At 51.6% G+C, this 57,671-nt stretch carries 52 protein-coding genes, 1 pseudogene and 1 CRISPR repeat array; of the genes and pseudogenes, 17 read left to right on the forward strand and 36 right to left on the reverse strand.

Annotated features, from left to right (window positions below):
* The first annotated feature begins 165 nt into the window (after nucleotides 1–165).
* The 3 genes from HZB62_14135 (at nucleotide 166) to HZB62_14145 (ending at nucleotide 2,208) form a co-directional block, all read left to right on the forward strand.
* Nucleotides 166–798, forward strand: coding sequence for a DUF3786 domain-containing protein (locus tag HZB62_14135; protein ID MBI5076288.1), 633 nt, complete (start codon nucleotides 166–168; stop codon nucleotides 796–798).
* A 33-nt stretch (nucleotides 799–831) separates the two neighbouring features.
* Nucleotides 832–1,752, forward strand: a complete 921-nt coding sequence (locus HZB62_14140; GenBank protein MBI5076289.1) for a hypothetical protein — start codon at nucleotides 832–834, stop codon at nucleotides 1,750–1,752.
* Between the two features lie 255 nt (nucleotides 1,753–2,007).
* Nucleotides 2,008–2,208, forward strand: coding sequence for a hypothetical protein (locus HZB62_14145; protein ID MBI5076290.1), 201 nt, complete (start codon nucleotides 2,008–2,010; stop codon nucleotides 2,206–2,208).
* A gap of 31 nt (nucleotides 2,209–2,239) precedes the next feature.
* Here HZB62_14145 and HZB62_14150 read toward each other — a convergent pair whose 3' ends face one another.
* From HZB62_14150 to HZB62_14170, 5 genes are all read right to left on the reverse strand, one after another.
* Nucleotides 2,240–3,007: an MBL fold metallo-hydrolase gene (locus HZB62_14150; GenBank protein ID MBI5076291.1), complete on the reverse strand. Its 768-nt coding sequence runs from the start codon at nucleotides 3,005–3,007 to the stop codon at nucleotides 2,240–2,242.
* 19 nt (nucleotides 3,008–3,026) lie between these two features.
* Nucleotides 3,027–4,034, reverse strand: coding sequence for a GGDEF domain-containing protein (locus tag HZB62_14155; protein MBI5076292.1), 1,008 nt, complete (start codon nucleotides 4,032–4,034; stop codon nucleotides 3,027–3,029).
* Between the two features lie 222 nt (nucleotides 4,035–4,256).
* Nucleotides 4,257–5,591, reverse strand: a complete 1,335-nt coding sequence (locus HZB62_14160; GenBank protein MBI5076293.1) for a hypothetical protein — start codon at nucleotides 5,589–5,591, stop codon at nucleotides 4,257–4,259.
* 168 nt (nucleotides 5,592–5,759) lie between these two features.
* Nucleotides 5,760–6,527 carry a general secretion pathway protein GspB gene (locus HZB62_14165; protein MBI5076294.1) on the reverse strand — a complete coding sequence of 256 codons (768 nt, stop codon included), beginning with the start codon at nucleotides 6,525–6,527 and terminating at the stop codon, nucleotides 5,760–5,762.
* A 5-nt stretch (nucleotides 6,528–6,532) separates the two neighbouring features.
* Complete coding sequence (locus tag HZB62_14170) at nucleotides 6,533–7,942, reverse strand: AAA family ATPase (GenBank protein MBI5076295.1); 1,410 nt, start codon at nucleotides 7,940–7,942, stop codon at nucleotides 6,533–6,535.
* A 282-nt stretch (nucleotides 7,943–8,224) separates the two neighbouring features.
* Between HZB62_14170 and HZB62_14175 the strand changes: the two genes are divergently transcribed.
* On the forward strand, nucleotides 8,225–9,295 hold the full coding sequence (locus HZB62_14175) for a response regulator (protein MBI5076296.1): 1,071 nt from the start codon (nucleotides 8,225–8,227) through the stop codon (nucleotides 9,293–9,295).
* An 18-nt stretch (nucleotides 9,296–9,313) separates the two neighbouring features.
* On the opposite strand, the gene mfd is transcribed toward HZB62_14175, so the two are convergent.
* The 6 genes from mfd to HZB62_14205 all read right to left on the reverse strand — a co-directional run bounded on the left by mfd (nucleotide 9,314) and on the right by HZB62_14205 (nucleotide 16,414).
* Nucleotides 9,314–12,604: a transcription-repair coupling factor gene (mfd, locus tag HZB62_14180; GenBank protein ID MBI5076297.1), complete on the reverse strand. Its 3,291-nt coding sequence runs from the start codon at nucleotides 12,602–12,604 to the stop codon at nucleotides 9,314–9,316.
* A gap of 5 nt (nucleotides 12,605–12,609) precedes the next feature.
* Nucleotides 12,610–13,068 carry a D-glycero-beta-D-manno-heptose 1-phosphate adenylyltransferase gene (gene rfaE2, locus HZB62_14185; GenBank protein ID MBI5076298.1) on the reverse strand — a complete coding sequence of 153 codons (459 nt, stop codon included), beginning with the start codon at nucleotides 13,066–13,068 and terminating at the stop codon, nucleotides 12,610–12,612.
* Nucleotides 13,069–13,330: 262 nt separating this feature from the next.
* Nucleotides 13,331–13,777 carry an NUDIX hydrolase gene (locus tag HZB62_14190; GenBank protein MBI5076299.1) on the reverse strand — a complete coding sequence of 149 codons (447 nt, stop codon included), beginning with the start codon at nucleotides 13,775–13,777 and terminating at the stop codon, nucleotides 13,331–13,333.
* Nucleotides 13,774–14,181 carry a YbgC/FadM family acyl-CoA thioesterase gene (locus tag HZB62_14195; protein ID MBI5076300.1) on the reverse strand — a complete coding sequence of 136 codons (408 nt, stop codon included), beginning with the start codon at nucleotides 14,179–14,181 and terminating at the stop codon, nucleotides 13,774–13,776. The genes HZB62_14190 and HZB62_14195 overlap by 4 nt, the downstream gene beginning before the upstream one ends.
* Before the next feature lie 2 nt (nucleotides 14,182–14,183).
* Nucleotides 14,184–15,263, reverse strand: a complete 1,080-nt coding sequence (rseP, locus tag HZB62_14200; GenBank protein ID MBI5076301.1) for an RIP metalloprotease RseP — start codon at nucleotides 15,261–15,263, stop codon at nucleotides 14,184–14,186.
* Nucleotides 15,260–16,414 carry a 1-deoxy-D-xylulose-5-phosphate reductoisomerase gene (locus HZB62_14205; protein MBI5076302.1) on the reverse strand — a complete coding sequence of 385 codons (1,155 nt, stop codon included), beginning with the start codon at nucleotides 16,412–16,414 and terminating at the stop codon, nucleotides 15,260–15,262. The genes rseP and HZB62_14205 overlap by 4 nt, the downstream gene beginning before the upstream one ends.
* Before the next feature lie 313 nt (nucleotides 16,415–16,727).
* On the opposite strand from HZB62_14205, the gene HZB62_14210 reads away from it, so the two are divergent.
* Together HZB62_14210 and HZB62_14215 are read left to right on the forward strand one after the other, a co-directional pair.
* On the forward strand, nucleotides 16,728–16,982 hold the full coding sequence (locus HZB62_14210; protein MBI5076303.1) for an AbrB/MazE/SpoVT family DNA-binding domain-containing protein: 255 nt from the start codon (nucleotides 16,728–16,730) through the stop codon (nucleotides 16,980–16,982).
* Nucleotides 16,969–17,358, forward strand: coding sequence for a type II toxin-antitoxin system VapC family toxin (locus HZB62_14215; GenBank protein ID MBI5076304.1), 390 nt, complete (start codon nucleotides 16,969–16,971; stop codon nucleotides 17,356–17,358). Before HZB62_14210 ends, HZB62_14215 begins: the two co-directional genes overlap by 14 nt.
* A 29-nt stretch (nucleotides 17,359–17,387) precedes the next feature.
* Here the strand turns inward: HZB62_14215 and HZB62_14220 are convergent, their stop codons facing one another.
* From HZB62_14220 to cas3, 9 genes are all read right to left on the reverse strand, one after another.
* Nucleotides 17,388–17,837: a tetratricopeptide repeat protein gene (locus HZB62_14220; protein ID MBI5076305.1), complete on the reverse strand. Its 450-nt coding sequence runs from the start codon at nucleotides 17,835–17,837 to the stop codon at nucleotides 17,388–17,390.
* A 101-nt stretch (nucleotides 17,838–17,938) separates the two neighbouring features.
* Nucleotides 17,939–18,301: direct repeats of the CRISPR family, unit length 32 nt; unit sequence GTTTCAATCCACGCGCCCGCGCGGGGCGCGAC.
* Between the two features lie 206 nt (nucleotides 18,302–18,507).
* Nucleotides 18,508–18,798, reverse strand: a complete 291-nt coding sequence (cas2, locus tag HZB62_14225; protein ID MBI5076306.1) for a CRISPR-associated endonuclease Cas2 — start codon at nucleotides 18,796–18,798, stop codon at nucleotides 18,508–18,510.
* A gap of 9 nt (nucleotides 18,799–18,807) precedes the next feature.
* Nucleotides 18,808–19,839, reverse strand: coding sequence for a type I-C CRISPR-associated endonuclease Cas1 (cas1c, locus tag HZB62_14230; GenBank protein MBI5076307.1), 1,032 nt, complete (start codon nucleotides 19,837–19,839; stop codon nucleotides 18,808–18,810).
* Nucleotides 19,836–20,480, reverse strand: a complete 645-nt coding sequence (gene cas4 / locus HZB62_14235; protein MBI5076308.1) for a CRISPR-associated protein Cas4 — start codon at nucleotides 20,478–20,480, stop codon at nucleotides 19,836–19,838. The genes cas1c and cas4 overlap by 4 nt, the downstream gene beginning before the upstream one ends.
* 7 nt (nucleotides 20,481–20,487) lie before the next feature.
* Nucleotides 20,488–21,084, reverse strand: coding sequence for a four helix bundle protein (locus tag HZB62_14240; GenBank protein MBI5076309.1), 597 nt, complete (start codon nucleotides 21,082–21,084; stop codon nucleotides 20,488–20,490).
* Nucleotides 21,074–21,913 (reverse strand): type I-C CRISPR-associated protein Cas7/Csd2, encoded by an 840-nt coding sequence (gene cas7c, locus HZB62_14245; GenBank protein MBI5076310.1) that lies wholly within the window; start codon nucleotides 21,911–21,913, stop codon nucleotides 21,074–21,076. Before cas7c ends, HZB62_14240 begins: the two co-directional genes overlap by 11 nt.
* A gap of 17 nt (nucleotides 21,914–21,930) precedes the next feature.
* Nucleotides 21,931–23,991, reverse strand: coding sequence for a type I-C CRISPR-associated protein Cas8c/Csd1 (gene cas8c / locus HZB62_14250; protein MBI5076311.1), 2,061 nt, complete (start codon nucleotides 23,989–23,991; stop codon nucleotides 21,931–21,933).
* A complete protein-coding gene (gene cas5c, locus HZB62_14255; GenBank protein MBI5076312.1) occupies nucleotides 23,988–24,692 on the reverse strand; it encodes a type I-C CRISPR-associated protein Cas5 in 705 nt (234 codons plus the stop codon). Before cas5c ends, cas8c begins: the two co-directional genes overlap by 4 nt.
* 12 nt (nucleotides 24,693–24,704) lie before the next feature.
* Nucleotides 24,705–27,125 (reverse strand): CRISPR-associated helicase Cas3', encoded by a 2,421-nt coding sequence (cas3, locus tag HZB62_14260; protein MBI5076313.1) that lies wholly within the window; start codon nucleotides 27,123–27,125, stop codon nucleotides 24,705–24,707.
* A gap of 438 nt (nucleotides 27,126–27,563) precedes the next feature.
* On the opposite strand from cas3, the gene HZB62_14265 reads away from it, so the two are divergent.
* Nucleotides 27,564–27,791, forward strand: a complete 228-nt coding sequence (locus HZB62_14265) for a type II toxin-antitoxin system HicB family antitoxin (protein MBI5076314.1) — start codon at nucleotides 27,564–27,566, stop codon at nucleotides 27,789–27,791.
* Complete coding sequence (locus HZB62_14270; protein ID MBI5076315.1) at nucleotides 27,784–28,029, forward strand: type II toxin-antitoxin system HicA family toxin; 246 nt, start codon at nucleotides 27,784–27,786, stop codon at nucleotides 28,027–28,029. The genes HZB62_14265 and HZB62_14270 overlap by 8 nt, the downstream gene beginning before the upstream one ends.
* A gap of 125 nt (nucleotides 28,030–28,154) precedes the next feature.
* Here the strand turns inward: HZB62_14270 and HZB62_14275 are convergent, their stop codons facing one another.
* The 11 genes from HZB62_14275 to HZB62_14325 form a co-directional block, all read right to left on the reverse strand.
* Nucleotides 28,155–28,415: a DUF4160 domain-containing protein gene (locus HZB62_14275; GenBank protein MBI5076316.1), complete on the reverse strand. Its 261-nt coding sequence runs from the start codon at nucleotides 28,413–28,415 to the stop codon at nucleotides 28,155–28,157.
* Nucleotides 28,408–28,671, reverse strand: coding sequence for a DUF2442 domain-containing protein (locus HZB62_14280; GenBank protein ID MBI5076317.1), 264 nt, complete (start codon nucleotides 28,669–28,671; stop codon nucleotides 28,408–28,410). Before HZB62_14280 ends, HZB62_14275 begins: the two co-directional genes overlap by 8 nt.
* Nucleotides 28,672–28,831: 160 nt before the next feature.
* On the reverse strand, nucleotides 28,832–30,331 hold the full coding sequence (gene adeC / locus HZB62_14285; protein MBI5076318.1) for an AdeC/AdeK/OprM family multidrug efflux complex outer membrane factor: 1,500 nt from the start codon (nucleotides 30,329–30,331) through the stop codon (nucleotides 28,832–28,834).
* 31 nt (nucleotides 30,332–30,362) lie between these two features.
* Entirely contained in the window at nucleotides 30,363–33,530 is a 3,168-nt protein-coding gene (locus HZB62_14290) for an efflux RND transporter permease subunit (GenBank protein ID MBI5076319.1), read from the reverse strand.
* A 12-nt stretch (nucleotides 33,531–33,542) separates the two neighbouring features.
* Entirely contained in the window at nucleotides 33,543–34,748 is a 1,206-nt protein-coding gene (locus HZB62_14295; protein ID MBI5076320.1) for an efflux RND transporter periplasmic adaptor subunit, read from the reverse strand.
* 101 nt (nucleotides 34,749–34,849) lie between these two features.
* Nucleotides 34,850–35,458, reverse strand: a complete 609-nt coding sequence (locus HZB62_14300) for a TetR/AcrR family transcriptional regulator (protein MBI5076321.1) — start codon at nucleotides 35,456–35,458, stop codon at nucleotides 34,850–34,852.
* Between the two features lie 169 nt (nucleotides 35,459–35,627).
* Nucleotides 35,628–36,419 (reverse strand): phosphatidate cytidylyltransferase, encoded by a 792-nt coding sequence (locus HZB62_14305; protein MBI5076322.1) that lies wholly within the window; start codon nucleotides 36,417–36,419, stop codon nucleotides 35,628–35,630.
* Nucleotides 36,409–37,110: an isoprenyl transferase gene (locus HZB62_14310; protein MBI5076323.1), complete on the reverse strand. Its 702-nt coding sequence runs from the start codon at nucleotides 37,108–37,110 to the stop codon at nucleotides 36,409–36,411. The genes HZB62_14305 and HZB62_14310 overlap by 11 nt, the downstream gene beginning before the upstream one ends.
* A 21-nt stretch (nucleotides 37,111–37,131) precedes the next feature.
* Nucleotides 37,132–38,796 carry a hypothetical protein gene (locus HZB62_14315; GenBank protein MBI5076324.1) on the reverse strand — a complete coding sequence of 555 codons (1,665 nt, stop codon included), beginning with the start codon at nucleotides 38,794–38,796 and terminating at the stop codon, nucleotides 37,132–37,134.
* Nucleotides 38,793–40,865: a DUF1926 domain-containing protein gene (locus HZB62_14320; GenBank protein MBI5076325.1), complete on the reverse strand. Its 2,073-nt coding sequence runs from the start codon at nucleotides 40,863–40,865 to the stop codon at nucleotides 38,793–38,795. Before HZB62_14320 ends, HZB62_14315 begins: the two co-directional genes overlap by 4 nt.
* A gap of 267 nt (nucleotides 40,866–41,132) precedes the next feature.
* Nucleotides 41,133–42,593, reverse strand: coding sequence for a hypothetical protein (locus tag HZB62_14325; GenBank protein MBI5076326.1), 1,461 nt, complete (start codon nucleotides 42,591–42,593; stop codon nucleotides 41,133–41,135).
* 255 nt (nucleotides 42,594–42,848) lie between these two features.
* Here HZB62_14325 and ftsY point away from each other — a divergent pair, with 255 nt between their 5' ends.
* The gene (gene ftsY, locus HZB62_14330; protein ID MBI5076327.1) at nucleotides 42,849–43,754 is read left to right on the forward strand and encodes a signal recognition particle-docking protein FtsY; all 906 of its coding nucleotides are present in this window, start codon (nucleotides 42,849–42,851) and stop codon (nucleotides 43,752–43,754) included.
* 111 nt (nucleotides 43,755–43,865) lie between these two features.
* Nucleotides 43,866–44,354: an archease gene (locus HZB62_14335; GenBank protein ID MBI5076328.1), complete on the forward strand. Its 489-nt coding sequence runs from the start codon at nucleotides 43,866–43,868 to the stop codon at nucleotides 44,352–44,354.
* A 22-nt stretch (nucleotides 44,355–44,376) separates the two neighbouring features.
* Here HZB62_14335 and HZB62_14340 read toward each other — a convergent pair whose 3' ends face one another.
* Complete coding sequence (locus HZB62_14340) at nucleotides 44,377–45,021, reverse strand: PAS domain-containing protein (GenBank protein MBI5076329.1); 645 nt, start codon at nucleotides 45,019–45,021, stop codon at nucleotides 44,377–44,379.
* A gap of 183 nt (nucleotides 45,022–45,204) precedes the next feature.
* Here HZB62_14340 and HZB62_14345 point away from each other — a divergent pair, with 183 nt between their 5' ends.
* From HZB62_14345 to HZB62_14375, 7 genes and pseudogenes are all read left to right on the forward strand, one after another.
* Entirely contained in the window at nucleotides 45,205–47,496 is a 2,292-nt protein-coding gene (locus HZB62_14345) for a PAS domain-containing protein (protein MBI5076330.1), read from the forward strand.
* A 38-nt stretch (nucleotides 47,497–47,534) separates the two neighbouring features.
* Nucleotides 47,535–48,980, forward strand: a pseudogene (locus HZB62_14350) (RtcB family protein).
* A gap of 133 nt (nucleotides 48,981–49,113) precedes the next feature.
* Complete coding sequence (locus tag HZB62_14355) at nucleotides 49,114–49,938, forward strand: menaquinone biosynthesis protein (protein ID MBI5076331.1); 825 nt, start codon at nucleotides 49,114–49,116, stop codon at nucleotides 49,936–49,938.
* A gap of 129 nt (nucleotides 49,939–50,067) precedes the next feature.
* Nucleotides 50,068–50,388 carry a hypothetical protein gene (locus tag HZB62_14360; protein ID MBI5076332.1) on the forward strand — a complete coding sequence of 107 codons (321 nt, stop codon included), beginning with the start codon at nucleotides 50,068–50,070 and terminating at the stop codon, nucleotides 50,386–50,388.
* 117 nt (nucleotides 50,389–50,505) lie between these two features.
* Nucleotides 50,506–51,957, forward strand: coding sequence for a HAMP domain-containing protein (locus HZB62_14365; GenBank protein MBI5076333.1), 1,452 nt, complete (start codon nucleotides 50,506–50,508; stop codon nucleotides 51,955–51,957).
* Between the two features lies 1 nt (nucleotide 51,958).
* A complete protein-coding gene (locus tag HZB62_14370) occupies nucleotides 51,959–53,338 on the forward strand; it encodes a sigma-54-dependent Fis family transcriptional regulator (GenBank protein MBI5076334.1) in 1,380 nt (459 codons plus the stop codon).
* Nucleotides 53,331–54,047, forward strand: a complete 717-nt coding sequence (locus HZB62_14375) for a hypothetical protein (protein ID MBI5076335.1) — start codon at nucleotides 53,331–53,333, stop codon at nucleotides 54,045–54,047. Before HZB62_14370 ends, HZB62_14375 begins: the two co-directional genes overlap by 8 nt.
* 289 nt (nucleotides 54,048–54,336) lie before the next feature.
* Here the strand turns inward: HZB62_14375 and HZB62_14380 are convergent, their stop codons facing one another.
* The 4 genes from HZB62_14380 to HZB62_14395 form a co-directional block, all read right to left on the reverse strand.
* Nucleotides 54,337–54,948: a GyrI-like domain-containing protein gene (locus tag HZB62_14380; protein MBI5076336.1), complete on the reverse strand. Its 612-nt coding sequence runs from the start codon at nucleotides 54,946–54,948 to the stop codon at nucleotides 54,337–54,339.
* A 101-nt stretch (nucleotides 54,949–55,049) separates the two neighbouring features.
* Nucleotides 55,050–55,493, reverse strand: a complete 444-nt coding sequence (locus HZB62_14385) for a hypothetical protein (GenBank protein ID MBI5076337.1) — start codon at nucleotides 55,491–55,493, stop codon at nucleotides 55,050–55,052.
* A gap of 228 nt (nucleotides 55,494–55,721) precedes the next feature.
* Nucleotides 55,722–56,849, reverse strand: coding sequence for a hypothetical protein (locus tag HZB62_14390; GenBank protein ID MBI5076338.1), 1,128 nt, complete (start codon nucleotides 56,847–56,849; stop codon nucleotides 55,722–55,724).
* 101 nt (nucleotides 56,850–56,950) lie between these two features.
* Complete coding sequence (locus tag HZB62_14395; protein MBI5076339.1) at nucleotides 56,951–57,445, reverse strand: hypothetical protein; 495 nt, start codon at nucleotides 57,443–57,445, stop codon at nucleotides 56,951–56,953.
* Nucleotides 57,446–57,671: the final 226 nt, after the last annotated feature.

Raw genomic sequence — 57,671 nt, forward strand, 5'->3', positions numbered from 1 at the left:
ATACATTGTTACAGATTCTCTCGATTACCCTTTTCGAGAAAATGTCTTTACAACAAGCACTTCAGACTATAGAAGAAAGATCAAATATGTTAGACAGCCAAAACCAGTTGAATTTATTCAGTTCTTAACCGGACACTAGTGCTGAGGTATTTATTATAATAATAGATGGATCTTATACCGATCAAGATCGAACACGGCGAGGCTAAAGCATGGGAACTCGTCTGTGGGCTTTCCCGCGCTGATGTTTCAAAGAGGACCGGGACGGTTTATCATGAAAAGGCCGAGGCCTATATTCTCAGATCCTATGGTATTGATTTTCATGTAAATCCCTGCGAGATGCTGATCGCCTGCCCCTCGAACCCTGACTCGTTCTTCCTCGGAAAGCTGAATGATTTCTTCAGAATGGCAGTACTCTGGTATATGTCCAATGCCAAGGATATCCCTCCGACCGGAAAGCTGATACGCCCGACAGATGTAAAAGGCGGTCACCGCTTCACCACCGGAACCCATGTACTGCCGGTCGACATGATCGCCGAGAGATTCGCACATGACAGCGAAGGCTTTATCAGCAAGGGTCGGGAATATGGCGCAGAGGTCGTTGCAGGCTATGGAGACGCCTATCTGCGCTTTTATCCGCTGCCCCGTGTTCCGGTCACCATGATCCTCTGGCTTGAAGATGAGGAGTTCCCGCCGCGGGTTGACCTCTTCTTTGACTCAACCTGTGAGTTTCAACTTGCCCTTTCCGACGTTGTCTGGGCAGTCGCCATGATGACCTGCGTGGTCATGATCGATGGCTGACAGGACCGTATTGCCGGACAGGTATGCACCGTGATGATCAGGGTGCTCATATCGCTTTTCATGGCGGGCTGCCTCTTCCCTTCACCCTATGCTCAGGCAACGGAACCGCAAACCGCTGCCGTTAATTTTCTCCGCACCAAGTATCATAAGATCGAGGCGAAGTTACAGAAAAACTCTTTCAACATGCCTCTCTATATAGAATCGCGGGAAGAAGAATTCAAGGCAGCCGTAGATGTTTACGGCATTGTAGATCATCCTTTCGAGATGGTAAGCCGTATGCTCGAAATACCGGCAAACTGGTGTGACATCGCACTGCTTCATATCAATGACAAAGCCTGTACCTATACGAAATCTGATAACACATGGCTCGTGACCCTCTATAGCGGCCGCAAGTTCTATCAGCCGCCTGAGGATGCGCATCAGCTGAACTACGTTTTCCGGGTCAGGACTCAGCAGCATGATTATCTTGCCCTGCAGCTCAATGCGGCTCAGGGTCCTCTCAGCACAAAGGACCACTGGATCAATGCCGAAATAATACCACTGGATAAGGACAAGACGCTCATACATCTCAGCTATGCATTCGGATACGGCCGTCTCGGACGCATGGCCATGAAGACTTACTTTGCAACGATCGGCCGCAGCAAGATCGGATTCAGCGCTGTCGGCACTGATGACCATGGCAATCCGGTGTATGTGGGCGGCATAAAAGGCGCGATCGAGCGCAATGTCGTTCGGTACTACTCGGCAATACTGGCATATCTTGATTCGCTGAAATTTCCTGCTGACCAGCAGTTCGAAAGACGCATCAGCCGTTGGTATGATCTGACCGACCATCATAAAAAACAGCTCCATGAGCTCGAAAAAGAACAATACCTTGCCAATAAAAGGCTGGAGCTGAAAAATCAGATGCTGCTGAAGAAAGCTGCGGCACAGGAAGTGACGCGAAAACTGTAAAAAAGACGTACACCGGCATACGATCCGTTCTCGGCACGGTCAGCCGGATTCCTCCGCAGCAATGCTATCGCTGCAGTTCATAATTTCTTCGCTGAAGCATCTGTCCCGCCTGCTCCCCCCCACCACAGGATGTCGATTAACCGGATACATCTCAATTATTGTTTGACAGGCGATCTGACTTGAGGGAAAATGGAACAAGAGAAAGCACACATTGCCTGAGTGTGAGCACCAAGGGCAGGCTGAAGGAGGGAGGAGATGGAACAGCAGGAGCTTTTTGAGAAGATGAAACTGGCTATCGATAGAGAATATGAGGCCTATCTGCTCTATAAGGATATTGCAGAGAACAGTGGGGAACCGGAACTCAGGGTCATCTTCGACCGCATTGCCAGTGAGGAATATGAGCATCGTGAAATTATATTGAAGCGGTATAAGATTCTGAAAAAATTGATTGACTGAAGGCGGGCCGCTCCGGCGCGGCACGAACGCATCAAATGCTCAGGATATCCGACGTCGTATATCTGCTCGCTATATAAAGCGGAAGCCTGGGGTGGACTACCTTCCGGTGTGTTGCAATGGCCAGTGACGCCTTGTTATTCTGTTCCGAGAGATGCGCCAGGCAGGCCCACTTCAAATTCCTCTGTGATGCGGCCCTGAGCAGCTCTGCGGCTTCGAGATTCGAAAGATGGCCTTCAGGCCCCCTGATCCTTTTTTGGAGAAAAGCGGTATAGGGCCCTCTTGCAAGCATGTCAGGATCATAATTGCTCTCGATAAAGACTGCATCAAGCGTGGCTATCACATCCTCAAGCCCGTCAAAGGCATGCCCCAGATCAGTCATGATACCCAGACGTTTATTGCCGGATGTTATGACGAATGCGGCCCCGTCTGCAGTGTCGTGGGGTGTTGGGATTGCATGAACAGTCACCTGTTCAAAATTGATCACGCCGTCAGACTGAAAGAGCCGGACATCATGCAGCTTGCCCAGAGGATGCCGCTTGACCGATATATCGAGGGTCTTTTGTGTTACATACAGCGGCAGACCATATTTCCTCTGGTAGATACCTGCGTATCTGATGTGGTCTCCATGGTCGTGGGATATGATCACCGCATCGACATCGCGGATATCCCGGCCCTGAGCTGCAAGCTTCTTTTCCGCCTGAACACCATTTATGCCTGCATCGATAAGGAGCTTGACGCCGCCTGTTTCGACATAGATGCAGTTGCCGTTGCTTCCTGATTGCAGTGAAAATGCCAGCATCGTAATTCCCGGCCGCCTCCTAAAGAGAGACTACGGTATTCCCTCCCAATTCTTCTGCCCTGCGAAGTGCTGCGTCAAGCTTTTTTATCAACCCGTCCTTGAACACCGAGTCAACAGGAAAGCTCGCTACGCCGATACTATATGTGATCATTCCGTTGGGCTGACTCTCAGACTCCCCGTCAAATCTGAGATTGCCGAGAGATCTCAGCAGTCTTTGCGCTGCAAAGACACCCCTCTCCTTATCGATGCCGGGAAGTATGAGGATAAACTCCTCTGCGCTGAAACGATACAGCCTGTCGCACATGCGGATACTGTATGCAAGGGTCTCTCCGGTCTTCCTGATGAGTTCATCGCCGCGCGCTGTCCCGTGGACCTTATGAAATTTTTTCAGGGAATCAACCGTGATCTTTACCAGCGACAGCGGCCTTCCATACCGTTCAGAACAGGGGATATCGATCTCGATATCATCATTGAACTTCTGCCTGTTATAACAGCCGGTAAGCTGATCCCTGACCGTTGCAGCATCAAGCGAGGACAGAAGGGACAAAAAATCCATCACCATGGCAAGTTCACCGGCGATGAGCTCTACCATGGCAAGGTCCTCGCGATGCAGCGCGTTCGGTTCCGACGAAAAGAGATAGATAAAGCCGCTCACCCTATCCCGCGTGATCACCGGGCTGCAGAGGAGCGACTGGGGCTTTTCTCCGGGGAAGAGCTCGGATATCCGGCACTGTTCAGGCCCGAAAAATATCCCCTCCCGGGCAAGGGCAAATTGTCTCATGAGAGGCATGTCCGATCCGTAATCAGACTCCCCGACCGTTCCCTGAATGCCGGCCGGAACAAGGAGCGAAGTCCCATCATCGCTGCTCAGGAAAATTATGCAGCCTGCCGGATCAAATATCCGGGAAAGCTCCCCGGCATAGATGCCTGCCAGTTCAGGCAGTTCCGGCCGCGTGACGGCTTTTTCCCGGACAGCAGGTATCAGTGATGCAATATCGCGCCACCTGCTTATCTCTCTATCAGGCATACATCCTCTTTTTCATCGCCTGTTTATTATACGTGAACGCAATGAAAATCTACCCGATCGGAAGGAGAGGATCATACAAAACAGACAGAGTTATTGCCCTTATCTACAGGCAGCCTTTAGTCAGTTATTTCAGCAGAACGCGCCCTTCAGGCGGGTGCAGAATATTCCCTGCACCCGCTCTGTACTATCATCAGAAGGGCCCTGGTTAGCTGCAGTTCTCCTCTACCTGGCTTTCCACTGATAGGCATGCGGCCAGCCGGCAGTATTGGAAGAGACCTCGGTGTGGCAGATATGGCAGGCATTTCTCTGTTTTGGCGCTGCGCCGCCGTGCGTCTCTGCAAACTCTGAAAGGCCGTCGCCCCGGGAGCTCCTATGGCACGCGCCGCAGCTGCCGATGGTCTTTGCCTTTCCCTGATACTGTATCGCCTGATAATTATCAGAGGGCTGATCGGTCGGGACCATGGCATGAGGGCTTCCGTGACAGCTTGCACAGAAAAGATTGCCGTGTCCCTTTGCATTTCTGTATAAGACTGAACCGGTGTTGACCCCGCTGACATTATGGCAGGACAGGCACGTCGGTTCTGACACCCACGGCACCCTTCCTTTGGTAATCGAATCCGCAACCTGCTGCATACTGCCGTGGCAGGCAGTGCAGTTTCCGTCCTGAGCAGTATGCGCAGTGCTCCTGTTGCATTTCGTGACAGTCCCCGGGTGACAGTCATAGCAGGAAGCCCCTCGCGAAGCATGCGAATTGTGTATAGCGTAAGAAAGATACTTACCGGAAGATCCCGGCCCGCTCCTGCCCAGGACAGGACTGCCGTGGCAATTCTCACAGAGAACAGGTTTCTGCGTCATGAGCGACGTCCCATGCAGCTGGTCATGCCTTTGGAGCAGGTCATTGAAGGGGTCTGCTCCATGGCATTTCTGGCAGTTTATTTCGTCTGACGTCGGAACCGTCGCGCGGGTCGTTGCAAGAACTTTCCCTGATGCATCTCTAACGTTTATCTCTGCCACCTGATAGGGATTCCATTTTCCATCATCCTCAACAGGGGTCACCGGGATGCCGTCAGCCGCAAAATGATCTCCCTTTGCCAGCATCTGACCGGACAGTCCGTTATGAACGCCGGGGTCAACGAGATTGAGTCCTTTATCAATGGTCAGGTCAACGCCAAACAGCAAGAGGGCATTGCTCCAGAACTGGGAAAAGATCGCGCCAAAGGAATCCTTTTTGCCGGAAGAATAGGTATTGTTCACTATCCGGTAGTCGACCGTTATCCCGCCGACAACGATCCTGGGAGGGTTGCCCTTCTGCACAACCTGGGCTACAAGATTATTGTAGGGCGGCAATATCACTGCCGTATCATACGTCGGATTAAGACAGTGCATCCCCAGATCATTCCAGGCGAAGACCACATATTCGCCTGTTACTGCCGGGGGGACTGCCCCTGATCCGCCGGGTTCATTCTCTTTGCCGCCGCACCCAAACAGGACGAATGAAAAAAGAAACAACAGACAGACATATGGCGCACACCGATACATAACAGACATTCCCTTCATGCTATCTCCTTCATAACGTAATTATCGTAAAATCGTAACATAAAATTTGATCTGTAGAGTTAAATCAGTTTAATGCATGTGAATCTGCAAAACAGACCGGCCTGCGGAGCAGGAAAGGAACCTGGCAAGGGACAAGAAAACCGGATGAGGCTGCCGGCTTATAAAAACCTATCTCTCGGCCCTTACAAGAAAACGGTATTTCCCATAACTGAGGATCACGCCCACAGGGGTGATCTCTTCAAGAAACAGCCCATCCTCCATATTGTATCCTTCAGACATGATCCGGCCGTTTATGCTTACCAACCGGGAATCCTTCCTGTACAGGTGGGAAGTGATCCTGATCTCCGGAAGATCTTTCCTTATTGCAAGAGGCAATTGTTTAAGCTCTGCAAGAGACCCGGCAGGATCGATCCCGGCCGGAACTTCTGCCGGCGTACCCTGCGGCCTTTTCATTGCACTGGCCGGTCTCTCTGCCCCTGTCTGTTCGGGGACAGTGCGGTGTTTTTCCGGTACGGTCACAGACTTGCCTGTCTTCACTGCCCCTGCCTGTTTCTGCTCCTTTGCCGTGACCTTTATATCTGATACCCTCTCCTCCCGGGCAGGAGATCGGGGCGTTTGGACCGATGGAGATGCCAGCGGCTGCGCAGGCAGCTGAGAAGCCTCATGAACAAGGCCCTTTGCAGCAGGAACAACAGGAGGCCGCATCAAGGATGGCCCTTTGAGAAAGGCAGCAACCCCATATGCTGCAGCAACTCCCAGCAGGACTGCAACTGCAGCAACGAGCGTTTTCTTCGGACCGGCAGGAACCGGATCAACGTTCCGCTCAGGCAGAGGCTCGGCTGCTGCCGCTTCAGGCCTTTCTGCCTGCTTACGCAAAGCTGTTTCCAGTTCGCGCTGCTTGCCTGATCTTTTCAGCTGGTCAAGAATGAACGACATTGCAGTCAGCCCTTTTGACGGCCGGCCCCTGGCCGGGATGCCTTGCGCTGAGACGCATCCGGAGGACCGATCTTTTCCAGTATTATATACTGCCCTGTCCAGCGGGATCGGATATCTGAGATATCAACCTCTTTCTCTGCATCGCCTATTCCGAGCAGCGCCTTTTCGTTCCTTACGGCCTTCATTACCACAAACAAACTTCCCCCGACAGTATCCGAAAGTCTCAGAACTGCGGGGAGCGGCAAAACCCATAGGTCACGTCCGGTTTCCCGGCGGTCCACGCATCGCAGATCGAACAATTCCATGTCAGGACAGAACGTATCTTCCGTCAGGGGACCTGAGGAATTATATGACAGCCCTTTCATTTCCAGAAGACCTTTGTACGCAGCATCCCTGCTTCGTTCCAGTTCAAGCCCTGCCGGCCACCAGACCGCGTGAGAGTCAGCGGATAATGCTGCTGCTTCGCGGTGTGCAGTCAATGGTGCCGCTTTCGGTGCAGGACCATCGTGTCTCGCAAAAAAAAGCAGGGCAGCCAGCATCCCGAATGCCGCACCCCCTGCCGCCCATCGAAGGCGGGGCAGGTTCTCCGGAAGTCTTCTGGAGCGCGTCTCCTGCAATACTTCACGCCCCGCTGCGATAAGGGTCGCACGGGTGACAACTTTTTCCTTTTTCATACAGGCACCCAACAGCGCTCTGTCGCAGACCACATTGATAAGCCTCGGCACGCCGCGGCTCATCCGAAAGAGCGCTCTCATCGCAGACGGAGCAAATACTCTGTCCTTTGCCCCTGCCAATGTCATCCGATGGCTGACATAGGCAGAGACATCCTTTGCTGACAGCGGACCTAAATGGTAGCGTGCCGTGATCCGTTGAGACATCTGTTCGAGCTCAGGTTCTGCCAGCTTATCCCTCAGTTCAGGCTGACCGAGCAGTATGATCCTGAGGAGCTTGCAATCCGCTGTCTCAAGGTTGGTCAAGAGCCTCAGATGGTCTATGACATCAGACGACAGATACTGTGCTTCATCAATAATCAGAAGGGCTTTATGCGCACGGGCGTGGACTGCAAGAAGGTGAGCGCTGATCAGGTCAAAAAGCTCCTTGGTGCCGGCCGCTGCCGGTGGATGCTCAATGCGGAACTCCTCGCAGATAGAAACAAGCAGTTCCTGCACCGTGAGCTTGGGGTTCATAAGAAAGGCAACATCAACATCAGCAGGCATCTGATCAAGAAGCAGACGGCAGAGGGTTGTCTTGCCGGTGCCGACCTCCCCGGTGATCAGGACAAAGCCCCAGTCATCTGCAACACCATACATGAGATGCGCCATTGCTTCCCAGTGCTGCCGGCTCATATAAAGGTACCGGGGATCAGCAGCAAGGGAAAAAGGTTTTTCTCTGAGACCAAATGCTTCGCAGTACATGATCAGCCTGCCGACTGCCCTGCTGCGCTCACGCTGTCTCCGCCATATTCGGCTGTCATGTAAGGATTATACCAATTTTTGTTCTCGGCAAAGGGGATTTATGGCCACGGGAATGTTCCCTGCCGGAGATCCTCCGGCTCGTCCTTAACTCCCGGCATCTTCAGCTTCCCTGTCACGCTTGACATCGCCCGCTCCAGTCTGATAAAAGTACTTTGCGGGTTGATCCCGCAACATTTGCAGCTGACAACAACAAAAAATAGAAGAAGGCAGAAGGCACATCTCATGAACACCCTTGAAGAATATATTCTCGTAGTCGATGATGAAGAATCTATCCGCGTGTACCTCTCTGCACTGCTCAGGAAACACGGCCTGCCTGTCATTGCCTGCGAAAGCGCCGAGGAGGCGCTGGCCTATATACGGGATGAGCCGATCACGGTTGTGCTGACCGACATCAAGATGCCCAATGTCTCGGGCCTTGAGCTCCTTCATGAGATCCGCCAGCTGAACGCCGAAATACCGGTCATCCTGATGACCGGCAATGCTGACCTCGATATCGCCATTGAAGCAGTCAATAAGGGCGCTCTGAGCTTCCTGACCAAGCCCCTTAACCGGGAATATCTGATCAACGCCATTAACCGGGGGTTGGAACGCCGCCGGCTGATCGCGTCGGAAAAAAATTATCTGATCAACCTCGAAGATACCGTTCTCCGCAAGACCCGCGAGCTGGAAGATACCGCCATGATGGCTACAAACCTGAGCCTGGAGCTGATTCAGCGCCTCTCATCAGTTGCCGAAGCAAGGGACAGTTATACCGGCGCTCACATCGCCAGAATCGGCAATTACTCTAAACGCATTGCCGGGCAGATGCATATGTACAGGGAGTTTGTCGAAATCATTGGTGTTGCGAGCTCATTGCATGATATCGGAAAGATCGGCATTCCTGACAAGGTGCTCTTAAAAAAAGACGTGCTTACGAAAGAGGAACATGAGATCATAAAAGAACATACGGTCATGGGTCATGAGATACTCTCCGGCTCATCACATCCCACGATCCAGATGGCAAGTTCCATTGCACTGCATCATCATGAGCAGTGGGACGGCAAGGGATATCCCAGCGGTTTAAAGGGCACGAAGATCCCCATCGAAGCGAGGATCGTCATGCTTGCCGATCATTATGATGCACTCAGAAATGTGCGGCCGTATAAGCGTGCATTCAGTCATGAGGAAACATGCCGCATTATCGTAGAGGGTGACGGCAGGACCACTCCCGAGCATTTCGATCCTGAAGTGCTGGCCGTATTCGCCGAAATAGCGCCTCAGTTTGAGGAGATATTCATTACCTATCAGACATGATGTCAGAAGAGTGAAGGGTCATGAGACAGGCAGTGCCTGCCTCAAGGCATCAACAGCCTGATAGATATCCGCAAGCAGGGTCTCCGCATCCCGCTTCTTCATGTCGATCTCAAAACCGTCAGGCAGGAATTTCATGCGGCCCTGCCATGCCCCGTGCAGGTTAAAGACCATCTCCGGCTGAACAGGCGTGTCAGGGGAAAATACCACTCTCACCCTGTCCTGGACCGACTGTATCTTCAGCGTCATAAGCTCCCGTGCTGCCAGTTTCAGCCTCATGACCGCAAGCAGATGGGATACTTCCTGCGGCGCCTGACCGAACCGGTCCCTCAGTTCCGCCGCAAGCTCCTCCATATTTTTTTCCGTTTTCAGGGATGAGATGCGGCGGTACAGGCCCATTCTGATCATCACATCCTCAACATAGGTCTCGGGTATGAATGCCGAGATATTGAGGTCAATCACCGGATCTATCTCTTCCCTGATATCTTCGCCCCTGAGTTCGGCAACAGCCTTTTCAAGCATCTCGATATACAGGTCAAAGCCGATCTCATGGATATGACCTGACTGCTCAGGCCCAAAGATATTTCCGGCTCCGCGGATCTCGAGGTCCTTCATCGCAAGCCTGAATCCTGCGCCGAGATAACTCATCTCCTGCAGGGCCTGGAGCCGCTTCTTGGCCTCGTCGCTCATCAGCGATTCTCCGGGGATGATGCAGAAGGCATATCCTCTGAGGTTGCCTCTTCCGACCCTTCCCCTGAGCTGATACAGATCGGCCAGCCCCATCTTGTCAGCCCTGTTGATGATGATCGTGTTCGCCCTGGGGATATCCAGCCCTGATCCGATAATGGATGTCGAGAGCAGGATATTGATATCCATCTCAAAGAACCGGTGCATGATATCCTCAAGCTCCCTGTCCGGCATCTGTCCGTGCGCAATGGCAAGCCGTGCCTCAGGTACAAGCATCTGAATGCGCTGGCCTATCTTGTAGATATCGCTGATCCTGTTATGCACGAAAAAGACCTGCCCGTTCCGCTCGAGTTCCCTGCTTACGGCATCCTTTATCAGCTTCTCATCATATATCGTCACGGTCGTCCTGACCGCAAGCCTCTCCTCAGGCGGTGTTTCGATCACACTGATCTCACGGATGCCGGAGAGCGCCATATGGAGGGTGCGCGGAATGGGCGTTGCGGTCATGTTCAGCACATCCACACTGCGCGCAAGCTCCTTGATCCTCTCCTTCTGGCCGACGCCGAATTTGTGTTCTTCGTCAACGACCAGGAGGCCGAGAGCGTTGAATGCGAGTTTTTTGGAAAGAAGGGCATGCGTGCCAATCACAATATCCACTTCTCCGGAAGAGATCGCCTTCATGGTGTCATTGATCTCCTTGCGCGACCTGAACCTGCTGACATGGTCGATCCTGATCGGAAATCCGGAAAACCTTTCCCTGAAATTGCGATAGTGCTGCTCTGCAAGGATCGTCGTCGGCACCAGCACTGCCACCTGCCGGTTATCGTACACTGCCTTGAATGCAGCGCGCATTGCCACCTCGGTCTTGCCGTACCCCACATCTCCGCAGAGGAGCCTGTCCATCGGTTTTTCCGACTCCATATCCCGTTTGATATCGGCTATGGCGGTCAGCTGATCAGGAGTCTCTTCATACGGGAAAAAGCCGTCAAACTCCCGGTGGAGCTCAGTGTCAGGGGTAAAGGTAAAACCGCGGGCGACCTTCCTGCCCGCATAAAGAGCAACAAGTTTTTCGGCCAGTTCATGGACCCTTTTCCGGGCCCGCTCTTTTTTCTTTTCCCAGGTCTTTCCGCCCAGCTTGTCCATGTTCGGGACAACGCCCTCTTCTGAACGGTATTTGGAGAGCGCCTCGATGTTCTGGATAGGGATGTAAAGTCTGCCGTCCTGATACTCAAGCTGCATCAGCTCAAGTTCTGTCGAGCCGCTCTGCCTTCTGACGATGCCGGAGAATTTGCCTACGCCGTGGTCACGATGAACAACAAAATCGCCCGGCACTATATCATCGAGTGAGGCGAGAAGATTTGCGACCTTGGACCGCTTCTGCTGGCGATACACGCGGCGCTCGCCAAAGATCTCCCGTTCGGTGAGGATAAGCAGCCCTTCAACATGAAGACCGGAAGACAGCCTGCCTTCCGTAACCGAAAGCCTGCCCTCAAATGCAGCCAGTTCCTGCAAGGCAACACGCGGCAGGCCGATCTCCTGCTCCCTGAAAAGATCGCGCAGCCTTTCTGCCTGACCCTCGGAAGGCAGTATGATCATCACTCTCTGTTCCTTCGCGATCCCTGCAATGATCCCGGGCAAAGACTCGAGGCTCTTCCGCTCCTCCGGCAGGATACCAAGACCGCTCACCGAAACAAGTCCTGCATCGACCTGACGCATGACCGGCAGATCTGCCTCAGGAGCTTCGTCCGGCAGGACCCCTGCTTCAAAGGAATACCGGGAGAGGAATGTTGTCTGTTGGGGAAGAGCCTCTTTCTGATCAGGCGAAAAGAGACAGTACCAGCGCCTGTCACCGGCAATATCCTTGAATCCCCAGCTCAGTTCAGGCTCCTGCGCAGGAAAGATGGTAATATCGTCAACGTCTTTGATTGACTTCTGGCTTTCGAGATCGAACATCCTCAGCTGCTCAATCTCGTCGCCGAAGAACTCAATGCGGACAGGATATTCTGACGTTGAAGGAAACACGTCGATGATCCATCCCCGCTGACTGTATTGCCCCTTCTCCGTTACCATGGAGGCAGTCCGGTATCCAAGGTCTATAAGAGCCTGTTCAAAGGCCTGCCGGTCCTGCTGCGCCTTAAGCCTTACCCTGAGCAGCTGCTCATCCAGCAGTTCCCGGTCCCAAAACCCTGCATGCAGGTTCTGAAACGATGTGACAAGGGAATCCTCCGGCTTCAGGCTGAGGATGATCCCGGCACGCTCACCGGCAAACTCAGGCCCCTCTGCCTCAGGCATGAAGAGCACCTTCCTGCTGAAACAATCAACACCCTCCCCTTCATCCCCTCCCCTCAAGGGAGGGGCAGTATTATTACCCTCTCCCGCCGTGGGAGAGGGCGAGGGTGAGGGGAATGCATTTATGAACTCCTTCTTTATCAGAAATAACTGCGCGTAGAAATCAATATCCTTTTTCAGTGCCTCTGCGCTCTGGCTGTCCTTCTCGATAGCAACAAAGGGGCCGGGCGCAAGGGCAAGCAGAAGCGCAGCAGATGATCCGGTGAGATTATAGACGCGGGCATTCCCCTCAAGGAAAGGCAGGAATCTCTTGTTCAGCAATGAATGGAGGTTCAAGGATGCTACGCTGACTCTAAGATCTTCTCTATGATCCGGGTGGTTGAAAGCCCTCTGACATAAGGAAGGCTGCGGGTCTCTTTTGCAATGTCCGAGCCGACGATATCCTCAGGCTTCCAGTCACCGCCTTTCACGAGTACATCAGGCATCACTGCCCTGATAAGATTGTACGGCGTCTTCTCGCGGAAGATCACGACATGATCGACTGAAGCAAGGCCCGAGAGGACCTCTGCCCTGTTCTTTTCGGAATTGACCGGTCTGCCCGGCTTGATGCCGGAAACAGACGCATCAGAATTAAGCCCGACAATAAGGACATCGCCCAGCTTCTTCGCCTGCTTCAGATACCGCACATGACCGGCATGAAGGATATCAAAACAGCCGTTCGTAAAGACGATCTTCCTGCCGTCCTTCCTGAGCCTGTCGCAAATCTTTTTTATGCCCTGCCTGTCCTGTATTTTTTTCATGGAGTCCTCAAGGTGTTGCAATGGTTTTCTTCACCCCCCCTCCTTACCAAGAAGAGGGTTCGATTCCTTCCGCTGTCGCCAAAAGTTGCAATGGTTTTCTTCAACTCCCCTCCTTACCAAGGAGGGGTTGGGGGAGGTTATGACAAAATGCCTATTCAAACCCCACCTCGCCTCCCCTTGGTAAGGGGAGGGATAACCCCACTCGGGATGAATAGAGAAGTCACGCTGACCCTCTCTGAAATTATCTGCCATAGCGGCAGAACTATGCCTGCATCTCCTTCAGCCTGGCGAATGCCTTCTCCAGGATCGAACGGTCGCCCCGGTAGCTGATCCTTTCAAAGGCACTGTCAAATGAAACCCATTCAGCCATTTCAACCTCTGCATCATGGTCTGAGGTCTCGCCCTTCACATACTCCATGAGATAAAAAGAGACCGACTTCCTGCATTTCGTATTCTCATCTTTGATATAGTACCAGTAGCTGATGTCTCCCAGTTTATCTACGATCCTGCCGGTCAGACCTGTCTCTTCCCTGACCTCCCTGACCGCAGTCATCTCAGGCGTTTCTCCCTTATCAATAATGCCCTTTGGCAGGCACCAGGTCTTGCCGCCTTTGACAGAGACCAGGGCGATTTCAGTGCCGCCCGGGGTCCTCCTGAAGATTACCCCTCCGGCAGATGTCTGCTTGATCAGCGAAGCGGGTTTTATCATCCCTGACCCTCTTCGCTTACCGCCTGCATAATGTCCTGCCGCAGCCGCAAAGGTTTCATCGCCGGGTTCACACAGCCGAGCTTCACAACTGCCTGCACCAGACGTTCGTTGGTTGCATCGCGCCTGATCTCATGCCTGAAGCTTATGGATGCAGGACCGACCCGGTCAACAACGGTCTCTATGGCAAGGACATCGCCGTATCTTCCCGGTGAAAGGTATTTCAGGGATGCCTCGGCAACGACAAAAAAGATCTTGTCGTCAATAAGCTGCTTCATGCTTATGCCCTTTGATTCAAGGAACTCGGTCCGGGCCCGCTCGCAGTATTTCAGATAGTTCGCATAATAGACGACATTGCCGCAGTCAGTATCTTCATAATAGATCCTGATCCTGAGAATATGGGCCATGCTCAGAACGTCTTCCCGGTAATAAGCCTGACAATATCATTGTAAAAGGCAAAGGCCATAAGACTGAGCAGCAATACCAGCCCGATCTTCTGGGAGATGATGATCACCTTGTCGCTGAGCGGCTTTCTCCTGATCGCTTCAATGCCCATAAAAAGGATATGCCCGCCGTCGAGCACCGGGATCGGCAGCAGGTTCAGCACGCCCAGATTGATACTGATAACAGCCATAAAGGTGAAGAAACTCATCGCCCCGTGGCTCGCCTGCTGGCCTGCCATCTGAAATATCATGATCGGGCCGCCGATCGTGTCGGCAGGAATGATCCGCTGAACCAGCTTCACCATCGAAACCAGGGTCAGCACAGAAATATCCCATGTCCGAGAAACAGCAAGGGAAAAGGCGTTGACAATGCCTGTCTGCTTCACCTCAGTCCTGCCCGAAGGGGTTATCCCGATCAGGCCGACCTCTTTATCCTCGCCGAAAAGGTTCTTGACCACCTTCTTCTCCGGCCGCACCATAAGGGTAAGGATGCTTCCGCCTCTGTCGATTTTGATGGCCAGCTCTCTACCCGGCTGCTCATGGATCATCTCTGTCATCTCATCCCATCTGATGATCTGCCTTCCATCGACCTCAATGACCCGGTCCCCTTTCATGATCCCCTGCTGTGCAGCAGGAGAATTGGGCGTGATATCACCGACCTCGGCGAGCATGTACGGCACACCGTTCATGAACACCAGAAAGAAGATCAGCACGGCAAAACAGAGGTTGAAGAACGGCCCGGAAAAAACAACGGAAAACCGTTTCCAGATCGGCTGAGAATTGTACGCCCGGTGTTTTTCTTCTTCAGGAATAACCTCCTCCTCTTCAGGCGTGTCGGACTGGCCTAACATCTTCACATACCCGCCAAGAGGAAATGCGGAGAGAAGGTATTCTGTCTCGCCGTATTTCTTGCCGATCAGTTTCGGACCGAAACCCAAAGAGAATTTCAGCACCTTTATGCCAAGGGACTTTGCAAAGATAAAGTGGCCAAGCTCATGCACAAAGATGAGTATGCCTAACAGTACTGCCGCGTATACGAGCATCATTTTTGTATCTCCTTAATAGAAGACCCGGCGGTAAGCCGGGCCCATCGGTCTGCCGCTATCACCCCATCAAGCGAGGGATGCAGAATTACTGCATGCTCCTTGACGGTCTTTCTGATGATCGCGGGAATATCGTTAAATCCTATGTTCCTGTCGAGAAACGCATGCACAGCCACCTCGTTGGCGGCATTGAGCACGGCAGGCATGGTCCCTCCCTGCCGTATTGCTTCGTACGCATATGTAAGGCAGGGGAAGCTGTCGTGATCAGGTTTTTTGAACGTAAGCGATCCGAGCCGGTCAAGCTCAAGCCCCTGCAGCGGGAGATCGAGCCGGTCAGGCCAGGAGAGCGCGTAAGCGATCGGTGCGCGCATGTCAGGCATGGACAGCTGGGCAAGAAAGGTCCTGTCCCTGAACTCTACCATCGAATGCACAATGCTCTGGGGATGGATCAGCACGTCAACATGGTCAGGGGAAAGATCAAAGAGCCAGCAGGCCTCGATAACTTCAAGCCCCTTGTTCATCAGCGTTGCAGAATCTATCGATATCTTCCTGCCCATGGACCAGTTCGGATGTTTAAGCGCATCCTCTGCAGTTATGTCGTCAAGCTCATCCTTTGCCTTGTTCACAAAAGGGCCGCCCGAAGCGGTCAGCACGATCCTCCTGACATCCTCTTTCCTGCGTCCTTCCAGGCACTGATAAACCGCTGAATGTTCACTGTCAACAGGGATGATCCTGACACCGTTCTTCTTTGCCTCAGCCATGACAATGCTGCCTGCCATAACAAGGGCCTCCTTGTTGGCAAGGCCGACATCCTTGCCTGCACGTATGGCAGTAAGGGTCGGCAGCAGTCCGGCAGCGCCGACAATGGCCGAGATCACGATGTCTGCGCTTTCGTAAGCAGCAGCCTGGTTGATGCCGTCAGGCCCGAAAAGGATCTTTGTATTGTTCACCCGCGCAGAAAGCTTTTCCGCCATCTTCTCGTCCTCAACAGCGACCACCTCGGGTTTGAATGCGCTGATCTGATCTTCAAGAAGGTCAATGTTCCTGCCTGCTACAAGCGCAACTGCCCTGTAGTCTGAGCTGTTCCGGGAGATGACATCGAGAGTGCTCTGGCCGATCGAGCCGGTTGAACCGAGAATGGTGATGCGTTTCATATAGCGGATATTATACTAAATGGGCACAGGTTTTATCCTTTCTCCTGCGGGAGCATGCGATACAGAAACGCCGCCAACGTGACTGCTGCCTCTGGTCTTTAATGCACATGTACCCTTCAGTTACAGATAGACAGTCACATGAAGCCCCTCCTTGCCAAGGACCAAAAGTAGGTGCTTTAAGCAGAAGTGGTTAATTTTCAGATACCCCTCCCGACCTCCCCTTGTAAAGGAGAGGTATAATGACCTTGACCGAAGCTTACCAGATTCCGTATCATAATCTTACAAATATCTTACCTCTGAGGGAGATGCACAGGTGCAGACAACAAGACTGTCAAGTAAAGGCCAAATCATAATCCCCAAGGCATTGCGGATGCGGCATCACTGGGAACCGGGGCAGGAGCTTGTGGCTATCGATAGCGGAGACGGTATTCTTCTCAGGCCCACATCACCCTTCCCCGAAACTTCCCTGAAAGCCGTGGCCGCGTGCCTTCCCTACACAGGCAAGGCCAAGACCCTGGAAGAAATGGATGAGGCAATCAGGAAAGGCGCCAGAGATGACCGGCGTTGACACCAATATCATTGTCCGCCTGCTGACCGCTGACGATCCTTCCCAGTCCGCAAAAGCACGCGCCCTGTTCAAGAACCACGATATATTCATATCAGACACGGTCATGCTCGAAACCGAATGGGTTCTGCGGTATGCATATGGTTTTGAGCCGGCTGCCATACAGAAAGCGTTCTTCGACCTCTGCGGCCTGCCCAATGTGGTGCTGCCCCAGCCTCACCGCATGCTGAACGCTCTTCGATGGTTCTCAGAAGGTATGGACTTTGCCGATGCCCTGCATCTTGCTGCAAGTCAGGACTGCCGCACATTCGTCACCTTCGACCAAAAGATGGCCAAGAGAGCGAAAGGCCTCGGTGACTGCAGTGTAAGAGAAGCATAAAGAGGGAACCGGCAAAACCAACTTTCAACCTAATGGGGATGCTTATGCCTGCGCATGATCAGACCTGCATATCTATTCAGGAAATGTCTGCGGGGAAGAAAAGAGAGGACAGGCGGTTTTCGCATGCCGATCCGCTCCAGGAGTTCGGAGATCTCCGGGTCGTCTCCAAAAGAAAGCCCCCTCCGGAGAACTTCAAGACAGTCGGTCTTGCGTTCAGCCTTCAGGAAGACCTTCCCCAGATTGCGATAGTGAAGAGGATTGCCTGGGTCCTGCTCTATGGCCTCACGGCAAAGCGTTACAGCCTCTGATATTCTTCCTCTCTCGGTCGCAATGCAGAGGCCAAGACATGATTTAATGACCGGCGTCTTTTCGATGTTGTATGCTTTTTCAAAACAGGCAAGAGCAGTCAGGAAATTGCCGGTCCGCAGACAGGTCAATCCCTTTTCAAGCAGTTCATTCGCATCATTACAGGCGTTCATTCGACATCTCTATTATAGTACACGTCAACAGTTTAGACCACAGGCAAATTTTCATATATTCGCACAAGTAATGGGATCGCCCTGACGATCCCACATGAAAAGTTTCAATCAGCGCGCCCGCGCGGGGCGCGACGCGTCTGTTCTGATTCATCGTCAAATCCAAAACGAGTTTCAATCCACGCGCCCGCGCGGGGCGCGACGCAAGATGGGAGATCGACGCGACACAATGGCATGGGTTTCAATCCACGCGCCCGCGCGGGGCGCGACTTTCACGAACTGCGCGAAGTCTACCCAGGGGGAGTTTCAATCCACGCGCCCGCGCGGGGCGCGACTCACAAAGGATGTCACCGTTCATGTCCTTGCCGGGTTTCAATCCACGCGCCCGCGCGGGGCGCGACACGGCAACCGATGTATTTTGCAAGACTGAGAAGCGTTTCAATCCACGCGCCCGCGCGGGGCGCGACATCTAAGCTATAACTACTTAAAACAAAACATTAAAATACAGCCTTTTTGCGAACGTGCATCTTTTGCATTCAGGAACCTTCATGTTTTCAAAGAGCAATTTGTAAAACCCTTTAATTCTAAACGCTATCTTTCTATCTGCGAACCTTCCGGCAAAACTCTGTACATTATAGGTTCGCGCCTAAGGCGACTACTTCTGGCGACCCGCTCAAATGAATAAAGGGCCTTCCTGATCGAACGGCTTATTTGCACCAACATGCTCAACTTTGTGCTTCCAGTTCGATCCAAGATAATAAAATCTCAGGCTGTCCTTCTCCTTGCTTATCTCAGATTCCAGTCGCTCCTTCAGCACAGTCCATTGCGCAGGATCAACAATACATTCAAACACCGACTTTTGCACCCTCTGCCCGAAGTCCTCACACGCCCGCGCAACTCTTCGGAGACGGCGCTGACCTCCATCATCAGACGTAGCCACATCATAACTGACTATCACAAACATAGTGTCCCCTCACTTCCATATAAAAGACGGATAACCATCTATATCTCCCCTCAGATAACGCGCCATTAACAGCGCCTGAGCATAGGGGAAAAGTCCAATTGCAATCTTCTCCTTAAGAAATGGGTGCTCAATCTCCTCCTGCTTACGCTTCTGATAGGCAACAAGAACCGTTTTTCTCGTCTCATCATCCATCAGCACTGCCCCTGATTCTTTTTTTGTAAATCCCTTGGCCTGCACCTGGCAAAGGTTAATCAACGAAAGCGTAAGCCGATCCACCAAAAAAGGCCGAAACTCCTCCATGATGTCGAGCGCCAACCCATAACGTCCCGGACGGTCCCTGTGCAGAAAGCCGACTGCCGGGTCAAGACCGACAGATTCGAGTGCCGAGCGAACATCATGCATAAGAATCGTATAGAGAAAAGAGAGGAGACAGTTCACATAATCCAGCGGTGGCCGCCGGTTTCGCTCATTAAAAGTAAAATCATCCTTCTGGCATGTTATCAGATGGTCGAATGCTCCAAAATAGGAATGTGCCGACTCTCCCTCAATCCCTCGCACAGTATCGAGGTCATGATCACCCTGTAATCTTCGCAACGAATTGGAAAGGACCTGTGATGCCCGCGATATTGCATCAGAATCCACCTTGTCGGCGTGGTCCCTCAACGATCTCTGAAGAACAGTGCGGCAGTTTGCGACTTTGCCGGTCACAACAGCACGAGCTATCGAGGCAGAAGTCTTCAGATCGTCCGCCTGCCGGTACTGTTCACGCCTGAGCAGGACATTGCCGGATACAGGCCCCTGAACTTTTGCAAGGAACCCGCCGTTTTCTGTATGAAAGCTGATTGCAACACCCTTCTCTGCGCAAAAGCCCATCAAGTAGGGGCTGCATGAGACCTGTCCGAAGCAGACAATCCCGCCCAATGTATGCACAGGCAGACGCAGAGCGACTTCTCCGTCAACCTTCACGGCAACGGTCTCACCGTCCTTCTGAAGATAGGCCCCCTGCGTCGTGACGAACAGAGTATTAAGCAGCTTCTTCATTCCGCCTCCATCGCAGACAGCAGATATTTACTCGCTGACTTTGCTTTTGCACAGGTCTTGGGCATGCAGAGTTCAATCAATGAGCATTTATCGCATTTCTTCGCATATTCAGCTTTCGGTGTTACTCCGGCTTCAATAAGCTCATGCACCCTTTGGCTGATTTCAGCCGTTTCCGCGCGAAGCCTATCGTCAAAGACAACATTCTCCCGGCGACGTGTCTGTCCATAGAAGAGCGCACCTGCCGGTATATCCACGTTCAGCATTTCTTCAAGGCAGATTGCCTGAGCACAAAGCTGCACCCTGTCGCAGTCGTCCATCTTTGGCTTCCCGCGCTTGTATTCCACAGGAAACGGCAGCCAGGTTCCGTCATCTCTCTTGTGGAACTCGACCACATCAGCCTTGCCTATAAGCCCCAGTCTGAGCGACCGCATCGGCACGCTATAATCGATGCGGACATTCCCTCGCGATTCGAACTTGTTGCTGTCAGCCTTGTCGTGCATAATCCTACCCTCTGCTGTGAAAAGGTTCTCTGTCCATAGCTGTTCGATATGGATCAAAGCACACTGCCGCTCGCAAAAAACAAAATGCTGCAAGGCAGAAAGCATGATGAGGTTGTCCTCACTATAGGACTTACTGGTCATATTTGACCTATTTCTTCCTTCTCTCTGACCGCACCCGATAGAGCCTTTCCGTGAAGCCACCCTCTTCCAAAAACGCCTTCTCTAAGGCCTTCAGTTGTTGGTCAAGCAGGTAGTTTGTCTGATGGATCAGGCAGACCATGGTATTTGCAGCGGTTTCAGAGGGCGAAGCCTCCAGATAGGTCTTATAAGTCAAATAGGACCTATTCTTAGCATAGGCCAGCTTTCTGACAGCCTGGGCATCTGCGTGATCTTTTCCCCAAAGAGGAAGTCCTTTCTGCCTAAGATAATCCTTAAAGTCCAGAAGAAGTTCCTCAAGACTTGCCCGAGCAATTCCTACCAGCTTCAGTTCAGTCTTCTTGGAAGTGCCTGAGGCCATGCTCCCTTCGGCGATATTCTGTTTGCCGCTCCTCGCAGCCTGCACCATCTGATCATGCGTGCGAGAGCGGATATTGATAAACCTGTTGCAGAACACCACCGTCGCGTCATAAACAATCTCCGCCATCTTGTAAGATTGCAGCTCCCGATAGCCGCCGTGCGGCGGGATGAGACATTCATCCTTATTTATTGAGGGCACGACGTTTATCTCCTTTTTCTCAGAATCCATCAATTTCTTCCGGTTTCAACCCTTCGAGATTATCCAATCTATAAGTCCCATCCGGGTTTACTGACAATGTTTTGTGAACCTTTGCCGATGAATATTGACCTGGTCTGCTGTTATGCTGCCACCAGAACACCTTCTCAATAGCCATGCTCCCTTCAGGCCGGGCCGATGAGGCATCACCTTCGAACAGTTTTGGCAAGATGCCCTTGATGATTTCGGCATCATCGTTGCTAAACCCCGTTCTCTCGGCCAGTTGCGGATTCATGCTTCCGAAAGTGACATAGAAGGCCCGATCCACTCGGTGCTTCATTCCCATAGTATCGGAACTCTTTTTGGTGCCATCGCCCTCGCCACTCACACTTTTTGTAATCTGGGTGCTGGTGACGCTAACCGGTTCAACGCTGAAAGCTGACTGAATAGTGACTGGCCCGCGAATCGGAATGGAAACCCCGTCTTTTTCCTCGCTTTTGAAGGCAAATAACTGACCAAATGACCTTACGTCCAACCATTTTTCGCAGGCCTTCTTAGCGGTGGTTTCAGGTGTTGTTCTCCTGATGTTGAATGCATCCTTTCCAAGACCATAATTATCGTCCTCTGCGCGGGCTTTTAGGCTGGGCATGCCATCGGTCTTCTTTTCATCCGACTGAACGAATATCTCATGTTTGGCCTCCTGCATACGATCCCGAATCTTCCGTTTCAAACAGACATCACTGACTTCGCCATATCCGTCATAGTCTGTCCGGGGCCGATTGCCGTTCAAAGGGTCACCGTTAGGATTGGCGTTTTTCACACTGAAGATAACCGCAAAGTCAATTTTTCTGTCCAAGCTCATGATTGTTCTCCTTATGTTTATTTATTATCAAGCTCAATAGCTTCATCTTGCCCTTTTCGCACCCACTTCCCTTTTTCTAATTTGAATTCCCTGAACCACTTTCGCTGGGAATGAAAACCTAACAAAAATTCACCGGACAAGGATTCTTTTGATTTGAATTCATTGACATCAAATGCGTCACACACATCATCAAGCAATCTCTTATACGCATCGGCCAGTGGCGCTATATTGTTCTTTAGTCGTTCCTGATATGGGACAATTCCCTTTTCAATATTGAGCCATGTTGAAAATGGCCTATCGGCAAATCGTTGCATAAGCCTGCTGGCTACTGTTGACCGTGGCTTTTCATCAGCAATAATCATGGCCATCTCTTCAGTTCGCTCCGCTATGGCCAAAAGACGACCATAAAGGTAATCCCGTGTGGTTCTGTCTTGTTCCAGTGTCATTGCATATGTCCTCCTTTGATTATTATTCGGATGTCTCCCGTAGAACCCGCGATACAGGGCACAGGCAACGCCTAAATTTCTCTCCCATTCCCAATGTTCACAACTATTACGATTACTGGCGCGCCTGACAGCCGCATTCAAAATATCGCGAGGAAAAGGCCTGCCATCAATAATGCACGGCAAAATACGTTCATGAAGATTCTTCCTCAGGACGTCATTGCTTTTCAGGATGTCGCCATAGGCAGCCTCGGTGATGGTCCTCGGGGCGGGTGAACTTACTGGCCAAATTATTTTGCTGACCGGTTTCTTGCCCTCTCTTGAACTTGGGACTTCGATTGTATGCCGCTGAGGCCAGGCAAACTGGGTATGCCACTCTTCAAGTCTCTCGAAAAACTCACTTGCCATCAGCTCTCGATAGTACGTAACTGATAACCTTCCCTTAGTCGCAGCATCAAGTGCTAAGACGATAATAGATTCCGAGGGCTTTAAGTTTGCTGAATAACCTCTTATGTAATTGTTGAGTTGTAGAGCGAAAGATTGTCCGGCATCAATTGAATGATCTATTACGGGCTCGTCTATCCTGACTTCAGTAGACAGTCCGACTTCCTGATGCAATGCAACCCAAATATCTTCCATAAGTTCAGGAATCGGCTTCCCCGAGACAGCCCATGCGACAATTGCCTGTTCTCTGTTTTGATATCCTTGTCTGGCAATCAACCATCGCAATACATTGTGAGCTTTTTGGCTCACTTCGAATGAAAGTGCACATGCTTGATCCGCTTCAGTAAACCGCCCGCTAAAGGTTAAATAGGTGGAATCGGTTGGCACGGAAATCAATTTTGCGTCATTGATTTTTTTGATGATTCCTTTTGGGTGACTATCCACAATGAAGCTTGCCTTCCCCAGGAGCTGACATATGCCATTTTCTTGATTCCTATCCGCTGAAAAAGCTTGCCACTTCTCTATCAAGGCAGAATCGCCCCAGGTTTGGTCGGCCGGTTCTCCAAGACGTTGCACTCGCCAGCGAATCTTTGCATTTCCCTGCTCACCGCCACTAATTGCGTTGAGTAGTGGTGGTTTTGCTTGTTTTTTCTTCGAGTCTTTTCCGAAAGGCCCTTGTTTTGCCCAGTTGTTAATCAGTATTTTGCTTCCGTCATCTTCATATGAGAACAAAATTCCTGCATAAAGCAAATCCCGAACTACAGTACCTTTTGCAACATATTTTTTTACCGCTTCAATTTTGGGATGAGTGAATTGAGAGGACGCCCATGAATCAAGAATCTCGTAATACTTCTCAAAATATGATGCCTTAGTTCCTCCGAAATCAGGGTAATCCTTTGCGACATATTGGATTTGCTCCGCTAAGGGATAGGGGGCAGGCCCATTCGTACGCCCTGTTAAACTCTTTGGGGTTATTGGGATAAGTGTTTCTTTCCCCTTCCAATAAGCCTGCTTGCCGTAAGTGACCTCATGGACAAGAGACTCTGCCCTTACAAAATTCCCTTCTCCATCAAGAATGATTTCTATATGGCATTGTTCGTTCTTGTGGTAAAACGGTTCTAACGAGTCATTTACTTCGTCGTTCGTGGAGACAGCCTCATAGGTTTCATACAACTTTGCGAGCCAGCTCATAACCGGGCCTCTTCCTGATCTACGGGGAGAACGTTCTTCTCCAGACCGAATTCCTTGGGAATCATCTCGCGAACGAACCGCTGGACCTCACACTCTTCCGGCCTCGGAAACTCGATAATGCCTTTCCTCATAACGGCATGCCAGAACCGGCTGTGTAGCTCATTCGTACCGGTTTCATCCGGGTAGTCGAAACCGTGGAAAATCAGGCCGAAGCTGAGCTCGTCAATGCCATCATATGGGCTTTCACCCTCACCGAAGACACAGGGTTCGACATATCCTTGGCAGTCACGGGTACCGAGAAAGATGTCCTGCCGCCCACCTTTCTCAAGCATCCTTGTGACGATACTGAAATGCTTGCCGTCGATCCGATCTTTCTTTAGGGCGGGTTGCTGTTCATTCCATTCGAAATGGGCTTTGACCTGGTATTCCACATCATGAAGGAAGGTATAGATGGCAAGGCTATTGCCACCGCCCCAGACCAGTGGTTTCGTGCCCTTGGTCTGTGTGCGCAGGGGCTTCATGACCCGAATCTTGTCAACGTGCCAGATGATCGTTGGTTTCCAGTAAATGGATTTCAGCACCCCTTTAATGGCCTCATAGGTAGGGACATGATAGGAGCATTTCTCCCCGCCGATTTTGGTAACAGGGTCGGTAAACAGCGCATACCGCCCCCATAGCCGGAAACTGATGTCGTTCTTCATTCGATTTCCTCCCTAAGCGTTTAGAAATTCCATTGGGCCGATCTCTTCGGTGGATAAGCCGAAGTCCCGGCTGTAATACCGCTCGTCGAGATAATATATTTCCGCTCCTTTCTGGACAGGCCTCACAGCCTGAGCTTCCTTCAATTTCTGCATAACATTTGGAAACATATTGACGCTGTATTTCTGCGCTCTCTTTAGCAATTGATGTGCTTTTGTCGGTTCAAACGCCGCACAGAGACCGGTGATAATTTCCTTGCCCTCTCCGTAAGGGACGATGACTGCCTGAGTCGGGGCGTCAATCGCTTGGAAAATCTTTCCTGCTGTGCCGAAGGATTGTCTGAGTTGCAGCGGCTCTGTTCTTGCAATATTCCGGCGATTGTCGCTGAGAAGACTCAATAGGCTATCCTGTCGTCCGGCTTGTCGGGGGGAGACCGGATAATCCATCTCAGCCGCCCGGCTGTAAAAGTAATAGGAGAAATAGAGAGACATTACTTCAGGGTCTATCAAATCGGTATCACCTTTTTCTGACAAGACCCGCAAGGCTTTATCACGGCCCTCCTTGATATCGTGGAGCATATCAATTGCCTCTTCCCGTGGGTTGACGACATGCACGGTTGCCTGCGGCAATTTGCCGTTTCTATTGCAGCGCCCGGCCGCTTGGGCAATGGAGTCCATACCGGCCAGAAAGCGGATCACCGAGGCAAAATCCACGTCCACTCCTGCTTCGATTAATTGGGTGCTGATACACATTACGGGCAACTCATCGTCCAATCGTTGCCGAACCTGGTCCAGAATCACTTTACGATGGGCCGGACAGAGACTGGTACTGAGATGGAACAGGCTACCTGCCTCGACCTTGTCTTTGCACGACTCAAACAGAAGTTGCGCCCACTTTTTGGTATTGACTACGACGAGGCAACTCCCCTTTTGTTCATATTCATCGACAGCCAGCTCGGTCAACTCGGATTCTGTCCATCCAGCTGGACGGACCTTGTTGCTGATTGCCACTCTTTTGAGCTGTTCAAACAATTCGACAACATTTTCGACCAGCTCATTTCCTTTAGGAATGGCCAGTTGCCCTTTGTCGGGTGATTTCAACTTATCGAGCAACGGTTGCGTCGCAGTGCAAAGGACAACCGTGGTGCCAGCCTCTGAAACAAGAAAATTTACAGCATTACAGAAAAGATGGACGCAGTTGATCGGTAAGGTCTGAATCTCATCAAAAATCAGAACCGATCTTGCCAGCTGGTGCATCTTCCTGGCCCCGCGCGTTCCCCCGCTGAAGAGGGTGTCGAGAAACTGGACCATGGTGGTAAAAACGATCGGTGCGTCCCAGTTCTCGGAAATGAGCTTGTCTCGCCAGGTCTGTCGTTCCGGCTCAAGATTAGAATGATGTTCGAGCACCCAGGGGTATTTGTCACCCTCAACCTCAAGCAAGTCGCGAATGGCCTGGGCATTTTGTTCGATGATCGAGGTATAAGGGATGATATAGATGATGCGATCAAGGCTGTGCTTCTGGGCATGGTGCAGGGCGTAACGTATGCTGGAATAGGTTTTGCCGCCACCGGTTGGCACGGTTAAGGTATAAATCCCCTGCGGATCAACTGCCCTTTCCTTGCACCGCTCCGAGATAGACCTGCGGATGGTGTCGATGTCATGCCGGACTGGTAGGTTAGTAAGCTTGGTTTCAAGGCGTTCAATGGCAACCGGCCAGTTAGCACGCCCCTGCGACCGCAAACTTTCATTGCCCGGGTTTTCAAAATCGGCGCTGTTAATTCTGTCCGCATCAATCAGGCAGCTGAACAAGAAACGAGTCCACAGACCAATACCGAAATGCCTGACGATCATGGATTGATATTTACCGGGATCAACCAACTTGAGAATTTGTTGCGAACATTCTTGAATGAGGCCCGGTGTAGCAAGAAGGTTAAGCTTCTTTAAAACCTCAGGATCTACAGACTCCATGCACTCCTGCAGATGGGTTTTTGCATCGGCCTTGCGTATCCTGGCAACAAATCCATTTACCCCATCCGGCTTCAAACAATCGATCAATCCAGCACCATGGTGAGAGGCAAGACAGAGCGCAAGTATTTGCCCTACCAGTTCCCCCTGCTGACCATATCGGCGAAAGTTTTCCCATATCCACTGTGCTCCGGCACTTGAATGATCAATTTTGCCCCTGAGTGTCACGGCATCGACGTAATCATCATCTGCATCGGGGTTCAGTATTCCGGTTGCCGATTGGATGTAAGCCTGAAACTGTCTGCTGTACTTGCCAAAATCATGAAGCAAACCAAGTAACTCCCCCGCCTCAGGTATGCCAAGCTTGCCAGCCAAGCAGCGCGCAATTACCGCAGTGTTCATCAAATGTTCACTTACAGTTTGTTCCTCCCCGTCGTGTGTCCGACGATGGGCTATGAAGAGGTCATTCATTTATAACTCCTGATTCAGCCGTTCCTTCTAGATGCTCCCTCAGGGAATACACCCGGCCATCTGCAAATAAGCAATCAGCGTTCAGCATTCAGTTCTTAGCTTCTTGATAAATAGGCAAATAGCCATCAGATATCGGCGATCAGCATGCATTGAATATTCCCCTCCATAAAGTCCATCATATCACAGGACCACCCCCAAGGGATGTCCTACGTCTTCTGAGTTCTCAGCTTCTTCACAGCCTGAGGAGTCGTCAGATAGTTCTCTTTCGAGACAACCTTCTTGCCCCTTCTTCTCCAGGTCTTTCCGTGCCTTCCAGAAACATTCAGCTGGTTTCATAATGTAACCAACTCTCTGTCGTCATTCTTTAAGCTGCCAACCTGTGCTTTCCCTCTGCACAGCTGATTGACTTCGCCAATGCTGCGGTGATATAACTTAAGCATGAAAAAGATAATACAGGTCCATATGTACAAAGGGGATGAATACTACGTGGCAGAGTGTACCGATCTGCCGGTTGTAACACAGGGAAAGACACTCGATGAACTGGTTGCCAATCTGAAAGAAGCCCTGGAGCTTCATCTCGAAGACGAAGACCTGGCTGATTTCGACATTGCGCCTCATCCGTCAATTCTCGCGAACCTGGAAATAGACTCACCGGTGCATGCCTAAACTTAAAGTCCTGTCTGGTCAGGACGTCATAGGCATACTTCTGCTCTTCGGGTTCGTCGTTGCCGGACAGAAAGGCAGTCACATCAAGGCAGCAAAAATCCTCGCCGACGGCTCCCGGCAGACGCTCACCATCCCTAATCACCCTCATCTCGATAAGGGAACTCTCAAGGCCATTTACAGGCAGGCGTCCCGCTACGTCGCCGAAAGCGAACTGAAACCCCATTTTTATACTGAATAGCATCAGTTCCGCTATACACATAGGCAATTAGCCAACAGCTTTCGGCGATCAGCATGCATTGAATAGTCCCCTCCATGAAGTCCATCATATCCCAGGACCTCCCCCAAGGGATGTCCTGGGTTTTGCTATTTCAGTGGTTCGATTTTGTCCGGCATCTGATGATTCGTGGCCTGCTCCCAGGCCTTCAGAAGCTCAGACTGATGCATTGATGCCCATTCCATGACAAGGCCAAGGGCACGAGGCGACAAGTTGCCGGTAATGACACTCAGGGAAGGTATCTCGATGAGGATCTCTTCTTCGCCATACACGGCATGAAAATGAGGCGGGTTGTGCTCTCTGAAGTATAGGTAAATTACGATCCCGAAAAATCTGCTCAGTTCAGGCATGCGTTGCCGTCAAAATACCTTTACCCGTAAGTTCAGCATGAAGGGAATCGGGACAAAGATCTATGCCGCCGGGCCAGGCTATTGTATGCGTATCAGGATTTACAAAAACAGCCCTGAATACCGACAGATCGTTCCACGCGGAAAAAACCCCCTTACCCGCAACATCGCCGAGATCAACGATTCCCTCCGCACTATCATTGAACCTGAGCCATACCTTATAATTGTCGAGCGGTTTTACTTCAACAATGCGATGCATTCGGCACCTCCTTGCTTATGCTCCATTCTACTACAAAATATGCCGGCTGTCCCAAAAACCTGAGCATTGTTGAACTACCCGATCACATTCAGGAAAAGGCAGCACCGGCAGAATACAGGGCAGGCAAAGTTGACACTCTCGATCTTGTCTTAGGCCCCCCTTACTCCCCGGCATCTCCTCCCAGTACCTTATAGAGCGTTGCCAGGTTGATAAGACGGGAAAGACGGACCGAGATCAGCCCCTGCTGTGCATTGTACAGCGAGCGCTGCGCGTCCAGCACGTTGAGGTAGCTTGCTATGCCGCTGCGGTAACGCGCCTGGGATAAACGGTAGCTGGCGGCAGCTGCATCAGTCAGAGACTGCTGCGCCTCCATCTGATCGCCAAGCGTTCCAAATTGCGCCAGAGCATCTGACACCTCTTTGAATGCGACCTGGATCGCTTTTTCATACCGGGCAAGGGAGATCTCGCGGTCGACTTCCGTAACTCTCAGGTTGGCCAGATTCCTCCCGGTGTCGAAGACCGGCAGAGTGATCTGCGGCGCAAAGCTCCATGCGCCGGTCCCATGATGAAAAAGACCCGACAACTCGGGGCTCGCAACACCAACGCTTGTCGTGAGAGTGATACGCGGGAAGAACGCGGCACGTGCTGCTCCGATGTTGGCGTTGGCAGCCCTGAGAAGGTGCTCAGCCTGCATGATGTCAGGGCGGCGCTGCAGTACATCAGACGGAAGGCCGGCGTTGAGCTCTTTCAGCGCAGTGATCTCACTGAGGCCTGCAGGTATGAGGTCAGCCGGTACGGGCGAGCCGATCACGAGCGCCAGTGCATTCTGGTCCTGGGCTACAAGGCCGGTGAAACGGGCAATGTCCACACGGGCTGCATCAACGCTTGTCTGCGCCTGACGGAGATCCAGCTCGGATGACGCGCCGGCTTCAAAGCGGCTTTTGATAAGCTTATACGAAGTCTGCTGACTTGCCAAAGTATCCTGCGCGATCTGCAGGTGTTCCTTATCAGCAGCAAGGGTCAGGTATATGCCTGCAACCTCTGACACCAGACTGATCCGCAGACTGCGGCGTGCCTCCTCTGTCGCGAAATACTCCTCCAGTGCCTTGTCCTTAAGGCTTCGCACGCGGCCGAAAAGATCGAGTTCATAGGAGCTGAATCCGAGGTCAGCGCTGTATTGATGCACGTTCATGGTCTGACCTGTGGACGAGATGCCTGCAGGGACCCGCTGTTCGATCCCTCTGGCGGCCGCATTCACGGTCGGCAGGAGATCGGCGCGCTGGATCCTATACAAAGCCCGTGATCTCTCAATGTTCAGCGCAGCCACGCGCAGGTCGCGGTTATTCTCCAATGCAAGGCTGATCAGTTTCTGCAGCTGCTCCTGCATAAAGAAATCTTGCCATTTGATATCAGCAGCAGCCCTGTCAGACAGCTTGCTCTCCTTGTAAGCCGGTCCGCCCGGCCAGTCACCCGGTACTGGCGCATCCGGACGTGCATATTTCGGAGCCATGGTACAGGCAGAGAGCGCGAGCAGGACAAAGGCAACAACTGCAGCACGGAGCCCAAAGAAAATCTCCCCTCGCCCCTCTTTGCCAAAGAGGGGTAATTCCTCCCTTTGAAAAAGGGAGGTGAGGAGGGATTTTATGTTCAAATATTTCATTTTGCGAGATACTCTCAATAGTCTTTTCATATTATTGTCCCTCCGCAGTTGCGGGATCAGCAGGCGCTGCTGCCTGCGGTTTATGTTTTTTCCGGCCAAACATTCGTGATACCATCACAAAGAAAAAGGGAATAAAGATCAGGTCGATGAACGTAGCAGACAGCAGTCCGCCGGTGACAGCGGTGCCGATTGCATTCTGGGCTGAAGCACCCGCTCCCCTGGTCAGTGCCAGCGGCAGCGTGCCGAAGAAGAAGGCCAGGGAGGTCATGATGACCGGTCGCAGCCTGATCCTGATCGCAGCCAGGGTTGCATCGACAAGCTCATGTCCCTGATGCATCTGCTCTTTGATAAACTGAATGATCAGTATGGCGTTCTTGGTCGAAAGGCCGATGGTGGTCAAAAGGCCGATCTGCAGATAGACGTCGTTGGGGAACATGCGCAGCTTGACCGCAGTCACCGCGCCGACCAGCCCCAGCGGCAGCATCAGCAGGTTCACTACGGGAATGGTCCAGCTTTCGTACAGGGCTGCCACTGCGAGAAATACGACCAGGAGCGAGATCGCATAGAGCGCCGGCGCCTGTGCGCCGGCATTCTTTTCTTCATACGAGAGTCCTGTCCACTCGTACCCGATCCCGGGCTGCAGCTCGCCCACCATCTTCTCCACTTCGGCCATCGCCTCGCCGGTGCTCACGCCGGGGGCTGCCTGCCCCAGGATCTCGACAGACGGAATACCGTTGTACCGCTCCAGCCGCGGCGAGCCGTATTGCCAGCGCGCAGTGGCAAAGGCTGAAAACGGCACCATGTCGCCGCTCTTATTCCTCACATACCAGCGGTTGATGTCCTCCGGCAGCATGCGCGACTGGGGTTCAGACTGGAGGTAGACCTTCTTGACCCTGCCGTTTTGGATAAAGTCGTTTACATAAGTGCTCCCCCAGGCAGTCGAAAGGACACTGTTGACGTCAGCCAGGGATATCCCAAGGGCACCGGCACGCACGTCGTCGATATCCAGCTTGAACTGCGGGGAGTCATCCTGGCCGTTGGGCCGCACCGCGATCAGTTTCGGATTCTTCATGGCCATGCCAAGGAGCTTATTGCGGGCCTCCATCAGTTTCTCATGCCCCAGACCGCCTCTATCCTGTAATTGCAGGTCAAAGCCATTAGCCACACCCAGTTCAAGCACTGCAGGAGGCGAAAAGGCAAAGGCCAGGCCGTCGCGAAATTTGGAGAAGGCCTTCATGGCACGGCCTGCAACGGCCTGCGCCTTCAGGTCCGGGGTCTTGCGCAGCTTCCAGTCCTTCAGCCTGACAAATGCCAGTCCCATATTCTGGCCGCGACCGGCAAAACTGAAGCCGGCCACGGTTATGACACCTTCTACTGTTTTGCTCTCCTGCTCCAGGAAGTGCTTCTCCAACTGGCGTATGACCTGGATGGTCCGCTCCTGGGTGGCGCCTGCCGGCAGCTGGACCTGGCAGATGATGAACCCCTGGTCCTCATCGGGCAGGAACGAGGTGGGCAGATGCAGGAAGAACCAGACCATGACAGCCACGATAACGCCATAAACCAGCAGGTAGCGTACCGGCTTGCCAAAGGAGCGGCCTACAATTCCTTCATACTGTAATCTTCTGCGGTCGAACCAATTGTTAAACCAGCAGAAAAACGATTTTAACCAGCCGGAATCACCCGGATGACAGCCTTTTTGGATCGGTTTGAGCAGGGTGGAGCAGAGCGCCGGGGTCAGGATCATCGCCACGAACACAGACAGGATCATTGCAGAGATGATGGTGATCGCGAACTGCCGGTAGATAACGCCGGTGGAACCGCCGAAAAAGGCCATCGGTAAAAACACCGCAGTCAGCACCGTGGCAATGCCCCAGAGCGCGCTGGTGATCTGCCCCATCGACTTGATGGTGGCGTCATGCGGTGAAAGCCCCTCCTCGGACATGATACGTTCCACATTCTCGACAACAACAATGGCATCGTCAACCAGCAGGCCGATCACTATGACCAGTGCAAACATGGTCAGGGTGTTGATCGAAAAACCGGCAGCAGCCAGCACGCCCATGGTCCCCAGGAGCACCACCGGGACCGCAATGGTCGGGATCAGCGTTGCTCGCAGGTTCTGCAGGAAGAGGAACATGATGATAAAGACCAGGAATACCGCTATGATCAGGGTCTCGACCACTTCCGCGATCGAGATCCTGACAAACGGTGTGGTGTCGTAAGGATAGACCACCTTCATACCCGGCGGAAAATACCGGGACAGTTCCTCCATCTTGGCCTTGACCCGTTCGCCGGTCTCAAGGGCGTTGGCGCCTGATGCAAGTCTGATCGCCATGCCGCCCAAGGGTTTGCCGTTGTAGTATGACTGAACCTCGTAGTTCTCAGTGCCGATCCTGCTTTCGGCCACATCCTTCAGCTTTACCGTGGAGCCGTCCGGATTGGTACGCAGGATGACGGCATCGAACTGCTCCGTGTTCTGCAGCAGGGCCCTGGCATTGATGGTAGCGTTCAGTTGCTGTCCCTTGGGTGCGGGGACAGCGCCGAACTGACCGGCAGACACCTGGACGTTCTGGGCCTGCAATGCCGCGATCACCTCATTGGTGGTCAGGTGGTAATTATTCAGCTTGGACGGGTCCAGCCAGATCCGCATGGCGTTCTGGGTGCCGAACAGCTGCAGTTCACCGACCCCCTCCAGGCGGCTGATGATGTCCTGAAGGCTGGAGACCATATAGTCGGTCAGGGCGTTCCTGTCCATCGAGCCGTCTTCCGACACCAGACCGACGATCAGCAGAAAGTTTCGGGTGGATTTGACCACCTGGATCCCGGACCGCTGGACGATCTGGGGCAGGAGCGGTACCGCAAGCTGCAGTTTGTTCTGCACCTGCACCTGGGCGATGTTGGGGTCAGTGCCGGCCTTGAAGGTCAGGGTAATCGACACGGCCCCGGCCGAGTCGCTGGTGGAGGACATATAGATCAGGTTATCGATACCGTTGAGCTTCTGCTCGATCACCTGGGTGACCGTATCCTGGACGGTCTGGGCCGAGGCGCCCGGATAGACCGCGTTGATGGCTATCTGCGGCGGCGCGATCGGCGGGTATTGGGAGACCGGCAGTTTCTTGATCGCCAGAAGTCCGGACAGCATGACCATGATGGCGATGACCCAGGCGAAGATGGGACGGTTTATAAAAAATCTTGGCATGAAGGATCTCCTTTATTTTTTTGCCGGTGCGTTCGGCGCAGCAGCTGAAGTTCCTTCCACCTTGCTGCCGAAAGGAACGGTCTTGACCGGTGTGCCGGGCCGGGCCTTCTGCAGTCCTTCAAGGATGACACGGTCTCCGGTCTTCAGTCCTTCGCTGACCAGCCAGCTGTCGCCAACGGTTCTTGCGGCCTTGATGACACGCGGCTCCACCTTGTCTTCTGCCCCTACCACCATCACCATGGCATTGCCTGTCGGATTACGGGTCACGCCCTGCTGAGGAATAAGGATCGCCTGATCATGTATGCCTTCTTCAATGATCGCGCGAACGTACATTCCGGGCAGCAGCGTATGCTTCGGATTGGGAAAAACCGTACGCAGGGTGAGAGAACCGGTATTTTGATCTACCGTGACTTCCGAGAACTTCAGCAAACCTTCCAGCGGATACGGTGAGCCGTCTTCGAGGATCAGTTTCACCTTTGAATGGCCGGCAGCTCCTTTTTTAAGCTGGCCGCTCGCAAGGGCCTGCTTCAGACGCAGCATTTCAGCACTTGTCTGTGTAACATCGACATAGACCTGGTCCAGCTGCTGGATCGTTGCAAGAGCCGCGCCCTGATTCGCAGATACCAGAGCCCCCACTGTCACCGACGACCTGCTGATCCTTCCGGAAAGGGGCGCAGCAATACTGGTGTATGCCAGATTGATGCGCGCGGTCTCGACTGCGGCCTTGCCGGCCTCGATATCAGCCTCTGCCAGCTTAAGCGCCGCGCCGGCATCGTCGTAGTCCTGCCGGCTTACCGCATTGATCTGCACCAGTTCCTTATATCTCCCGGCCTTCAGCCGGGCAGGGATGACATTGGCCTCAGCCTTTGCAAGCAGGGCCTTTGCGCTGTTATACGCAGCCTGATACGAAGCAGGGTCGATCTGGTAGAGCACCTCGCCGGCCTTGACATCCGCACCCTCAGTAAAGAGCCGTTTCTGAATGATGCCGCCGACCTGCGGACGGATCTCGGCGATAAAGAAGGCAGCGGTGCGGCCGGCAAGTTCCGTGGTAAGCACAACACGCTGCGGTTTGACCACCACTATCCCCACTTCCGGGGGACCTGCCGGCGTCTGGCCGGTTGTTGCGTTCTTTTTCCCGCAACCGGTCAGGACAAGGCATGCGGCAAGTATGCCGATGACAGCAATTATTCGGGCTCTGCGTAGAGGCTGTTTGCACATCTTTGGAAATGACATATTCGATTCCTCCAAATTTCTGTAATAAAAATCAGTTCGCTCTTTTTTTGATCCTGACCTCCGGTCTCCATGCCGGCAGGACAAATCTACTTCTGTAATCCCCGCAGCAATACATCGACCAGCGTATGCGCTACAAGTTCGCATCTATCCTTCGAAAAACCTGCGCAATAAATATTCTTCGCTATTACCCCGTGGGAAGCAATTGCGAGGGTATCGACTATGACATCCACATCGATCTCCCGCAGTTTCCCGGCGTCTATGCAGTCCTGCACGATCTCTTTAAACACGAAGTACGTGTTTCTCGCCATGGATTCCTTTTCGACCAATTCCTGACGGGTCCCGTAAACGCTCTTCGTGAAAAAGATCAGTTTGTATTGATTGGGGGTTTTAAGGCCGAATTCTATGAGGTAAAGCAGGGCCTGACGCAGAGTCTCGACAGGGTCCTGAGAAACCGACCTGATATGGTTCAGCTGTGAAGAAAAATGCTCAAAGAACTCTTCACAGATGGCGAAGAGCAGATCGTCCCTGTCTTTAAAATAAAGATAGATGGTGGTGGCAGAATAGTCTATTTTTTCGGCAAGCCTGCGCATCGAGAACTTTTCGTACCCCTCATTAATAAAAAGCTCCCGGGCTGCATTGAGGATCTCCCGGCGAAATTCCTCTTTATTCTTTGCGCGTTTTTCCTTAATACCCATGCAGATTCCTTATCATCGTTATTTATTCTTAACGGCGTTATCTTATCCTTCTTCCATAATTTTTTTCAACCATTTATTTTTTCGCCATTATAGCCAAAGAATGTTGCTTTCATATAAGAGGATGTTTCAAGAGAAGATTTTTGCAACAGGTGCTTCGGAGATGCGGAACTTATCCGATCACATTCAGAAAAAGGCAGGTCCAGTAGAAGGCAGGGCCGGCAAAGGTGACACTGTCGATCTTGTCCAGAAAACCACCGTGCCCCGGCACAATGGAGCTCGAATCCTTTACGCCGGCGTCACGCTTGAACATGGACTCAACAAGATCGCCGAGGATCGTCGTGAAACTGACAACAAGCCCTAAGATAATAGCCGAGGAGAGCGGCATTACAGCAAGGATAGTAAATTTAATAAGCAGGACGCCGATGAGACCGCCTATGAAAGAACCGACTGCTCCCTCGACCGTCTTGTTCGGGCTCATCTCGACATAGAGCTTTCTCCTGCCGATGCTCTTGCCGACATAGAGAGCCATGCTGTCAGAACCCCATACAGCAGCATAGAGCATTACCAGAAGCGGGGCCCCGGCCTTGATAATATCAAGCTGGAACGACAGAAGTCCCGGGATGTACAGAAGCCCGAATACGGCGGCTGTCGCCTCCCGGACAGAACCGGCAGCATCTCTTTTCAGAAAAAGCCGCAGGGTCAGCATCGTCAGAACCGCAATAAAGAGGGCCTCAGAAAAAAGCTGTCTTGCAAAGAACTGCATGGTCAGGATCACTGCACCGAAGAAGAGGCCCGAGTATTTCAGATGGCTGCCAATGCCCGCGATGGCATAGAACTCTGCAAGAGCGACCGTCGAGACTGCAGTTATCAGCAACAGGTAATACTGCGGAGGCAGGTACATGGTATAAAGGTACAGAACAGGGACAAGGATAAGAGCTACGAGCAGACGCTTAAGATGCACTGACCCTCCCGGAGATCTTGCCGAAGCGGCGCTCTCTTCCCTGAAAGTCCTGGATCGCAAGCATGAACTCTTCCCGGTCAAAGTCAGGCCAGAGCGTATCTGCAAAATAGAGCTCTGCGTACGCCGCCTGCCAAAGCAGAAAGTTCGAGAGCCTCCGCTCGCCGCTCGTCCTGATGATCAGATCGGGCTGGGGAAGTCCTGCCGTATCAAGATATGCGTCAAAATCCTCTTCATGCAGTTCAGCCGGGTTCGTGCAGGAGTTCATCACTTTTCTGACAGCCCTGATGATCTCACTCCTGCCGCTGTAGCTGAGCGCAGCCACAAGGTTCAGCCCTTTATTGTTCTTTGTCTTATACTCTGTCTCCCTGATCAGGTCCTGAATGTTCTCGGGCAGGCGCCAGGTCTCGCCAATGGCCCTGAAGACGACATCTTTTTTTATGAGAGCCTCAAATTCATTTTTCAGGTAGTACTCCAGGATCTTCATGAGCATGGAGACCTCTTCCTTGGGCCTCTGCCAGTTCTCGGTAGAAAATGCGTAAAGGGTCAGGCAGTTGATACCGAGCTCAATGGACAGATCGATCACCTCGCGTGACCGCTCTGCGCCTCTGCGGTGGCCCTCGATGCGCGGCAGCCCTCTCAGCTCAGCCCATCTGCCGTTGCCGTCCATGATAATGCCCACATGGCGGGGCATCCTTCCGTGCAGGTCCAAGATCTATCTTCCCCTTGCAGAGTAAATATACATATGCATTACCAGAGGGTTTTCACCCTTCAGAACATTTTCGAACTTAACGCCAAGGAACGGACTCGAAAGGACAACGATCTTATCACCCACCAATGCATAGTCAAAAAGCGTTCCCGGAACGTCGTCGATCAATACGCTCTCTTCCATAGAAAAACCTGACCACCGCAAGGTCTTGAGCAGAGACTTTTTATGTCCCAGCCCTTTTGCCATACCAACGATAGGGACCTTATGGATCACCAGGACCTCGTTGTTCCTCACGCTGAGCCTGTCCTTGACCGCCCATTCCGATTCCTGAATATAGGAAGCAGGGGACTTTTTCTTGAAGGTCGCGTTAAAGGCTCCCACACTGGTCGTGCTCTTCCATATCCGGATCCCCTTTTCGTCAAATACGCTCAGAAAACCCTTCTCATCATAGGCAACAACATGGTGTTCATTGCCGGGGCCTTCAAGGTCGATAAAATCATAGATATTGACGCCTTTCGGCAGTTTGAGCTTCTCACCTGCTTTATAGGTGCTGCCATCCCATATGACCGCAAACACATCACCATCAAACCCCTCATCCTGAGAATATTTCTGGCCGATCAGGCCGTTGCCGGACCTCCGCATAAAGAACTTGCCTTCCCAGAGCTTCCTGAACTCGGCTCCTTCAAGCTCATGAATTGTCGAATAGACCTCTCCGTTTCTCATCAAAGTAATGATCAGTTCTTCTCTGCCGTTTCGGTTGAGATCCAGGGTATCGATCCAGAGGTGATCGTCAGAAGCCTGGCCTTTCAGTTCCCAGAGGGGTTTAAGGTCAACTCCCGGCAGATAGGTCCGCAGGTCCTTTCCGGTGCTCAGACCGATCTCCTGCTTTCCGTCTCCGTCAAAGTCTCCGGTCACAACAAAGCGGGCGCCAAAGGGAAGGTCGTAATTAAGGAGTGCCTCGCCTGACATGCCGCCAAAAAATTCACCCCCCAGTTTAAGGTCCTTGGTAAATGAAACATCGACCTTTACCTCTGCATCATAGAACCTTGAACCGTCGGATGCCCAGAAAGCCTGCTCCCTGAGCAGCGTGCTCTTGTCAGCCTCCTTTGCCGTAAGAAGAACGGCAACATCGGCATTGAGTTTTTTCGCCTCTTCGACCGCCCTTGTGCTGTCGCCCGTTTCAAGGGCTGTGTCAGACATCTCTACACGGCCTGTTGCCTTGAGCTTCCGGTACAGGTCATCGCCAAGGTGCCAATCTACCGTCTTGTCCTGGACAAAGACCATCTTCACTTTTGTTTCTGAAAGTCTCAGTTTGTCGCCGACACGAACGGTTCCGTCAATAAGTGTACCGGTTATCTGATCGCCCTGAACAGTCATGATCTCTGCCTTGCCTGCATGGGACTCAACCCTGCCGAGGATCTCACGGGTCACCGGATGCCTGAAGGGTTCACCTTCCTTCAGGATGTTGAGCCGCATGCCGGTCCTGAGACCATCCTTCATGTTCATCTCGGCAGTGATCGAACTGCCCTCAACGCTCACGACCTTTCCGCTCACCGGCTTAAAGAACTGAAGCGTTTCGGTCGTCAGTCTTGCCAGAGGATCCTCTGCACCAAAGACCGCTGATGTCATCACCGCAAGATATGCAAAAACAATAAGTGTTCTTTTAATCACGCTGTTTCCTCCCCACAATGAACCGTAAAAGCCAATTTTTTTCTGTCAAGGCACGGAAGCGGCAGAACGAACAGAAACGCGGTGCCCTGATAAAGCCGTTCCACTCCCTGCTCTGAAAGGGAGATGGTCTCAACAGGATAGTGCCAGAGCTGTATATCTTCCGAGAAACTGAACTGCAGCCGCAGATTAAGGAACTTGTCCTCAACAATAAACTCTCTGACCGGCTCATGCAGGGCCTTTGACCGCATCTGAAGCGTCCTGTCGTTGACCCTGATCAGCGCAAAGGGCGACCCCAGGAGAGAAAGGTTCATCTCCACGGCAAACAGGCCGGCAAAGTTCCCCTGGAGCCGGTATTCGACATTGATGCGCGATGCATGGGTAAGGTCGACCTTCTTTTTTAGATCAACCGTGTTCTGCCGGACAACGCCATCGCGGGAGAGCGTAAGACTGATGTCTCCTTTTTTGTATGACTGCGCCAGGGAATATATTCCAGTGGTAAAGTCACCAAGCTCTTCATATTTTGATCCTGCCATGTCATCGAGGGTGGTTCCGGCAGGCAGAAAATGGTCGAGAAGCGATACGCGCCGCTGACGGTCATAGACGAGAAATTCGGACAGACCCTCCTCTTTAACGGTCAGCTGGTCATGAATGGTCCTGGTGCCGTCGCCGGCACCGGATGCCTCGGCCACCTTTGCATGATATGCCTCAGGCCGCCTCGTCAGGATATCGAGGATATTGACCGACTGTTTCCTGAGCGAAAGCTCGGTCAGGCATCCGCCCCTTTCCGTTGCCGCAAGGACCACCTGTTCCGTGCCGATAAGGATATCTTCAAATCCGTCGCAGTCAAAATCTCCCTGCTCGTTCTGTTTGTGGTCCCTGAGGATATCGCAGGCCAGAGATTCTGCCCTGAGCAGGTGTCGGTACAGCGCAGATCTCAGATGCGGCAGGTACAGGCCTCCGAAAATGCCATGCCAGTATGCGTCGTTGCACTGGCCTTTCCAAAGCTCGGACAGCGCCTCTTTTCCCTTCTTCGGGTTCGCACTGTTCGCCTCATGGACCTTCTGGCTGATCATGCGCATCCGCTTGTGGATATGATTTGACTCAGGATATTTCGTGAAGAAGGCCCGCCAGATGCCTCCCCGCAGAAGCTGTTTAGCCCTGTCGCCCGAGGTCTTCTCCAACCGTTCAAGGACCTGTTCATATTCGATAGCCCCTTCCGGCGGCAGTGTCCACTCTCCCATTTCCCGGTACGAGGCGGTCGGCAGATAGACCCTTCCGAGCGGCTGGAACCGGTCGTAATATGCGCTGAAGGTCGTGGTCTCAAGCCAGTCGCTGTTGTCCTCGATCGCAGTGAAGAACCGGTCGAGCCAGCGGTCCTCATAGCAGTGCTTGTAGGTATTCGGCCAGACGCCGAACTTCTCGCCGTCGTCAGCCATGGTAAGAAGCGGATTTCCGCCCTTCATCGATACTTCCCTGAAATAAGAGATCGTCTCTTCAACGGATCTGAACGGGATCAGGTACCGGAGCTTTTCGCTGCCCGGGAACACGCTCACGATATTGCCGTCTTCCTCGGTAATGTAGTACCCGAGAAGATCCCTGTCCTCAAGCCCGGTAAGCTTGAAGTGGTAGTCGTCGATCGGCAGGTATTCAATGCCTGCCTCTGCAATGAACTTCGGCATCTGCGGTTCCCATACGCGCTCGGCAAGCCACATGCCCTTTGGCGTATGCCCAAGGTTCTTTACAAGAAACTTCGAAAGCTCCTTTACCTGGAGCGGCCGGTCTTTTTCCGGCAGCACCGTAAGGATCGGCTCATAAAAGCCTCCTGAAAGCAGTTCTATCCTCTGCTCTTTGACGAGATTACGGAGGATCTCTATTGCCTCGGGATGGTGATCGAGCATCCACGAAAGAAGATGTCCCGAATAATGGAGCACCACCTTCAGTTTTGGATGACCGAGCAGGGTTTCGAGGAACGGCAGATAGGACTTTGCATAACAGTCCTCGAGCACATGATCGAAATTCCCTACCGGCTGATGATTATGAAATGCGAGAATAAGATGAAGTCTTGACATCTGCTCCTTATCCGGTTATACCCCTGCGAATAAAATTATTAATGTATTCCTCCGGCAGCAGGCAGGCAATGGATTTTTGCTTACCAATATACCATAAACGACCGATACGGTGAAAGAATCCGGCCGCAAACAGACTGACGTCAGCGGATCCCTGATACTGATAAGTGCATTAGTTATTTGTCATCAATAAATCTCCCCTCACCCCTCGGGGCAGTTTTCCTCCCTTTGGCAAAGGGAGGATAGGAGGGATATTATAATTGGACGTCTTCATACCTTTGAACTGCTTAGCAGAAATCCTGCTACTGTCTTCTGAGGCTGCGCGGCATCCCAATATGCATACAGACAGGGCGTTTTCCCGATCCCGTCAAGCAGGTACGGGCTGCCAAAAGAGATAAAAAGGTCAGCCCTGGACCTGAAGTGTCTGAGCATGCTGAAGAGCCAGATACTCGCGCCGCCCTTCCATGCCTTTGTCTCTGAAAATAGGGCAACGATCATAAACTCATCTTCCTGTTTACGAATACCCTGAGCCTTTGAGCCCGGTCCGAGCTCGAGCACCCTTATTCCCGGCATATGCTTCTTCATGATACGGCCAAAGCCCCTGCCCTTGTCCCCGGCGTCATCGTTAAGAATAATAAGCAGAGGGGTTCCCCTGATGCTGAATCTGCGTGAGGCCGTGACCGCATCATCGGTAAGCTGCCTGGACATGCCGGCATGAAGATCAAAAGCCGGTTCATTGCTGACGGCTGAAGGTCTTAACCTTTTTCGGAATTTAATCAGTCTCGCAGGATCAGACCATGGGTTCATTCTCTCCAGAGAGGCTGCAACTTTTTCTGCATCCGACGGATGAAGCAGTATATCGACCCCTGCCTCCAGCGCCCGGAATGACGCCTCTTCCTCGGAAAAGTTGCCGATGCCGCCCATATTCAGCGCATCGGTAACAAGCAGGCCGTCATATCGCATTTCCCTGCGAAGGAACTGCACTGCATTCTTTGAAAAGGAGACCGGTGTTCCTGACGCATCAAGCGCAGGCACGCTCAGATGGCCTAACATGATCATCCTGACCCCTGCCTCTATTGCCGCTGCAAAGGGCTTCAGTTCATATCTCCGCAGCCTCTTCATATCCTGACGCAGGACCGGTAGCCTGATATGGGAATCGACCGAGGTATCGCCATGGCCGGGGAAATGCTTGCCGCAGGCTGCAATGCCGCTGCCCTGAAGAGCCTTGATCATTTCAGTGCCAAGCAGGGAGACGACCGCAGGGTCCTCGCCAAACGCCCTGACCGCGATGATCGGGTTCTTCGGATTGGTATTGATATCGAGCACCGGCGCAAAGATCGTGTTTATGCCAACATACTTCGCCTCGACCGCCACTGCCTTAAACGACCTTCTCAGAAGGTTTATCGCTGACCGCTGACCGCCGCCGGCTGACCGCTGATAGCTGATAGCTGATAGCTTTTTATACGCCGCCCCAAGCGCCATGGCAGGAGGGAAAAGCGTGCCGCCCTTCAGCTGCTGCCCCAGCCCCCGCTCAAGATCAGAGGAGATGATCAGCGGAAGTTCTGCCTCTTCCTGAAGTCTTCTGACATAGGTCCGAACGGTCTGAAGATCGCCGCCAAAGATAATAAAGCCTGCGATACCTTTTCTGACGAGGGCACGGTACCGGGAGAAGTTCTTCCTGATCTCTTCCCCGTTCAGCCTCGGGATCATGAACTGGTAATAATTCTGCATGACGGTATTATACCTGCAACAAACCGATCTGTTTGTAAAGAATCATTACATGTTGGTATTCTAATCAAAGGCAGTTGCAGATGGTATCTCGTCAATTTCACGAGATTCGATTATAGTTCAAAAAATCCCTCCTAACCTCCCTTTGCCAAAGGGAGGGACAACACCCCTCTTTGACAAAGAGGGGCAAGGGGAGATTTTGTGATAATTGCCACCTGGTTCAGGGCAAACAAATTAACATTCAATACAGAGGTGCATATGGGATTATTTGATCGTCTAAAGCAGGGACTGACCAGGACCAAGCAGGGCTTTGTCGAAAAGGTCGAGTCGATCTTCAAGGGAAAGGCCATAGACAGCGAAACCCTTGAGGAACTGGAAGAGGCCCTTATCCTTGCAGACATCGGCGCAGGCAGCGCTTCCGAGATCGTTGAGCATCTCAGGGAGAAGGCAAGAAAAGGAGAGTTTGACGAATCCGGTTCTGTCAGGGATTTCCTGAAAAAAGAGCTCTCCAGCCTGTTAGGCAGAGGCCAGAAGCTGGTGCCCTTCGGAGAAAAGCCGTTTGTGATCCTGACCGTGGGCGTCAACGGCGCAGGCAAGACAACGACCATCGGCAAGCTCGCGAGCAGATTCAGGGACCAGGGGTATTCCGTGCTGCTTGCTGCCGGCGATACGTTCAGGGCAGCAGCGATCGAGCAGCTTGAGATCTGGGGGAACAGGACAAACGCCCAGGTGGTCAGGCATCAGAGCGGTTCAGACCCCTCGGCAGTGGCATTCGATGCGATCGAGGCTGCAAAGGCGCGGGGCACTGACATAGTGATCATCGACACCGCAGGCCGTCTGCATACCAAGAGCCCGCTCATGGAGGAGCTGAAAAAAGTGCGGCGCGTCTGCGATAAGGCAATGCAGGGTGCTCCGCATGAGGTGATGCTCATCGTTGACGCCACAACCGGCCAGAACGCGCTCAAACAGGCCCAGATCTTCAACGAGGCGGTCGGCGTGACTGCCATTGCCCTGACCAAGCTTGACGGCACTGCCAAAGGCGGCATCGTCTTTGCGATCAAGAAAGAGCTGAATATCCCGGTCAAGCTGATCGGTGTAGGTGAAAAAGTTGAAGACCTTCAGGATTTTGAACCGGATGAGTTCGTAAAAGCGCTGTTTGACTGACCGTTGATGCTTATGTCATCCATCAATAAATCTCCCCACCCCCTCTTTGCCAAAGAGGGGCAGTTTTCCTCCCTTTAGCAAAGGGAGGGGAGGAGGGATTTTATAGCTAACATGAAACAATTCGAACTCCTCGACATATCCGGTGATGCAGGCATCAGGGCCTTTGGCAAAGACCTTCCTGAACTTTTCATCAACGCAGCCGCAGGCATGTACGGTCTTATCACTGATCTCAGGGATATTCAGGCAGGGAAGACGCTCGAAATTTCGGTGAAAGGCAGCTCGCTGGAAGGGCTCCTCGTCTCTTTTCTGAACGAACTGATCTTCCATTTCGACACGTACGGGTTTACAGGAAAGAGTATCAGCATACAAAACTTCCAAGCTGGCAGGCCGGCAGGCCGGCACACTGGAGAGCCGGAAAGCGGTCAGGCTGACAAGCCGGCCGGCTTGCAGGCCTATAAGCTTAAGGCTGTAGTGACCGGCGAAGAGTTCGACCCTGAACGGCACAAGGGAAAATTACTGATCAAGGCCGCAACCTACCACAAACTGCTTATCGAAAAAACAGATGGGCTCTATCGGGCAGAGATTATTTTTGATATTTAGCTGTTCCAGCCCTGCCCGGCCATTATTTTTTATAATATTCCGGATATAATTTTTTTGCACAGCCCGGACAGATGCCATGGCTGAATTGGGCCTCAGAATGTTCATGGATATAGCTTTCGATCTGCTGCCAATACCCCTGGTCATCTCTGATCTTCTTGCAGGAAGCGCAGATAGGGAGAAAACCGCTCAATTGTTTGACCTTTGCAAGGGCGTTCTTGAGTTCTGATATAAGCATTTCCTTTTCTTCTTCCATGTTCTTTCGCACCGTAATATCCCGTGCAATATGGATACTGCCGACGACAGTGCCGGTAATATCGGTCCAGGGCGACGTTGTGACCAGGAACCAGCCCCCCAAATTCTGCTCGTAAACCTCCACGCTGTGGGTTGATCCATCCTGCAAAGTCCTGGTATGAGGACAAGAATCGGCAGGGCTCCCCTTCGCATGCACTGCCTCATAGCATGTTGCGCCGATACATTGCTCTTGTGAAAGGCCTAATCGTCCGGACATCTCCTTATTGATCCGAACGATCCGGTATTTGCTGTCTAAAATGCAGGACGCATCCGGGATCGCATCGAACAGTTTCTGCCAGTTCTCATCAGGCAAAAAAAGCTCTTCCTCTTTTCGCTTGCCGTTTTTGATCTTTAAAGGCTCCCGGTTGTGTTCCATAAAGATATTTTATCCTAAAATTATAATTATGAATAGCCGTAATGTGCACAGTTATCGTTGTTTTCTTTTATAATTGCAAAATAGCGGCAGCCTCGGTCAGGCGGATGGTATGATAGGATACAAATCAACAATGGGCTTATTTCAGCGTATGCATAAAAGCGTTATAAATTAAGGAGATATCGGATGCTGCAGGAACTGATCCTGATACTCACCCAATTCGGAGGCGGCCCGGGAGACCCGGCCAACAATGTCGTGCGTTTTCTTCTGGCTGCCTTTTTCTGGATCGTGCTTTTATTGGTCTCTTCCCGGATGTGGCGCACCTCAGCAGACCGCAGGCATCTTTATTTTTCGATCTCGGCCGCGGTCGGCGCCAGCAGGGAACTGTTCATGTTCAGTGCCGAATACGGCAGCTTCCGGGGATACATATCCTTCCCCACGATCTTCCGCTATTATCCGCCAATAGAGCACGCAGTTGCCATACTTTCGATCATCCTCATGGGGTACGCCTTTCTTCGCTTTTATTTCAGTTTTGAACGCCTCTCACGCATCTTCCTGATCTACAGTTCGCTCCTTACGGCAATTGTCTATATCATTATTGCCCCTCTCTGGACAAGATTCCTGGACGCAACTGCGCGGGCCTCGCTTGATGGCGCACTTTTTATCGGCGCTGCATTCCATGATTTTTCAGGGGACCTGATATTTCGTCTGTTAGGGGCACTTGTTTCCTTTCTGATCCTCGGCTCGTTCCTGTATTCAAAGACCGGAACAAAAAAGTTCCCGTGGCTGGCATTTATTGCATTCTTTTTCTTTTTTATGGATGACGCTCTTCAGGCGGTAAATGATCTGAACGCTGATCGTTATGCGCCTGTATTTGCCCCGCTGCGCCACAACCTTCATATTTGGGCCATCGCACTTCTTGTGGGGGTCTACTGGTGGGAGATCACTCAGGAGCTGAAAATTAAGCGGCAGTTCCTCCAAAGCATGCTGGATGCCATTCCTGACATGATCTTTTATAAAGACACTCAGGGCGCTTACCTGGGCTGCAACCAGAACTATGCCGCCACTATTATCGGCAGGCCAAAAGATCAGATCGTCGGCCGCGCCGAATCCGATTTTATTGCAGACCCTGAACTGGCACAGTTCCTCCGCAAGACCGATCTGGACTGTATCAGTACAAATACATCCCGCTCTGACGAACGGCTGCACACCCTGGCAGACGGCAGGAGAGTGCTCCTGGAGACCATCCGGACCCCATTTCTTGATAATGAGGGAAAGATAGGCGGCCTGATAGGCATCTCCCGCGACATCACCGAACGCAGACACCTTGAGGAACAGCTTCGCCATTCCCAAAAAATGGAGGTGATAGGACAGCTTGCCGGCGGGGTGGCCCACGACTTCAATAATATCCTCTCCGTGATCACCGGGTACGGCGAATTGGCGCTCATGCGCATAGAAAAGGATGATCCGCTGCGTCCTAATATCGAACATATACAGGCCGCGGCAGAGCGGGCAGCCCGTCTGACCGGGAGCCTCCTCGCGTTCAGCCACAAACAGCCGCTTAATGTTAAGGTATTCGATCTGAATCCGGTCCTCCATAATATTGAAAAGTGGCTTAAGAGGATCATCGGCGAAGATATAGACCTTAGTATAGCCTTCGCAGATGAACCCCTCACGGTTTCTGCCGACAGCGGCCAGATCGAGCAGATTATGATGAATCTGGCTGCCAATGCCAGAGATGCAATGCCGGGCGGAGGATCGCTGGTCATGCAATTGCAGCGCTATGAACTGGACTCCTCCTTTGTTGAAATCCACCGCTATGGAACGCCAGGGCAATATGCCATGCTCATCGTTTCTGACACCGGCAGGGGTATGGACGAAACGACCCGGCAAAAGATATTTGAGCCTTTTTTTACCACCAAAGCGATGGGGAAAGGGACAGGTCTCGGCCTGGCTATCGTATACGGGATCGTCAAACAGCACAACGGCTTTATTAATGTGTACAGCGAGTTAGGGAAAGGAACTGTATTCAAGGTCTATATTCCTCTTTGCGATGCCGGGATAAGCTATGAGGGCATTTTAGCCCCCTCCTTGCAATTGAAGGGCAGAGAAACAATCCTGGTTGCAGAAGATGACGAGCATGTGCGCGGAGTCGTGCTGGCGACACTGAAAAAATTCGACTATGACATAATCCTTGCTGAAGACGGGCAGGATGCTGTTGAAAAGTTCAAGAAGAATGCTGACAGGATCCAGCTCATCCTGATGGACATCATCATGCCAGGGCTGAATGGCAAAGATGCGGCCGAACAGATCAGGCAGATCCAGCCGGATGCCGCAATTCTCTTTACCAGTGGATATACCGCGGACATCATTCAGGGGCGGGGAGAACTTGACGCAGGAGAAGAACTCATCATGAAACCGGTCAAACCTGCTGAACTGTTGCGAAGGATCCGGAAGATGCTCGATGATAAGCAATAGACTGCCTCATGAGAGAGATTTTCAAGAAAGGAGAACCCATGTCTCTTGAAAAACTGAAACGGCTTGATGACACGAGACTTGAGGTGCCGGTCTCATACAGGGACGGCATGCAGGTCCCCGGCATTATCTATGTTGACAGGACCCTTGAAAAGGATCTGGAGGCATCAGCCATCGAGCAGGTGGCGAATGTTGCCACGCTTCCCGGCATAGTCAGGGCATCCCTTGCCATGCCAGATATCCATAACGGGTATGGGTTTCCGATAGGCGGCGTTGCAGCCTTTGACCTGCAGGACGGGATTGTCTCGCCCGGAGGCGTCGGTTACGACATAAACTGAGGCGTCCGCCTCCTCAGGAGCAACCTGATGAAACAGGACCTGCTCCCGCGGATCAGGGACCTCGTCGAGGTCCTGTACAGGGAGATTCCCTCAGGTGTCGGATCCAAGGGCAAGATACGCCTCAGCCTCGGTGACGAGAAACAGGTGCTGATCAAAGGCGCACGATGGGCTGTAGAAAGCGGGTATGGTGAAGCATCCGACCTTGAACGTATCGAATCCCACGGCTGCATTGAGGGCGCTGACCCAACACTAATCAGCAGCAAGGCATACGAGCGCGGACAGGCGCAGCAGGGAACGTTAGGTTCAGGCAACCATTTCCTTGAGATACAGTATGTTGACAAGATCTATGATGATCGGGCAGCTGACGGATTTGGGCTTTTTGAAGGACAGGTAACGATCATGATCCATACAGGATCGAGGGGATTCGGCCACCAGGTATGCACTGACTTTCTGGAGGTGATGGAGCGCGCAGCAAAGAAATACCGGATCACGCTCCATGATAAAGAGCTTGCCTGTGCGCCGGTATCGAGTCCGGAAGCCCAGGACTATCTTGGCGCCATGCGTGCTGCCGCAAACTATGCCTGGGCCAACAGACAGTGCATCATGCATTGGACACGTGAGGCCTTTATGAAGGCATTGGGCGCCTCTCCCAGGGAACTTGGCATGCAGCTTATCTACGATGTTGCCCATAACATCGCTAAGATCGAAGAGCATACAGTACATGGTCAAAAGAAGAAGCTCGTGGTGCATAGGAAGGGAGCTACGCGGGCGTTCCCTCCGGGACATCCTGAACTGCCTGATGCATACCGGCATCTCGGCCAGCCGGTCCTGATCCCCGGCGACATGGGAAGGGCATCCTATGTTCTGTCAGGCACAGAAAAGGCAATGCAGGAGACCTTCGGTTCGACCTGCCATGGCGCCGGCAGAGTAATGTCGCGCCACCAGGCAATACGCCGCGCAAAGGGCCGTGCAATCTGGCGGGAAATGGAAGACAAGGGCATCATCGTGCGGTCAGCAGGAAGGGAGACGCTTGCTGAAGAGATGTCAGAGGCATACAAGGATATCTCAAATGTCGTGGATGTGGTGCATAAAGCAGGGATATCGACAAAAGTGGCGCGCTTGCGGCCGATGGGAGTGGTGAAGGGATGAAAAAAGACAGCGGTCAGTTATCAGCTGTCAGCTATCAGCATGGCAACAAACCGCCTGCTTTGATCCATCGCCTTCTTGTTGTTTTCTCCATGCTGAATTCTGTCTTCTGTATTCTATATGCTAAGGTATTTTCATGAAACTCAGAATCGGCAAGATCTCCTATGCCAATGTCTGGCCCATCTTTTATATGCTTGAAAAAGAGGCAGACTGCTCGTCCTATGAGTTCCTTGAGGGCGTGCCCTCAGCCCTCAATCAGATGCTCAGGCAGGGCAGCATCGATATCAGCCCTTCCTCTTCCATCGAATATCTGAAGAACCCGGACATATACGATATCATCGAAAACCATTCGATCGATTCGAACGGGCCGGTTGGAAGCGTCCTGCTCTTCAGCAAAAAACCGCTGGAAGAACTTGAAGGAGAGACGATCCTGACGACCTCCCAGTCTGAGACATCCATTGCCCTGCTTCAGATAATCTGCAGGAAATTTTACGGGCTCACCTGCAGCTATGCACCGTCAGCAGAACCGATCGGAAACGCGATCGCGACTCATGCAGCATATCTCCTGATCGGCGATGACGCACTCACCCAGTCAGGGAAGTGGCCTGACCTGCATATCTATGATCTGGGGCAGCTCTGGACCGAACATACCGGACTTCCCTTCACCTATGCGCTCTGGCTTTTGAGAAAGGAAAGCCGCAGGGAAAAAGAAGCACTCATCAAAAGATTTGTGATCGATCTTGAAGGCGCCCGGCAGCGTGCGCTGGCCGATCTCGCTGGCATTGCAGCAGTATCGCCCTTCAGAGGCATACTCTCAGAGACGCAGCTCGTCGATTACTGGAGGGGCATATCCTATTCCTTCGGTGCCGACCATAAGAAAGGGTTCGATCTCTTCAGGCAGTACGCCTCAGAACTCGGCCTGCTTTCTCCTTCTTCCCGAAAAAGAAGCCTGTTTCCCTAAAGCGGAATTTTTCTCTTGCATAGCATGCCGTTTTTATTGTATTTTTTTATGGCATAAAATTTGTAATTGTACTTATTGGATTACTTACTAAGCAGAGATTTATTCCAACATAAAAGGAGGTGAAGTATTATGAAGAAAGTTTTGGCACTTATTATTGCTCTCATGTTCGCATTTGCCGTCACAGCAGCTTTTGCTGCAGATGCTCCGAAGGCTGAGGAGAAGAAAGCTCCTGCAAAGGCTGAAGAGAAGAAAGCTGACGACAAGGCTGTAGACAAGAAAGCCGCAAAGAAGGCAAAGAAGACAAAGGATGCTCCGAAGGCTGAAGACAAAAAGGCTGCTGCTCCTGCAAAGGTGGAGGAAAAGAAGCCTGCTGCTCCTGCACCTGCTGCAGCTCCGAAAGCTGAAGAGAAGAAGCCCGCTGCTCCTGCAAAGAAGTCAGCCGGTTACTAATTTTTATTGAGCCTCAAAACAGAAAGACCTTCCCGGAGCAGACGCTCCGGGAAGGTCTTCTCATACTAAGACCGTTCTGCATTGACAGACCGGAGCGGATTCCTTAACAATAACACCATGCAGATTATCAGAAACAGGATCCGGGACTATTTTCTCAGACTTTCCCTGAACCAGAAACTCGTGGCCATGATGTTGATGCTCAGCATCATATTGCTGACCATCTATTTCTTTCTCTATCTCCAGACAGAAAAGGCGATGTACCGCGAGTTCGAGAACCAGACCGTGGAACTGTCCAAGGCTATTCAGGTCGGCGTAGAAGAAGTGACCAGCACTGGCGCAACTGATGAAAAAAGGCTTCAGGACTATCTGAAGAAGCTGAATACACGGGGGGTCAAAGAGATCTCGATCATCAACAACAGTTCTGACAAGATAATCTCCAGTACGAACCCGGTCAAGGTCGGGAAAGACGTTTCTGCCAAACGGAAAGAACTGATCGTCAAGGCCGAACTCGGAGAGACCGTTGCCGGCGAAGGCCATGCATATAATGTCATCATCCCTGTTGTTGCAGGAGAAAAGCATTTTGGCTATATCCATCTGACGATCAATACCGACGATTTTTCTGCGTTTTCGCGAAAGCGTCTTTTTGCCAGGCTCTTCGCCGTCATTTTCGTCTTCGGCATCGGCATGCTCCTGACCGTGTACCTTGCCAAGAGCTATACCAAACCGATCGAAGAGGTTGTGCGGGTGGCTCAAAGCGTTGCAGCAGGCAATCTGAATCATGAGCTGAACGCTGACAGGAAAGATGAGATAGGGAAACTGGCACAGAGCTTCAATTTCATGGTCGAGCGTCTCAGAGAACAGCGCGACCTCGAGGAGAAGCTGAGAAAGGCAGAACACCTTGCAGGCATCGGTCAGTTCGCTACAAGCATTGCCCATGAGATCAAGAACCCGCTTAATTTTATCAGCCTTTCGATCGACCTGATCAGGGAAAAATATAAACCGGCGGACAGCGCTACGCAGGGGAATTTCGACTCCATGATCGTGAACATCAAAAAAGAGATCCAGCGGGTGAGCAGGTTTGCCGAGAGTTTCCTTGAATATGGAAGACCGCTTGAACTGAACCGCCAGTTGACCGACATGGGCAAGCTTATCGATGAAGTGATCGATCTTGTGACGGTCAAGGCACAGATGGAGAATATCGAGATCCGGAAGTCCTTCGAATCACTGCCGGAGCTTTTCGTTGACCCTGAGTTCATCAAGACCTGCCTGTACAACATCATCCTCAATGCGTTTCAGGCAATGCCGGCAGGAGGAATACTTGCCGTCACGACAAAACAGCATCTCAACAGTTTTCTCTTCATCATCGAAGATACCGGCATCGGCATTCCCGAGGACAGCATATCACGGGTCTTTGACCCCTTCTTTACAACAAAGACCACGGGGCTTGGACTGGGACTTGCCTTGACCAAAAGGGTCATTGAAGAACATAAGGGCAAGGTCGAAATAGAAAGCGAAAATGGCAGAGGCACCACCTTTACCATAACCCTGCCGTTGGAAAGAGAGGCATGATATGGCAGTGATCCTCGTTGTTGACGACGAACCCCTGCAGCGGGATATCCTGAAGACAATCCTTGACGATGAGGGATACGAAACGCATACCGCGGCATCAGGAGAAGAAGCGCTCAGGACCATCGGGAAATTCCATCCTGATGTGATCCTCACCGATCTCAAAATGGAAGGCATGGGCGGCATAGAACTTCTTGCAGCAGCGCGGGCCGAGGACTCTTCTCTGACATTCATTGTTATGACAGCCCACGGCACAGTCGGCTCAGCGGTCGAAGCGATGAAAAAGGGCGCATTTGACTATCTCCAGAAGCCGCTCGAAAAGGACAACCTGCTCATTACCGTCAGGCGGGCAACTGAACATGCTGAACTCCTGAAAGAGAACCTGCAGCTCAAGAAAGAACTCTATGACCGGTTCAGGATGGAAGGCATTGTCGGCAGATCACCGAAGATGCAGGACGCGATCGAGATCATGAAGAAGGTCTCAGGCAGCCCGGCAACGGTGCTGATCATCGGGGAGAGCGGAACCGGAAAAGAGCTGATAGCACGGGCGATCCATTATAACAGCCCGCGTCGCACCAAGCCGTTTATCGCGCTGAATTGCGCTGCCATACCCGAGAATTTATTTGAGAGCGAGCTGTTCGGTTATGAGCCGGGTGCCTTCACCGGCGCCTCGGCACGCAAGATCGGCCTTTTCGAGGCGGCAAACAACGGCACGCTCTTCCTTGACGAGATCGGCGATATGCCGCTCATGATGCAGTCAAAACTGCTCCGGGTCCTTCAGGACAGGGAGATCAGAAGACTTGGCGGCAAGGACCCCATCAAGATCGACGTCAGGATCATCACCGCAACGAACAAGGACCTGGTAAAGGAACTCTCGAAGGGAGGGTTCAGGGAGGATCTGTACTACCGGCTCAAGGTCGTTACGATCCAGCTTCCGCCGCTCAGAGAACGGAAGGAGGACATACCGGCGCTGGTGGAATTTTTCAGGGCAAAATACAACAGCGAGTTCGGCAAGCGTATAAAGGGTGTTGACCAGCCCTCGCTTAAGGCGCTTGTTGAATATTCCTGGCCGGGCAACATCCGGCAGCTGGAATCGGTCATCGAACGCGCAGTCATCATGAGCGATCATGATGCGATCAGCCTGAAAGATATAAAAAGCGAACTCGGTAATTCTCAGCCTGCCGAACTCTTTGATTTTGATCTCGGCGACAACGGCATTAATTTCGAAGAGCTCGAGAAGAACCTCTTGAAGAAGGCGATGGCCAGATCGAACGGAGTTGTTGCCAAGGCCGCAAAGCTTCTCGGCATGAGCTACAAGACCTTCTGGTACCGCTGGGAAAAGATCAGCATGGAGCCTGCCTCAAAAAAAGCTGCTGATGAATAATTCGGATCATCCCGCCCGGCTCATCTCAGACCAGCTCAGCCTCCCCTTTCTCCGCGATGAACATGCTCTGCGCTCTTCCCTGAAGAAACTGTTAGGAAAAGATATCGGGCTCACCCTTACCGACAACAGGACAAGCATGCTTTCAATAAGAAAGGAATCGGAAAAGCTCAGTCTCCGCATGCACCGAATATTTCTTGAAGCAGAAGAAGCTGTTATCCGGGCAGTTGCCGACTTTATCAAAAACAGGAGGTCTGCCCGTCCGGTGCTTCAGGCCTTTATTCGCGCTCAGAGCAGTTCACTGAGATCCCGGACACCGCGGAAAAGGACAGCCTTGCTCAGGACAGAAGGGGCCTGCCACTGCCTTGCGTCATTGTTCGATAATGTCAATGCCGCCTATTTTCAGGGAGAGATTACTGCCTCGATCACCTGGGGCAGGAGGGCGTCCGGCAGGAGAACCCGGCGCGTGACGCTTGGGAGCTATTGCCGGGATTCCGGAACCATCAGAATTAACCCTCTGCTTGACCGGCAGACCGTGCCGTCTTTCTTCCTTGAGTTCATCATCTACCATGAAATGCTCCATGCGTCCCTGGGCACGGTGGTCAGAAATGGAAGGCGCTCAGTCCATTTCAGGGAGTTCCGCCAACGAGAAAAGCAGTTCGCCGCCTATGAGCAGGCGATCGTCTGGGAGAAAGAACACCTCGCCAGGTGATCTGCATTGTTCCTACTGAAGCTGCTCAGGTTGTTTAGACTGTAGTCTGTAAGTATAGACTAACGACTAAACAGTTTCAGACTAAAAACCTATTAGTCTAAACACCTACAGACTATCTACCTATCCTCTAACAAATTATGAAAAAAAGTTAATCCAATATTCATCTCAACTTCAGAGAGATTGCATAACATATGTATCCGAGAATACCTCGGAACCCTCCATTACCCTCGGGCCCTGCAATGCAGGGCCCCTTTTTTTGACTCACAGCGTTGAAAACCCCTTCATCTCATCATGACATGGGTTGTCTGACAATCGTTTTCCACTTTTCCGGTGCTGCCCGTCTTATATCACTTAAATAGATTTCGTGGTGCTTGCCAACCCTGCTGCTGCCATTATCTTCTATGAACAGATGCACCTTCTCAATGGTCGGCCCCTCAGCTGAGAAGGGTCCAATATGCATTATTTGCGCGGCCTTTCCCTCCCTGAACGTTTCGAATCTTACCAAAGACAGGGAAACAGGCTTTTTCTTCCTTTCCACCTCTTCCGTTGCCTTATTGACCATTTTCAGTGTAATGAACGCCGGTTGCATGAGCATCAAAGTCCACTTCCAGGCAGCCTTGTTTCCTTTACTGAATGCGGACATATCATCAGACCACCAAAGGGCTTCGAGCGGCAATACGCCATAGTCGACACCCATTTCGCCTTTTTTGACCATGAACTTCAGCGTGTAGGAAACAGAATAGAGCGCTTCGATCGCATCACTGAATGCTTGCGAGGTGTTTGGGTCCCCCTCACCGTCAACCATTAAGAAGTTCATTTCAGGCACATTCACAATTTCAACTTTTTGGGCTGATGGCCCATAGAGGTGTTTAAGCTGTTTTTTGTAGTCTATTTTTTCCATTTCCTTTGCCAACACGTCACATTCTCATTTTATACTCCCAACGCCCGAAGTAACTCGAGAGGCGAAGCCGAATCGGGTTGAGATATGTGTTATGCAGATTATTATTCATTGTTGTCTGAAGTGCTCGGCAATACGTCGACTCGCCACGAGTCGCCTTCTTTGACAAGCTCAATTTTGCTTTTGTATTGAAATGCCTTTGACTCACCCGAGTAATATTCGTATAAAATTACCGGAAAGACAATTCGCTTCGAATTTATTTCTTTGCCGTTCCCGATTTCGAAGGAAATGTGGCGCGGATTACTGAGGCCTGACATGTATTGTATGAACCAATCTTCATTATTTTCTTTCTTGAGTTTAGTTGATAGGTTCGCCGAAATAAGTTTATTGCCTGAATCGGCATCACGTTTTGACCATGCAACAAGAAAATCATTTGCCGTTTCCAATGCCTGGACGTAGGTTGCTGAAACAATTGGCGCAGTCACTTTGCCTTCTGCGATAGGAACAAACAGAATCAGGCTGATTATTAAAATTGTCTTAGTTATCATATTATCGTTATGCATAATGCGGCAGTTGAGCGGCCCCGAAGGGGGTCTGACTCGAACTCCTGGTTCTCCCGAGCGTTAGCGAGCGGAAACCAGAAGTTCGTCCGCTCAACTGCCGCATTCTGCGCTCGCGAAGCGAGCGGAGAACTGATGAGTTAAGCGGGTTCCCCGCTTGAACGATTGGTTATAGATAGTCATCCTTGTCCAATGTCGAGGTGCGACCCCTCTGCACTATTCCACATCATCATTGTGAATAAATCCATAAAGAAATACGTCCTTTTCGTAATGGGTAACATGCCAATATGGCCCATCGTCCTCAAACCCTTCTACTCGATAATCAGTTTCAATCTTTTGCATGCCCGGGGGTATTGCGCCGATTATTTTTGAGTTTCTATCAGCTTTTTCAAAGACAGAAACATTATCTTGGCGTAATGTAAGTTGATAACGACCATATCCTGAAGTTCTAATGCCCTCACGCGTCTTATGAATAGCCAGAATGATATCTAAAGTTGCTGAAAAGATATATTCAAGCTTATCAGCGAGTAAGTCTCTATCTAACTTAGCGAAGTCATGTTTTACAATCCACTTGCCATCCGTAGTCTTGAATACTTCAGGTGTTAGCCTCCAAACATTCCAAAATGCGGTAGTATCGACGCCATTGGTTAGCAGCTCTTGGTTTATACGGCTATGGTCATAAACTATGTAGTCTGTAGGTTCTTTAACATTCTTATCAATATACTCCTTGTTTTGCGTGTAATAAGGTGCATATGTAAAGCCCGCAAGAAGCCCCATAGGCTTACCGTCCTTGTATTCTGAAATGCTGTAATCTTTTTCGATTGCAAGAAAGATAGCCTTCCGACAGTTGATTGCACAATTTTCCATCTCATTTTTTTCAAGGTCAGCTTTTGCTTCCAGTAGCAAGGTTTTTGTCGCACCATCTTTCAGTAAATCGATTGCACATATTGTAGAGAATGACGCACCTAATAGCTCCAACGATACTTCGTCAAAAAACTCATGAACTGCAACAGTCAGGCGCTCGCACTCATCACGCTCAGGTTGGATGCCATAGTGTTTCGAGTCTACTCTCAGTCTATTGAGACGCAACAACTTCACTCTAAATGGAAGTTCTTTTGGTGCAATTTTATCATTAATTGCAACAAAATATTTATCAAATTTAGTGTTCTGATCAATAGCGGCGTTTACGTGCTCAGCAACTGCAATTAAGAATGCCTCGACACTGTCTTGAAAAAGATTTACTGCAGAGAAAAGGTAAAGATCATTTTTTGAGCGAAGACTTGATAGTCCAAGTTCATACAAATGCCTTGCCAATGATATTCTACGTATTATCTCAATGTCCATATGTCTTTAATCATCTCAGGCTAACGCCGAGGCTAACCAGAGAGGGGGATATGAATAATAAAAAAGTCCGACAGCTACCCCGAATCTGGTTGAGCCGTTTGTTAACTGCTTCCGTCATCTTTTTTCTTCACTTCAAAGGCGGCGGTATTTTGAAGAACCCGTAGAAATTCAGTCTGAATCTTCCCTTGCATCTCCGCTTGGTCAACGTGACCTTGTGGAATATAAAACTTATCAATGTCAGTCTGTTGTAGATTTTTATAGCCCAAGTCTTCAGCAATCGCGGATAGCAGTTCAAGATATTTGTGCTTCTGATTCTCTAATGCCCTTGAATCAGGTATTGTTTGGCAGAGAAACTCATAATATTCATGCCAAAGTCGGATTACCTTATCATTGGCATGAAAAATTACATCCAGTGTATTCAGGGCCTCAACCAGGGCAAAGCTTATTGGGATGGATTTGCGATGGCCCATTAAGGTCAGGAATACCTTATGTTTGATTTCCTGTTTTTCTTTTTGCCTTTGATAGGCCAGTGTAATGATGACGGCGATAACCGGGCCAACAATGACCGCGATAATATTCATGGTTTGATTGTCCATTATTTGCCTCCATTTTTATTTTTATTGCCAGTTAACAAGTTATTATCTAGTTACAGAAATGCATCTATATATAGATACATGCATCTACAGATATATGCTTGCATCTACCCGTAGAGAGGTCTTGTCAATAGGTGTGTAAAAAGCCATCAGGCGGCCATCCTTTCAAGCACCTTCGATTCGCATTTCATAATCCCGTCGACAAACTGTTTTTCTTCGTAAACATTCT

Source organism: Nitrospirota bacterium, assembly GCA_016214855.1.
Classification (GTDB): Bacteria; Nitrospirota; Thermodesulfovibrionia; order Thermodesulfovibrionales; family UBA6898; genus UBA6898.

What these genes read in the sequence shown, in the direction of transcription:
- cas4 (MBI5076308.1), bottom strand. Translation starts at nt 20,480, where the DNA reads ATGACCAGTAAGTCCTATAGTGAGGACAACCTCATCATGCTTTCTGCC.
- HZB62_14145 (MBI5076290.1), top strand. Translation starts at nt 2,008, where the DNA reads ATGGAACAGCAGGAGCTTTTTGAGAAGATGAAACTGGCTATCGATAGA.
- HZB62_14385 (MBI5076337.1), bottom strand. Translation starts at nt 55,493, where the DNA reads ATGATAACTAAGACAATTTTAATAATCAGCCTGATTCTGTTTGTTCCT.
- HZB62_14360 (MBI5076332.1), top strand. Translation starts at nt 50,068, where the DNA reads ATGAAGAAAGTTTTGGCACTTATTATTGCTCTCATGTTCGCATTTGCC.
- HZB62_14175 (MBI5076296.1), top strand. Translation starts at nt 8,225, where the DNA reads ATGAACACCCTTGAAGAATATATTCTCGTAGTCGATGATGAAGAATCT.
- HZB62_14240 (MBI5076309.1), bottom strand. Translation starts at nt 21,084, where the DNA reads ATGGATTCTGAGAAAAAGGAGATAAACGTCGTGCCCTCAATAAATAAG.
- HZB62_14325 (MBI5076326.1), bottom strand. Translation starts at nt 42,593, where the DNA reads ATGCAGAATTATTACCAGTTCATGATCCCGAGGCTGAACGGGGAAGAG.
- HZB62_14265 (MBI5076314.1), top strand. Translation starts at nt 27,564, where the DNA reads ATGAAAAAGATAATACAGGTCCATATGTACAAAGGGGATGAATACTAC.
- cas7c (MBI5076310.1), bottom strand. Translation starts at nt 21,913, where the DNA reads ATGAGCTTGGACAGAAAAATTGACTTTGCGGTTATCTTCAGTGTGAAA.
- HZB62_14220 (MBI5076305.1), bottom strand. Translation starts at nt 17,837, where the DNA reads ATGAACGCCTGTAATGATGCGAATGAACTGCTTGAAAAGGGATTGACC.
- HZB62_14390 (MBI5076338.1), bottom strand. Translation starts at nt 56,849, where the DNA reads ATGGACATTGAGATAATACGTAGAATATCATTGGCAAGGCATTTGTAT.
- HZB62_14395 (MBI5076339.1), bottom strand. Translation starts at nt 57,445, where the DNA reads ATGGACAATCAAACCATGAATATTATCGCGGTCATTGTTGGCCCGGTT.
- HZB62_14190 (MBI5076299.1), bottom strand. Translation starts at nt 13,777, where the DNA reads ATGATAAAACCCGCTTCGCTGATCAAGCAGACATCTGCCGGAGGGGTA.
- HZB62_14155 (MBI5076292.1), bottom strand. Translation starts at nt 4,034, where the DNA reads ATGCCTGATAGAGAGATAAGCAGGTGGCGCGATATTGCATCACTGATA.
- HZB62_14380 (MBI5076336.1), bottom strand. Translation starts at nt 54,948, where the DNA reads ATGGAAAAAATAGACTACAAAAAACAGCTTAAACACCTCTATGGGCCA.
- HZB62_14280 (MBI5076317.1), bottom strand. Translation starts at nt 28,671, where the DNA reads ATGCATCGCATTGTTGAAGTAAAACCGCTCGACAATTATAAGGTATGG.
- rseP (MBI5076301.1), bottom strand. Translation starts at nt 15,263, where the DNA reads ATGATGCTCGTATACGCGGCAGTACTGTTAGGCATACTCATCTTTGTG.
- HZB62_14370 (MBI5076334.1), top strand. Translation starts at nt 51,959, where the DNA reads ATGGCAGTGATCCTCGTTGTTGACGACGAACCCCTGCAGCGGGATATC.
- HZB62_14335 (MBI5076328.1), top strand. Translation starts at nt 43,866, where the DNA reads ATGAAACAATTCGAACTCCTCGACATATCCGGTGATGCAGGCATCAGG.
- HZB62_14290 (MBI5076319.1), bottom strand. Translation starts at nt 33,530, where the DNA reads ATGCCAAGATTTTTTATAAACCGTCCCATCTTCGCCTGGGTCATCGCC.
- HZB62_14170 (MBI5076295.1), bottom strand. Translation starts at nt 7,942, where the DNA reads ATGTACTGCGAAGCATTTGGTCTCAGAGAAAAACCTTTTTCCCTTGCT.
- adeC (MBI5076318.1), bottom strand. Translation starts at nt 30,331, where the DNA reads ATGAAATATTTGAACATAAAATCCCTCCTCACCTCCCTTTTTCAAAGG.
- HZB62_14140 (MBI5076289.1), top strand. Translation starts at nt 832, where the DNA reads ATGATCAGGGTGCTCATATCGCTTTTCATGGCGGGCTGCCTCTTCCCT.
- HZB62_14150 (MBI5076291.1), bottom strand. Translation starts at nt 3,007, where the DNA reads ATGCTGGCATTTTCACTGCAATCAGGAAGCAACGGCAACTGCATCTAT.
- ftsY (MBI5076327.1), top strand. Translation starts at nt 42,849, where the DNA reads ATGGGATTATTTGATCGTCTAAAGCAGGGACTGACCAGGACCAAGCAG.
- HZB62_14215 (MBI5076304.1), top strand. Translation starts at nt 16,969, where the DNA reads ATGACCGGCGTTGACACCAATATCATTGTCCGCCTGCTGACCGCTGAC.
- HZB62_14165 (MBI5076294.1), bottom strand. Translation starts at nt 6,527, where the DNA reads ATGTCGTTCATTCTTGACCAGCTGAAAAGATCAGGCAAGCAGCGCGAA.
- cas1c (MBI5076307.1), bottom strand. Translation starts at nt 19,839, where the DNA reads ATGAAGAAGCTGCTTAATACTCTGTTCGTCACGACGCAGGGGGCCTAT.
- HZB62_14160 (MBI5076293.1), bottom strand. Translation starts at nt 5,591, where the DNA reads ATGAAGGGAATGTCTGTTATGTATCGGTGTGCGCCATATGTCTGTCTG.
- HZB62_14205 (MBI5076302.1), bottom strand. Translation starts at nt 16,414, where the DNA reads ATGAAACGCATCACCATTCTCGGTTCAACCGGCTCGATCGGCCAGAGC.
- cas2 (MBI5076306.1), bottom strand. Translation starts at nt 18,798, where the DNA reads ATGTTTGTGATAGTCAGTTATGATGTGGCTACGTCTGATGATGGAGGT.
- HZB62_14365 (MBI5076333.1), top strand. Translation starts at nt 50,506, where the DNA reads ATGCAGATTATCAGAAACAGGATCCGGGACTATTTTCTCAGACTTTCC.
- cas3 (MBI5076313.1), bottom strand. Translation starts at nt 27,125, where the DNA reads ATGAATGACCTCTTCATAGCCCATCGTCGGACACACGACGGGGAGGAA.
- HZB62_14375 (MBI5076335.1), top strand. Translation starts at nt 53,331, where the DNA reads ATGAATAATTCGGATCATCCCGCCCGGCTCATCTCAGACCAGCTCAGC.
- rfaE2 (MBI5076298.1), bottom strand. Translation starts at nt 13,068, where the DNA reads ATGAAAAAAATACAGGACAGGCAGGGCATAAAAAAGATTTGCGACAGG.
- HZB62_14340 (MBI5076329.1), bottom strand. Translation starts at nt 45,021, where the DNA reads ATGGAACACAACCGGGAGCCTTTAAAGATCAAAAACGGCAAGCGAAAA.
- HZB62_14300 (MBI5076321.1), bottom strand. Translation starts at nt 35,458, where the DNA reads ATGGGTATTAAGGAAAAACGCGCAAAGAATAAAGAGGAATTTCGCCGG.
- cas5c (MBI5076312.1), bottom strand. Translation starts at nt 24,692, where the DNA reads ATGAAGAACGACATCAGTTTCCGGCTATGGGGGCGGTATGCGCTGTTT.
- cas8c (MBI5076311.1), bottom strand. Translation starts at nt 23,991, where the DNA reads ATGAGCTGGCTCGCAAAGTTGTATGAAACCTATGAGGCTGTCTCCACG.
- HZB62_14270 (MBI5076315.1), top strand. Translation starts at nt 27,784, where the DNA reads ATGCCTAAACTTAAAGTCCTGTCTGGTCAGGACGTCATAGGCATACTT.
- HZB62_14135 (MBI5076288.1), top strand. Translation starts at nt 166, where the DNA reads ATGGATCTTATACCGATCAAGATCGAACACGGCGAGGCTAAAGCATGG.
- HZB62_14310 (MBI5076323.1), bottom strand. Translation starts at nt 37,110, where the DNA reads ATGCCCCGCCATGTGGGCATTATCATGGACGGCAACGGCAGATGGGCT.
- HZB62_14275 (MBI5076316.1), bottom strand. Translation starts at nt 28,415, where the DNA reads ATGCCTGAACTGAGCAGATTTTTCGGGATCGTAATTTACCTATACTTC.
- HZB62_14320 (MBI5076325.1), bottom strand. Translation starts at nt 40,865, where the DNA reads ATGTCAAGACTTCATCTTATTCTCGCATTTCATAATCATCAGCCGGTA.
- HZB62_14345 (MBI5076330.1), top strand. Translation starts at nt 45,205, where the DNA reads ATGCTGCAGGAACTGATCCTGATACTCACCCAATTCGGAGGCGGCCCG.
- HZB62_14295 (MBI5076320.1), bottom strand. Translation starts at nt 34,748, where the DNA reads ATGTGCAAACAGCCTCTACGCAGAGCCCGAATAATTGCTGTCATCGGC.
- HZB62_14355 (MBI5076331.1), top strand. Translation starts at nt 49,114, where the DNA reads ATGAAACTCAGAATCGGCAAGATCTCCTATGCCAATGTCTGGCCCATC.
- HZB62_14195 (MBI5076300.1), bottom strand. Translation starts at nt 14,181, where the DNA reads ATGGCCCATATTCTCAGGATCAGGATCTATTATGAAGATACTGACTGC.